Below are 57,671 nucleotides of genomic sequence, written 5' to 3' on the forward strand. Positions count from 1 at the left end.
AATTGGTGGAGTCTGGCCTTTTTTGAAACTGGTTTTCATCTTCCATATTTTCCAGCGCCATTTCATAACTATTCTGGCATCACCACTGGAATCCCCCATCTAATTCCGAGAGGCTATTTAGTTCATTACCACCCTGATTTATGTCATTAGTACAAGCACATTCACTCATTGGTTCATAAGATATCCTATATTATTTAAAGGAGTGATCTTATGGCTGCGACAGTTAAATGTGTATTGCTTCAAATTGCTAGATTATCTGTAAAATTGGCAAAAGACGTACAATTCAGAAAGAAATTTGAAGGTATAATTGACGACACACAAACAGGCACAAACAAAAGAGTTCTGCAAATGAGAGCGCTGTTAAGATCAGCTGGTTTCAAATCCCCAAATCGGGTACGAATATTTAATGATCTTGGAGAAACGCCAAAGGTAGTCATCTTTTATGATGCAATAGACGCCAAATTACAATCAAGTGTCACTCTTTCCTTTACTTTTCAATTGAATCCAGGACCATAATGATTATAATACTTTTTCATGCCCCTGCCCTTTATTCACCCAGTTTACCACTTTTCTGGGTATGCCGATATATGGTAAATAAGGTCTATTACTATTAAAAGAACCGACTTGTCTATTCATTCTAGACACGCCGGTTCCCTTTATTTGCTATACGATTAGGCCAGTGTAAGCCGATCATTTTTGTCGAAGATCGTAATCCGACAGTTTAAGTCTGGGAAGAAGAGATCGTCCCCATGCTTTGATTGACAATAAGGAGGATGCGTTTATGTCTCAAGAAAATAATCCCCAGAAAAAACCAAGTCCTGGCAACAACAAAGATTCAGAGGCAGCTGAATCAAAGAAAAATAAAAAATAAAATGCAGCACTAAAAACTGACATCTACAATGTCAGTTTTTTGATTTTAAAGTTGTTTAATCAAGTCTTATCTGGCTGAACTGTCTGGCCATAAATTCGCTAACAAATTTGATTTGTTGAAGTAGTTTGTTGGGTGTATGTATAAATAAATGATCAGTAACAAAATATATCCTTGTTTAAAAAACCAATAGTGAAGGAGTATAAAAATGAAAAAAGTATTATTTATAATTGGTTTCGTTGGATGTTTAACGATGTTCTCAAATGCACCAGTATCTGCTGAGAATATGGATCGTACAACCACATCCAACACTAGCGATTACAGAGCGTATGCAACTAATGATGATGATGGTTTTGATTGGGGATGGCTTGGGCTTTTAGGATTACTTGGTTTAGCTGGCGCAAGAAATCGAGCTCGTGATCGTGACCGTGCATAGATTTTTATTTGATAAAACCTAGAAGCACACCTCTTAGAATAGCAATTGGAAAAAAGTCTTTTTCCGATGAATGCTAATTTTAAGACATATTAAACATGTCAAATTTGATAAAAAAGGAGCATTTTAAAATGGGAATTTTAAGCGGTAATCCAAAGGATGAACCAATGCACTACGGAGAAATCTTTAGTGTATGGCAAGCTTCCACTATGGCCAAAGGTGTTGTATCCTGCTACCAAGCATATTTAAACCATTCTGGAGACAAAGATCTTAAAAAAACATTAGAAGCTCTTCTAGATCAAGCAAAGCTTGAAATTAATGAATTAGATGTATTGCTTACTAATAACGGAATTGCTTCTGCTCCTATGTTGCCTGACAGACCCTCAGTAAAGCTTGAAGATATTCCTGCAGGCGCCCGTTTCACTGATCCTGAAATTGCCGCCAAAATTGCCTCTGATGTTGCAATAGGCATAGTTGCTTGCAGTCAAGTTATTGGTCAATCCATTAGAGAAGATATCGGTGCTTTATTTGCAAAATACCATGTCTCAAAAACAGCTTTAGGCTTAAAAATACTTGAGATGAGTAAAGAAAAGGGATGGGTTATTCCTCCGCCTTTACAAATCAAAAGGCCTGAAACTGCTAACGTCTAAATGAATGAGGGTGTCCCAAAAGCCATAGGCTTTAGGGGCACCCCTCTTTCTAATTAGCAATCATTTTACAACCCAGAAAAGCGCACAAATACATTTTGGATACAAAAAATTAAGTTGGATATATTATTTTAAAATTAAAAATTAAACAAATCTTAGGAGGTCAATATCAATTGATTAAAGAAATAATATCCAAACCAAAGCAACCTATTATTTGTAAAAATTGTATATGGGGTAATTGGGACGGTCTACGGCAATTTTGTTCTAAACAAAATTGTATTAAAAGTTTGAAATAGTTAAAGGTTATTCAAAGGTAACAATACATATTGTTTCACTCCCTGATGTTGCATTTCAAGTTAATTCGATATACTGCATTTCTTTTGTATTATGCGACTTATAAAATTCCAAATAAATGTCCTGAATATATTTTCAATTCTAAGGAAGAATAAACATAAAAAAACACATTAACTAGGAGGAACAAAAATTGAATCAATTTCAACCAAACAACCAAAATTCCCAACAACTCGCTCAAGCAGAACAACTTATTCAACAATTGGTAAATCAAACTCAACAAGCATCAGGTCAATATCAACAGTTATTAAATCAAGAGCTAAATAACGCGAAACTTCTTGAGCAAATCGCTCAACATGAGCAACAAGCTGCACAAATTATTCAAACAGCCTTACAAGGACACCAAACGGCACTGCAACAAATACAACAAATCTCCAATATTTGCAATCAAATTTCACATTCACAAACAACTAGCTCACAGGAAAATGCCTTTTCAAGCATGAATAATCAGCAACCTTTTGGAGTAAATCACAATTCACATTAATTATATGTTCTTTGTATTTTCATGCGAAGAATGTATAGAAAGAGGTAGATATGTACTTCTATAAAGAAGACTTAATCAACAACATTGTAGTGGACAAACCTGATCCAGCAGCTGCCAAGGTTTTACAAGAAACGCTTGGCGGACAATTTGGCGAAATGCGAACGATGATGCAGTACTTTTTTCAGAGCAGCAATTTCCGCGGCAATGCTACACAATATCGTGATTTAATCCGTGGTGTGTTTCTCGAGGAAATAAGCCATGTTGAACTGGTTCAACATACAATCAACCAATTATTGAACGGGTCTGGAGAAGAACTTCCTGGCAACGCCGGCATTGACTCCGCCCCGCTTGATGAAGCCGTTAAACTTGCAAATCCTCATCACTATATCGTTGGTGCCCAAAGCTCCTTGCCTGTCGATGCTGCGGGTAATCCGTGGCTGGGCAATTACGTGTATAATCACGGTAATTTAATTAGTGATTTATTGGATAATGTGGTGCTTGAGTCTACTGGCGTTTTACAAAAATCAAGGATTTATGAGATGAGTTCAAATAAGACGTTCCGGGAAACATTAGCCTTTCTAATGGTGCGTGACAATGCGCATCAGAATGCATTTGCTAAGGCTCTTGAAACGCTTGGCGTCGATTGGGGAAATTTGTTTCCTGTTCCAAATTACGATATTAACAAATACCCGGAATGCCGCAAATATGTTGAGCTCGGTTATCATAACGCTCAATTTAATTTTCGTTTGGATCCGACGCGAATCGGAGAAATATTTAGCGGACAAACACCTAGCCGAAACAATGGCGACTTGGAAGTTGTACCGCCTCCCGAAGGTTTTCCATTACCAATTTTACCCGAATTACCGAGTGAACATAGTCCTGGGCTTTACGATATGAACGCATGAATTAATTTACAAGAAATGAACCATCTCTTCACACCTTTAGGCAACATACATAAAACCCTGTATTGCTCGTATCCAGGGTTTTATTTTTTTAACCTAGATCACTTTCACATACTTTTCACTTATCGTTATCGAAATTATCTTTTTACCCTGCAGGCATTCTACCCCCTAAAGGAATCGGAGGATACAGTCGTGAACATGGAAACGATTTTCACTCATTAGTATCTCCTCCAGTATGCCTCGCTAAGAACCCATCCAGAATCTCTGTCATTGGCCTGTTTTCCAATGGTCCTTTCAGCTCGTTCCTAACCAGAAGCAAAGCAGCTGCAGGAGGCATTTGGATCGTCCGTAGCGCTTCGATCAGAGTATTCTCTTCATCACTCAGTCGTTTTATGTATTGCAACTCTATCGGTTCAGGTGTTATCACGAGTTTCACTCTCTTTCAGGGGGGCTGTCTCCTCGAAGCAAACGGCGTCAAATACTAAATTACCCTGTTTGTTTGTCAAAAGCTTACGAGGAAGTGCTGCCACACTTACTCATTACCCAATAGAAGGCGGCATGTATCTTCAGTATTGTCAAATTTGGTCGCTATTAACCAAGGCGGACGTTGAAGAATTGTTTGATTACCTTGTGAGAAAATAAGAGCCAGCTTATTTCTGATTGAGAGCCAGATAGGTGCTTAGCAAGCTTGACAAGTAGTCCTATCATTCGATACTCAGCTTCAGAACAATATGCAGTATCAAGTAGGGATCGGATATCCTTGGGGTTTATGTATATACAAGTGTCCGCCACGAATGGTTTAATGAAAGCACATCAGAATGGCAAAATGGAAACGCCAGCACAGTCTTAACATATGATTATTAATTAATTTTGATCTCCTGATCGCTAGGTCAGGAGATCTCTTTTACTAAGGGGTGAATTAAATGAAACAGGTGATTTTGGGGTCCATCTTAAGCTTATCCGGCATCATTCTTTACGGTATGTTTCTAATTGCAGCCAGTATCTATTCTGGGTATGGAGAATTTAACACCAGAGATTTTGGTCAACAAATGGTTGGATCATTCCCAGTTGTATTAGCAGTAATACTTTTTTTTTTCAGGTCTAGTGATTTCGATAATTGGTCTACGAAAGGATATAGTTAATTTTGTAATTTCTTTAGGGCTGACTAATTCGGGGTAATACCAGCGTAGTTGATCCCGGTACTAGCGTTTATCTAAATTTATTCATAGCTACTGCTATGTCTTGTCCTTGAAAATTAGGATGAATACACATTTCATTTACAAAGAACTCAACATTTTCATTGAATTGCGATCAGACCTACAAACCCTGGCGTGCTTACATAATCCAATAAATATTCTCTTGCTTTATGATCCAGCCATCGATCATTTCATGGTTCTCTATTAAAAAAATTCGCAAAATAATTTTGTGTATTTGTCCAGTTCATAAACATCAAATCGTCTAACCACTCAAAAACATCCAATAGTTTTGATTTATTATTCATACCCTTGTACATAAAAATCCATAGAACATGATATTCTTGAAATCATTGTATTTATCCTACCTATTCGATTAGTGAAGGACTCCAAAAAAAAACCTCCCCACAGCATCGCTTCGCTGTAGAGAGGCTTCCCTCTAATAAAATATCTTCTCATCCCGCTTTTCCTTCAAAATCTCCACCGCTTCACGGAACCGCAGCGAATGCACAATCTCCCGCTCCCGGAGGAACTTCAAGCTGTCCTGAAGATCGACGTCATCCGTCAGGTCAATAAGCCACTGGTATGTAGCCCGCGCCTTCTCCTCTGCCGCAATATCCTCATACAGATCCGCAATCGGATCGCCTTTCGCTTGGATGTAGGCAGCTGTCCATGGCACGCCTGCTGCATTCTCATAGAACAAGGCGCTGTCGTGTGCAACATAATGAGCGCCGAGTCCCGCTGCCTTCAATTGCTCGGGCGTTGCGTCTTTCGTCAGCTTGTAGATCATGGTGGCAATCATCTCGAGATGCGCAAATTCCTCAGTACCTATGTCCGTAAGCAGTCCGATTACTTTATCCGGTATCGTGTAACGCTGGTTTAAATAACGCAGCGCCGCTGCGAGCTCTCCGTCGGCACCGCCATACTGCTCCATGAGGAACTTGGCCATCAAAGGATCGCATTTGCTTACGCGTACTGGATACTGCAATTTTTTCTCATACACCCACATGCACGGTTGCCTCCTCAAAAATAGGTGTTAGCCAAATCCGTTCTTTAGACCTGCCACGGCCAGGGAGCGTCATTCCATGACCAAGGCGTACCGGATAAGCTTTGGCCAAAGTTTTTCAAGGGACCATATTTTGATTCATAACGATGAGCGATTTGCTGCCTTAACTGTGCATATTGATTGTATTGCTGTATCGCACTCGCATCCGTCGGATGCGTATCCAAATATAAATTCAACTCCACCAAAACAAAATCAACTGCCTGCAGTTCGTGCAGCAGCTTGTAATATTCCTCGTTCAATACGATGCTCACTGTTAGTCCCCCTCTTCATCTCTGACGTTTTTCGAACCATAAGGACTGTATAACGCTGGCCAGAGTGTTCCATACCTCAAGGCTTCGAAGGGATTGAACTGCGGCAAATTAGGGGGCTGGAAGGAAATAAACAATTGCGGCGGCGTGCTGTAGCTTTTTACTCGTATTGGCGGGCATGGATCAAGCGGACTGACAAAGGGTTTATAATAACGAACCTGATCATTCACTTTCACATGGATGTCTCCTCTCGCAATATTCTTCAGATCAATATATGCAAGAATACTTGCCCAACATTACAGCAAGTTTCTCAAATGCAATTGCAGTTGTACCGGTACAGATACTTCTTTTTTGTATACTTATTTGAGCTTCACAAGGCACATGTCAAGCATAAATCCTGGCAGACGATAGATATTTTTGCAGGGAAGCCTGTTGCTATTGATTATCATGAATCGATTCAACTCATTTTAAATGGCCGAAGCGGATATTGTTTTCACCTAAATGGTGCGTTCAGCCTCCTTCTCCGCTCGTTAGGCTACAAGGTGAACTTGCACCGGGCAGGCGTTCAGCCAATAGGCACCGAGCCCCGCATTAACGGCTTTCACTTAGGGCTGACGGTTACCTTAACGAATGACCAGCTAGAGGACGAGATCTGGATTATTGATGTTGGACTAGGCGATATGCCCCTTGAGCCTCTTCCCCTGCTTGCAGGTATATCCTCGGAATCCCCGTGGCATAATTTGTTTATTGTTAGACATCGGCATGAGACAGGCAGCAATGAGCTGCGCGGTTGCATTTGGATTAAACGGGAGTTGAATGAAATTGTGAAAACAGAGATCACAAATAAAGCACAATGGCTTGATGTTTTAGCGATTCAATTTGGCGAGCTGCTCGTTAGCTATACTGAGCAGGAAAGAGATGAGCTATGGCAGAAGGTACAGCTGGCTCATAAGCAATGGAAATTATCTAAAGCGAATCAACCTAGCTAATCATGATATGAAAAACAGGCGTTTGCATACGATGCAGAAGCCTGTTTTTTTCTATTGCATCGATCCATCTACTTTTTCATCTTATTATGCTGAGCGACCTATTCCCTGCAAAGCCGATTTATGAACGCCATTAACTCAGGAAGGAAATGAGTCTATTTCCATCCCTAATAGTAGGAAGTTCGCCTCTTATTGCCCTATTTTTAAAAAGGTATGCTATCAACAAATAAGGAAATGTTTTCAAATACTTCGCAATAACATTCTGCTTGAAGAGGTGATTGAGTTGAAGTTTAGCCAAAAAATCGTCGTAGCCACACTCGCTTTTACAATGACGGCATCCCTATTCAGCGGTCTGACATTCAGCGGCAAATCCATTATGAACGATACGCTGGGATTCGCACAAACGGCAAACGCAGCCGAAGCAGCTCCAAAAGCAAATTTACAGAAGCTATTCAGTATTCATAACGCCTTAACAAAAGGCGATGCTGTCGATGTTCAGGCTGTGAAGGATTTACGTGTGGAGCTAGCTGCGCTGGATGAGACGGCAGATGAATCGCTCATTGATCCGGTATGGAACAAGATTAAGCTCAAGCTTCCGGCTTACGTTGATCAAGCGAAGCTGAAGACGAACCTTTTCCGATTCGTGAAAGCGATTCGCCTCTACCTATTAGATCCCGTGGAGAGCGATTTGGAACAAATTCGCAATGATTCGGAATTCCGAGCAGCGCTTCAGACCATTTCGGCTGCAGCTGGCCTGCCTAGTCTGACGTTAGAGGATTTTCTTATACTCTTGCTTGGCGACGGCGGCATCCGCCCAGGGTTCGAGGGTACTTTCCGCGAAACGCTGCGTAACAAATCGCCATATGAGCTGGCAGAGCTGATCAATGACATGCAGAAATCGAAAGATTTTCTCTCTCAAGAAATGACAAAAGTGCTAGGACTAGCGGATAAGTATCAGGTTAGCAGAGTGCTGCGCAATCTTGGCGTGAAGGCGCAGGATGTAATCGATATGCAGCATAATTTCGAAACGAGGCTTCAGAAGGATGATGCATCGTTTGCTGCAATAGCCATCGCCTATATGCGCTCGGATACGGTGATACATTGGTCCACTTCTCATTTTCCCGATGATCCTCCAACGTATCGTTACACTTTAAATATATTTGGTGCCTACGTTACTCATTATGACGACCTGCTTCCGATTGAAATGTCGAAAATATCAGAGAGTCCAGATCTTTATGTAACCTCCTTTAAATCGACATACATCGGACTTGCCACTCTACTGAACAATGCTAGAAGTGCTACGGCCGTTGTTCATGTTAAGCTGCTCCATCCCTTCGGCGGACCGGAGAAGGTCATCTTGGAGAAAGAGATACGACATGCGCATCCTATTTCCGAGTTTCCAAAGGAACCCTATTTCGAGAAAATCAACAGGCTGCATGAGTCGTTAAGTACGGCAGCTCCGGCGGACGTTCAAGAGATACAAGCCTTTTATGACGAGTTAAAGGCGCTGGACGTTAATGCGGATCACACCTTGATTGACCCGATATGGAATAAAATTGAACGGTTTCTGCCAGCTAGCGTCGACAAACAAAGAAACAAGCTGGCACTGTTTCAAATGTTGAAGGAAGCTGGCCAGTTAGCCTATTATGACGATTCCATTGATCTGGAAGCTTTCTTTACGAATGCGGAATACGATGGAGCACTATTTAACTACCTCTCAACAGTCCAAACCAACCTTTATGCGGAAGATCTCATGATTTTCCTGCATGGCGACGGTGCTGCGAGAAAAGGGGTACAAGGTACGATGATGGAGCTGCTTGCCAACCTGAGTCCGCAGGAGCAAATCTCGCTTCTGTTCAACCAAGAGAAGCGTGAAGCGCTGCTATACTCGGCGATAAATACTGTCTTAAGTCAAACAGATGATCGCTACTATAGATTCAGTCCTGCATTCCAGAAGCTGGGCGTTACAGCGGACGATATGATGGCAGTCGTTAACCAATTTCAAAATAAGCTAGAACACGACCAAAACGCGATCACTACAATACTGCTCGCCTATCTTCGAACGCATTCGGTAGAGCAGGTGACGGTAAGCCCAGACGGTCGCCAGCATGACTATACGTTATCTACGCTAGGCAAAGAGGTACCGAATTCCCTGCTCGTTTGGTCCAAAGCTTCTGGCAGCGACGCTGTGACCGTATCACCCGAGGGCTCCGTTATGCTTTCCAAGCCTAAAATGGAAGGTACCGCTGTTATTCAGGCTAAAGCGCTGAACCCTATCGACGAATCGGAGAAAATCATTTTCCAGAAAGAAGTGACATTAAAGGCTGCAGACACCGGTAGCTCCATTCCGCAAGCCCTGCTCGACCGGATACAGAAGCTGCATGAGGCGATAGCTTCTGGTAATGCGGATGAGATTGACGCTATTCGCAATCTGCAAGAGGAGATTGCCGGTCTAAATGACGAGGACCATCTGGAGCTAATCGATCCCATATGGAACAAGATAAAAGCGAAGCTGCCCGTTTCCTCTGACGAGGCGAAGCTTAAGAGCAGTCTGTTCGGTATGCTGAAGGCGATCAGCTCCTTCCGATACGATCCGCAGCTGTCCGAGCTCGAAGCCATTGCAGCAAATGAGCAATATCAGGAGCTGCTCAGCGCGCTTGCTGCTGCCGGAGGAGAATCGAATGTAAGCATTGAAGACTTCCTCCTCTTTCTCTTCGGTGATGGCGGCGAAATCAAAGGGCTTGAGGGAACGATCAAAGCCGTACTCGCTGACAAAGAAACGAATGAGCTATCTGCTTTGCTAATTAATCATTATGCCATGAATGAGGTATTAAACGAGGCTCTTGATGAAGTATTGAATCAAAAGGAAACTTACGCGCTAAGCGCAGCTTTAGCTAACCTTGGCATCACGCCTGCGGATGTGTGGTCTACCGTCCTGAATTTTCAGGAGACGCTAAAGAATGACGAACCGGCATTATACGTCCAGATCGCTGCCTATATCCGGGCTGAAGCGGTGGAAACGGTGAAGATTACTGCCAATGGAAGAAAGCATCATTACTCGCTTAAAGCTTTCGGGTTCGACCTTCCGTCAATGCCATTTATAATTTGGAAGCAAATATCCGGCAGCGAGCAAGTTATCGTAAATCCAAATGGAACCGTATCGCTTCCGAATGAAGAGTCAAGCGGCACGGTCGTTATTGGAGCGTATCTCATGAATTTTTTTGGCAAGAGCGATCACCTGATTTTCCAAAAAGAAGTAACGCTCGTTAATGGAAAAGGCTCTGATGATCCCCAATAAGTCTTCACTATAAAGAAGGCGAGCCCTCTTCCCTTAATGGGAGGAAGGCTCGCTGTTATGTAATGACCTATTAATCCCGGACCCAGCCCTCCTCGATTTCCAGCTCGCGAATAACCTTTGCGGGACTTCCTCCTGCCAGCACGTTGCCGGGAACATCCTTGTTGACGGTGCTCTTCGCCGCGATAACCGAATTATCTCCGATCGAGACGCCGGGAAGAATGGTGCAGTCGGCACCAATCCACACATTGTTGCCTATCGTAATTTTTTTGCTAAGCTCGCCATTATCGGCACTATCCATACGATGGTAATTGCTATCAAAAATACTCGTTCTTGGACCTATTTTAACATAGTCGCCAATGATGATTTGTTTATTAGCTGCGATTCCGACGCCTGCATTAATGTAGACATGATCTCCAATCGTTAGGTTCGCGCCCTTGGTGCTCGTAATTTGAACAGCCCACGGATGTCCCACAATGGAAAGGTTTCTGCCAACCTGAATGTCACCCATTCGGTTCACGAACACTTTTCCGCGCAGCTTTGGAGCCGATTTCCCGAATTTGTAGAGGCCTTTAAGCTTGTACATGACGTTATTAAATCTCAAATAAAAAACCTCCACTTCTAATAAGTTCGCTTTTCGAATATTATAACAGATAATTAATCGTAATTTCGTATTATATTATTCAAAATGAATAATTAACAATAATAAAAAAAGCGGATAGTCAATAAATTGACCACCCGATTTATTCATTACTATATTTACACCGCGTACTCCCATACCTGCAAAGCCGCACCTATCATTCCGCATAAATTGCCGCGATAGGCTGCTTCAATCCGCACGCCCTCCACCATCGACGGCATCGACCGTAAAATAACTTCCTTCCTTATCCCAGCAAATAACGGATCGCCTGCCTCGGCAACACCACCGCCAATAACGATCAATTTTGGATTAAACATGTGGATGAGGGAAGCGATTGCGGAGCCAAGCGCTGCCATCGTTTCCTCCATCAGCTCTACGGCAAGCGGATCACCAGCCAGCCACCTTGCAATTACTTCTCGTGAATCTACGTTGTAGTTCAGATCGCCACTCAATAAGAGCCTCTCTGCCATGCGGTCGGCAATGCTTGTTCCTGATGCATATTGCTCCAAGCAGCCCTTTCCCCCGCATAGGCAGGGACGACCATTAAAATCGACAGACAGGTGACCGAGCTCGCCGCCTCCGCCCCATGAGCCATGAACAAGGCGACCGTCGACAACGATCGCTCCGCCTACGCCGGTGCCGAGTGCTAGACATAGAAAATGATCCACGCCTTGCGCTGCTCCAAGGTACTTTTCCGTTAGCGCAAGCACATTTACGTCGTTATCTACGATTGTCGGCAGTAGAAACTGCTGCTGAATGATGCTTCTCAGCGCAGTTCCAGCATAATTGGGTATAATCTCGGATGCCGATCGGATGCTGCCCTTTGCCCAATCGACTTGTCCTGCGCTTCCAATGCCAATGCCTTTGAACTCGATTGCTGGCAGCTTCACCTTCACCTCTGCCATCAATTCATGAACAGCTTGCTTCACGCGATCAACCGTCTTCGCTTGCCCAGCCATCGTACTGAGGCTTAACGTATGCAGGATAACTCCTTCCGCGCTTACGACTCCGGTATTTATTTTTGTGCCCCCAATATCCACGCCTATTGCGTATTCTGTTTGGGGATCGAACAATTGCAAGTCCACTCGCTCTCCCCCTTAACTCTACTTTGTACGCAATGCGCTGACATAACGAGCCGTAATCAGCTGCGGCCTTGTGATGGCACTGCCCACAACGACATAAGCTGCTCCGGTCTTCATCGCTTTCGCAGCATCCTCCGGCGTCCATATCCGTCCCTCTGCAACGACCGGAATGCTAACTGACTTGCATAATTGCTCCAGCAATTCAAAATCCGGCGCTTCCTGCTGCGTACTGTATGGCGTATAGCCCGAAAGGGTCGTACCAATGAAATCAGCACCCAGCTCCACAGCTGCGAGCCCTTCCTCCAGCGTAGAAATGTCTGCCATTACAGCAGCACCTTGCTCATGCGCATAATCAATCAACGCTTTTACGGTTTCCAAGCGACCTTCTCGATTCGTAACATCAAGAGCAACGATATCCGCTTTGGCATCTACAATAGCCTTTACTTCCTCCAGCGTCGGAGTTATGAAGATAGCCGAGCCCGGAATATCCCGCTTAATAAGCCCGATTACGGGCACATCCACTTCCTGCTTGATCGCAACGATATCCGGAACACCGTTCGTTCGAATCCCGATGGCTCCGGCGCTCACTGCTGCCCTTGCCATTTTTGCCATCGCATCGCCGCCGTGAAGCGGCTCGTGCTCAAGCGCCTGACAGGAAACAATTAGTCCTTTCATAGGAAAAATGTCATTCAATCGAGTCATATTGGCTGATTCCCTTTCCTTCCGAGAAATTCTATATTTTCGCTTATCCCTTTGCTTGCGCAATATAATGCAAGATTCGTTCATTCAATTGTTCAACGCGGTCCATATCGGAGGCTGCAACAGGCAGAAGCGGCATTCTAGGCTCGCCCGTCTCGAATCCGCGCAGCTTCAAGATCGCCTTGCATGCCCCATACAAGGACGGAAAGGATAGCAAATCCACAATAAGCTCGTTCACGATGAACTGCCATTTCTGCGCTTCGGCCATCTTTCCTTGCACATAGCATTGCTCAATCTTCAAGAACAGCTCCGGCATAACGCCATACGTGCCGCCAATTCCCCCGTCCGCGCCAATGCTTCGTCCAGCTAGATACTGCTCATCTGGACCATTAAGGACAAGAAAGTCCTTTCCGCCGGCAGCCTTGAATTGCTGAAGCTCAAATGTGCTTTCCGCCGAGATTTTCACGCCAATGACTTTGTCCTGCGCTGCCATCTTGACGAGCAGGCTCTTCGATAGCTGAAAGCCCGTCGTTTGGGGAATATGATAAATAATAAATGGCAGCGAGGTGCTGTCAATAATCGCTTGCCAATGCGCTTCAACGCTTTGCGGGGATAATCGGTAATAAATAGCCGGTACAGCTGATACGGCATGAGCGCCTGCTTGCTCCGCATGTATCGCAAGTTCTACGCTGTCTCTAGTAGATGGCGACCCGACATGAGCAATGATCGTAAGCTCTTGGCCAACCTCAGCAATGACCGCCTCCAGCATTTGCTTGCGCTCTTCAACGGATTGCAGCATGCCCTCGCCTGAGCTTCCTCCAACATATAGGCCTTTCACGCCAGTTGAGGCGTAGTGGCGAGCTAGTTTCTGTGCTGCTTCTTTATTGATTTCACCCTGCTCATTGTAGCTGGAATACATCGCGATTGTAATGCCTTTGAAAATTTCCAATTCATCGTGTTTCATCGTAAAATGGCCTCCGTTTTTAGAAAGATAGATTTAGGGTAATGGGATCTCCGCTGCCTGCCTTACCCTTTAACTGCGCCCATCGTAATGCCTTGCGTAAATGCCTTTTGGAATAAAAGGAAGATAGCGATCATCGGAATAGACGCAAGCGCCGCACCAGCCATCAGAAGCCCGTAATTTGTCGTAAACTCACCTCTAAGCGTCGCTACACCTAGCGGCAGCGTCATCATCGAGGTTGACCTTGTCATAATGAGCTGGCTGAAATAATCATTCCATGAAGTAATGAAGGTAAAGATAGCAAGCGCGCCTAAAGCCGGTTTAAGCAATGGCAATATGATCGTTGTAAACAAGCGCATTTCCGAGCATCCGTCTATCTTCGCCGCCTCGATCAGCTCGCCTGGAATGGTCTGTGCAAATTGCTTCATTAGAAACACGCCGAAAGGCCAGCCAATTGTCGGTAAAATAAGTCCTTTATACGTATTTACCCAGCCAAAATCCGCTAACATCGTAAAGAGCGGTACAAGTATTACCTGTTTAGGCAGCGCCATAGCTGCAACGAACATCGTAAATATAACCACGCGGCCGGGGAATGTTTTTTTGGCGAGCACATACCCGGCAAGGGATGAAACGATACAGATCGCAATCATCTCTGCCAAAGCAATAATAAAGCTGTTGAACATCCAGCGCTCCACCGGATTTTTAAACAATTCCGTCCAGTTCTGCATCGTCGGCTTGAGCGGAAACCATTCTGGCGGAATAGTCGTTGCTACGGTCTGTAGCTTAAACGAGCCGGAAACAACCCAATAGAAGGGAAAGATAAAAAATAGAGTAGCTAATATTAAAAGGATGCCAGCCAGCACTTTTGAAACCGTAAATTCTTTTTTCCATGCGCTTTTTTTCTTTGGCTGCACCATAGTTGCTTTCATCTCTAATGAATGGTATGAACTCGAACTCATGATGTCCCCTCCTTAGTACTCAACATCGCTGCCAAAGTATTTGAATTGAATAATGGAAATAATGCCAATGACGATTGCAAGTAACACGCCCATCGCGGAAGCGTTGCCGAAATGACCTAATACGAATGCTTGCTCATATACGCCGTACATGACGGTCGATGTACTATAGACGGGACCTCCCGAGGTAAGCAGTTGAATCAAAGCAAAGCACTGGAAAGTATTAATCGTGGTGATAACGATAATATACAAATTTGTAGGCATCAGCATCGGCCAAACAATTTTCCGGAAAATCTGCCATGGCGTTGCGCGGTCAAGCTCGGCCGCTTCAATATAAGAGGTCGGAATGTTGCCAAGCGATGAGACATACAAAATAATCGGCTGGCCAACGGATGTTGTAATTAAAACAGCGATAATCGCGAGCAGTGCAGTCCTTGTGTCTCCAAGCCAAGAAACGGGCTCAGCACCGAACAAACTTGTCAAATAATTGAGAATGCCGTAGTTCGGATGATAGATCCAGCCCCATACGACCGTAATACTGACGACGGATGATACGGCTGGCAAATAGAACACGCCTCTAAAGAAGGATCTCGCAAACTCTTTTTTCTTATAAATATTGACCGCAACAAATACAGAAAATACGATAACAATCGGTACGGTAATGACAACAAGCAAAAGCGTATTTCGCATAGATTTCAGAAATGTCTCATTTTGAATGAGCGAAATATAGTTATCGAACCAAATAAAATTAAAATCTCTTAAAGAGTAATCAAAAAAGCTGATATAAATTCCTTTAACCATTGGATAAGCTACAAAGAGCAGAAAAAATCCAAATGCCGGCAGTAAAAACAGGTAACTCATCAGCCAATCTCGCAGCACGTAACCTTTCGTTTTGCGAACGGTTGCCTCCATCTCCCTCTCCCCATTCCATTCATCGATGTTTTTGAAAAGAGTAGAGCACTCGCGCACTCTACTCCCCCATGGACGCTATGTTCTTATTTAGCTGCTGCTTTAGCTTTAGCAATCGCTTCATTTGCACTCTTGGCAAAGCTGTCCAAAGCCTCTTTGCCTGTAGCTCCGCCAATCAATGCACGCTGCAATTCAGGAAACCAGAACGTACGAATCTCAGCATAGCCGTCTGCAATGGTTGGTGCATCAGTCGTAAATTTACGAGCATATTCAGCGTATGTGTATTCTGGGTCGTCATACAGGCCAGTTATGGAGTTGCGAACGGATAGGCCGCCCGTTTGAATCAGATTTTTCTTGCCGTATACTTCGTCGTTAGCGATAAAATCGATCAATTTTTTCGAAGCTGCAATTTTATCCTCATCGCCATTGTTGAACACGGCCATACCGCCGAGATACGGCTCAAGCTTAGGCTCAGAACCATCTAATGTCGGGAACGGAAGCAGCATATCTTCAAACTCGACCATTTTTTTAGATACGTTTTGCGCTTTAAGAACAGCGGAATAGTTAAGTGTGAAAGCAAGCTTCCCTTGCAGGAACAAGTCATTCACATCAGCTGCCGCAAGCGAGGCAGCACCCGTAACGCTCAACTTGTCATTTGTCGCTTGAACGATCCAATCCAGCGCTTTTGCTGCATTATCGGTGTTAATGGCAACTGCGGAATTATCTTCATTCAAAAATCTGGATACGCCTAGGTTAGCGATATAAGCGCGAGTTCCTTGGTCACCAGCTTGGCTTTTTGCGAAAAATCCAGTCGGAATAACTTCTGGCGCTTTCTCTTTAACCGCTTGAAGAGCTTTCTTATACTCATCAAATGTCCAAGTTCTGTCCTCTTTTTTCAGTGGAAGCAGATCAAGCGCACCGATTTTCTCGAAAATCGTTTTATTGACGGCCATCATGAATGGCGCTGTATTAATCGGATACATATAAATTTGTTCGCCTACGCTTGATTGCTTCCAGAAGGCCGGTGAAATATCGTTTTTCACTTCATCGGTCACCATATCATTCAGCGGAGCAAGCAAATCCTTTTTACCCCAGTCGATAATGCGTCCAGGCGCATCATAGATAACGTCAGGGGCTGTATTGGAGGCGATCGCGACGTTCAGCTTCTCAGGGCCGCCTTCAAAGGTGATCATCTCTAAATTAACTTTAATTTCCGGGTTATTCTTATTGAATGCAGCAATAATTTCTTTTTCGTATTTACCGACTTCGCCATCCAGCGCTTGGAAGGTTGGGAAGTTCCACCACGTGATTTCAACAGGCTTGGCTGCCGTTTCAGTAGCAGGTGTATCGCTGGCTTTGTTTGTTGGCTCGTTATTCGTATTCGTGTTTGAGTTCCCGCATGCCGCTAGCTGCATGCCTAGCAAAGCGACACCTACAATCGTCATCAGACCTTTTTTCATAACCGTCATTCAAATACCCCCCAGTATGTTTTGGAATAAAATGAGAACGTCTTATCCCTTGCGCTAATCATAAAACATTTGTAAATTTAGAAGAATCCCTTACTCTTTACATTCATGGTCGTATTCTGACCTATTCCTTCTATCATTCCATAAGCATGTTATAATTCATTACATACTTCGAAGATACCCACTATAAGCATAACCTTCAGGAGGGAATATCATGTTTAAACTAATGATTGTAGAGGATGAACCCATTATAAGGTTGGGTCTAAAACATTATTTTTCCTGGGAAGAGCTTGAGGTTCATTCCATTATTGAAGCAGAGAACGGACAGGACGGACTTGCTCTGGCTCTTCAAGAGAAACCTGATTTGGTCATCACCGATATTCGCATGCCTGAGATGGACGGTCTTCAAATGATAGAGCAAATCCGTATGAAACTCCCAGATACGCTATTTATTATTTTGACAGGTTTTAATGATTTTGAATATGCGCAGAGAGCGATCCGTGCAGGCGGGGTCCATGCTTTCCTGCTTAAGCCTTTGGAATATGAGGAGAGTCTGGCATCGATCCAAGATTGCATAGATAAGCTGAAGGAGAAACGTCTAGAGCTGCAAAGCCTGTCTATTTTGGAGACGGAGATGAGACAAAGCTGGAAGCTAAAAGGGAGCGAGCTCGTGAAGCTTCTGCTGGAGGAAGAGCATGCTGCGGTAGATGAGACTATGATCGGGGAGCTTTGCGGGCTTCCGAGCAGTGCGTATGTCTATCAGCCATTTGTACTAACTTGGCTTCCACGCTTGAAAGCGCATTCCCAGCCTAGCAGCTGGGGCAGACAGCAAGCGGACATTTTTTTAATGGAAGCAGCGGAGTCGCTTTTCCCCGAATATAACCGTCGGCATATTTTCACCTATACGTATAAAACGAAGCTCTTTGGAATGATTGTATGGCCAGTAGAGGATTCTAGCGACGAGGTCGTCCCTATAGAAGAGAAAGTAAAGGAACAATTAGACCTTATGCTGAAAATCGCCGGCATAGAGCATCATACTTTGCTGTTCATGGGGTTAGGTAAGCTGACATCCGATTTATCCCAAATAAAAAAGTGGCTGCACGATTCCGATAAAGCGCTGTATCAGCGTTTTTACGATGCAGATCGCAGCTTATTCCTTGCCGCAAGCTTAAGCGATGCCTCTCAATCTGCGAAATCAGCCCTAATCCAGCTGGATGAGAATGATAGGAAACGGATCATCGCTTGCTTAGAGAGCGGCAATGAGCTGGAGACAAGGCTGCTGATGCAGCAGCTGGCGCAAACTATTTTGAGCAAAACAACCTATGCGTCATTTGAAAAATCGCTCGCCTATTTGCAAGAGCTGATCAGCGTCATTATTCGTTTTGCCAACAAAAACGGCATTCACATTGAAGGTGTCTATAGCGAAAAGCTCTTAAACCTTACATTCATCGATGATTTCCCAACGCTTGAAGCTCTCTTCGACTGGCTTGGCAGGTGGATGGTGCATTTGGGCCTTGTTTACACGGAAGGGTTAACGCAAAACCATCAGCAGGACGTCATCATCTTTGAGCATATCGAATCGTTCATCAAGCAAAATATCGATCAAGAGGTTACGCTGCAAATGGTTGCCGACCGTTTCTTCTATAATCCCTCTTATTTGAGCCGTCTGTTCAAGCGGAAATTGGACAAAAACTATATGCGGTTCGTCACCGAAATTCGCATCCAATTTGCACAGGAATGCTTGAAGAAGCCCGAATATTTGGTGACGGATATTTGTACGATGTGCGGCTATAAGAGCTATAAGCATTTTGTCAAAACGTTTAGAAGCATCACAAATATGACACCTACCGACTATAGAAAACAATCAGGATGGTGACCCTGTGAGAAAATTAGGACGGTCTACCTACCAATATCGAATGAAGCATGTCAATCATCAAATTTTTGTGCTTATGGTTTTGACGATTACCGTCCCGCTGCTCTTCATTTCCGCAATCATTTACATCTTTTCAAATCAAGCCGTCAAAAACGAATATCAAAGCAGCTCCAGCCTCATTCTCAATAATCTGTCCTTTAATATTGACCAGTATTTGCAAAGCATCGAGAAAGGCACGCTGAATGCCCAGATGGACAGCCGGCTTCAAATTGCGCTTGAACACTGGACGAACAGCAAGGATAATACCGGGAACGATCAGAGCATTCAGTACGGAAATACGATCGAGCATTTCATCAGCTCCATTGAAATGACGATTAAAAATGTCGATAGCGTACAGATTTATGCGGGGTCCCGTGTCTTTTATTCCGCAAATTTCAACCGTGCCGATTACGATTTTAAGGATTTTACCCAAGAGGATTGGTATATTCAGACGCAGCAAAAAAAAGGGGGAGTCATTCTTTTTGGCAGCCATACCCCCTTTCATCGAACCAATTCCAAAGCACCGGTCATTTCAATCGCAAGGGTAATCAACAAGGTTGGCAGCAAACAGCCGCTGGGGGTTATGCTCATTGACATTCGCCTCGATTCCTTGCGGGAGATATTGCAGCTTTCCGAGACGAGCAAGCGCAATTTTATTATTATCGATGATAATAGCGGCGTCACTTACCATTCGGATGCAAACACAGACATCAGCAAATCGATATCGTTAGAGGATAAAACGCTCCGTACCTTGCTGGAGGAAGACGCTGGCAGCTTTTATGCTGATGTAGCCGGTACCGAATCGTATATAAACTTTGTGACCTCCGATTATTCGAATTGGAAGGTTATTCAATATATCGCCGAGAAAGAGATGACGAAGCAGGCTGCGTTTCTCGGTAGAATCATCTTAACGCTGGCGATCCTATCGCTTGGCACAGCCATTTTGTTTATGTACATCTTGTCGGAGCGCGTGACAAAACCGATTATTCTATTAAGCAGGCAGGTAAAAATGGTCGGCATGGGGAAATTCGATGTGGATTTAAGCAGTGATCGGCAGGATGAATTTGGCGTTCTGTATCAAGGCATTCGCAAGATGGTCGAGGATCTGCAAAACTATATCGAAAGATCCTCTATGGCAAAGGCACAGCAAAAGGTAGCTCAGTTCGGCGCGCTAAAGAGCCAAATCAACCCGCATTTCCTAGCGAATGTACTCGAGTCCATTCAGATGAAGGCAGTCATCAACGGGCAGCGCGATATCGGCGAAATGGTCGGGATAGTCGGACGTTTGTTTCGAGTACATATTCAAACCGGCAAGGATACGGTTACACTGAAGGAGGAGCTGGAGCATATCCGTCTCTATGTGAAAATACAGCAATTGCGCTTTGGCGATAAAATTCAATACATTGAACGGCTGGCAGCGGATAGCGAGACCATTCAGGTGATGCATTTCTCGCTGCAGCCTTTAATCGAGAACGCCATCGTACATGGATTAGAGCGTCGCAGCGGACCTGGCCAGCTCGAAGTGTCCACTTTAAGATCGGGCAGCGAAGTGATCATTATGATCAAGGACAACGGGGTCGGCATGAGCGAGGAGAAGCTTAAGCAGCTTCGGTACCGTTTATCGCAGCCATCTGATACACTTGACGAGGCGCATATTGGAATCAAGAACGTGCATGATCGAATTCTGTTTTACTTTGGGGAGCAGTACGGCATCGAGATTGACAGTCAGCTAGGAGAAGGAACGACGATTTGTATCCGGCTGCCTGCAAACCAAGCTTAAATAAAGGAGATACTATGCTAGGATTCGCGATTTTACTAGGCTTTAACTTACTCGGAAGCTGGCTCCATCTGAGCCTTCATATCCCTTTGCCAGGCAATGTTATCGGTCTTATTCTCTTTCTCATTGCCTTATTTACCAAAGTCATTAAGCTGGAATGGGTGGATACAGCGGCAAGCTGGCTTACCGGACATATGATGCTGTTTTTTATCCCTTTTTTGGTCGGGACGATGGTCTTTTTCCCGCTGATCGGATCAAGCTGGCTATCGATTGGCATTGGCGTCATCGGCAGCGCTGTAGCCTCCCTTCTGGCAACGGGGTACGTTACAACTAAGCTGCTGCGGAATGAAGCGCAAGGCGGTGTGGAATGAATCTGCAAGAATGGCTGAGCCAACCGCTATTTGGCATTGCGCTTAGCGTTATAGCCTATGCCGCCGCGCAGCTCATCCATCAACGATGGCGCTGGCTGCACCCGCTTTTTCTGTGCTCGGGCTTTATTATCCTGCTGCTGCTTAGCTTTCAAATCCCTTATGAGGCATACCAAGCAGGCGGAGACGTCCTTACCCTCCTGCTTGGTCCTGCGACGGTAGCTCTCGGCGTGCCGATTTATAAACATTTTAATTTGATCAAAAAACATATCGTAAGCATCCTAATCGCGATAACCGTTGGCTCTATTACGAGCATCGCAAGCGCCGCCGCTCTTGTGGCCCTGCTTGGCGGAAGCCGCGAGATCTTGCTCAGCATGCTGCCAAAATCGGTCAGCTCGCCCATCGCGATAGAAATATCGCGTCAGTTAGGAGGCTTGCCCGAGCTTACCGCTGTGCTGACAGTGCTTACTGGTCTCTTTGGCAGCATGTTCGGGAAGAAGCTGTTAGCATCGCTCAAGCTGACAAATGGTATCGCGATAGGCATTGCCATTGGCACGTCCTCTCATGGAATCGGCACAGCAAGGCTCATCAAGGATTCCGAAATACAAGGCAGCATGAGCGGCTTTGCCATGGGTGTGGCTGGGATCATTACCTCCGTGCTGTTCATCCCCGTCTATTGGTGGCTGACTAACTGAACGAATCGAGAGCTAAGGGGCAGCTAGCCCCTTAGCTTTTCATTTATCTGGTTTTATTGGAATTAAGCGGTCCACAGCACGAAGATTGGGATGCTTTTAATGCTGTCTTTGGTCGCGACACGCTGCATACGCCCGTTTCAGGCAGATGAAGCTTCACTTCCCGTGCCGAATCCCAATCGCCTGCTAATGCTGCAACCACGCTTCTAACTTGCTCGTAGCCCGTCGCGAGTAAAAAAGTAGGTGCACGACCGTAGCTTTTCGCCCCGACGATATAAAATTGCGGCTCCGGCTGACTGAGCTCTGCTTCTCCGTGCGGGCGAACGGTACCGCAGCTATGAAGGTTAGGATCAATGAGATCTGCCAGCTTCGGTACGCACTCAATGGAGGAATCGGCTGCATATCGAAGCTCTCTGATGAAGGAGAAATTTGGTCTTGCTCCCGTTGCAGCAATAATCTCGTCCACACCGTTGATCGAATCGTCTGTCCCAATGAGGTTTAATCTCTCGCCCTCTTGTTTAAGACCCTCGATATGAAATGGCGTATGGACGTTTATTACTCCTTCTTTGACAAGCGCAGCAGCACGTGAACCAAGCTTTCCTCTAGCAGGCAGACCGTCAAGCTCGCCGCCACCAAAAGCATCGCCAATCGATTGTTTTCTTAAAACCCAATGAATCGTCGTTTCAGCATTTTCCAATTTCAGCTCATGCAGCAAGAGTAGGGCATGGATTGCCGAGTGTCCGCTCCCAACGACTGCCACCGTTTTACCTGAGTATCGACTTGCTTGAGATCCTTTAATATCAGGAATGCCATAATGAATGTGCGAGCTATATTCGGTCTCTTTCGCAGCGTAATCACCGCTGGCTCCAATCGGGTTTGGTGTTCTCCATGTGCCTGTAGCGTCAATGACTGCAGAAGCCTCGAACCGATAGACAACGTTAAGGCTCTCGTATACAACTTCGAATGGCATCTTTTCTCTGCCCGCTGTTTTCATTTTATCCAGGCCTTTGCGATGAATGGCTGTTACCCTTGCCTCGGTCCTAATGTATGGCTTTAATTGATCCAGTTCTGAGAGTGGAAACAAGTATTGATCAAATAGTTGTTTGCCGGTTGGCAGTTCCTCTTTTGGCGGAGCAGTCCATCCTGTCTCGGCAAGAAGCTCCGCTGCTGCAGAATCAATGTTAAACTCCCACGGAGAAAACATTTGGATATGGCTCCATTCCAGTACCGACGCCCCAACCGAAGCTCCCTGTTCCAATAGTACAAATGGCATTTCTCTTTTTGCTAACTGGGCGGCTGCTGCCAAAGCAACTGGGCCTCCACCAATAATAGCTACAGGCAATGGATTTTCCATCGTAATTCCTCCTCGATTTTCATGCATTTGTTATTTAAACGTAAGTCTCACTAAGATTTATGAATTTCTTCTTGTTGCCCTTTTTAGTTGCTTCACTACATATTTAGCATCAGAACCTACGCCACGTATGGTTGCTGATGCAAAGGTACGTTGACCGGATAAGCCTAGATAAAATAATCCCGGCACCGTGCTGCTTACACCTCCCTTCTGAACCGCATAACCTCGATCATCCACTGCACCTTCAACGCCATGAAGATACGGGATAATAGGCTTAAAGCCAGTGGCAAAAATAATGCTGTCGATTCTCTCTTTTGTTCCATCAGGCCAAATGACCCCTTCGGCATCCATTTTTTTGAACATGCGTTTCTGTTCAAGCTGGCCATTTTGCAGCTTGTTTTTGAAACCGCCGATATCAATAGCTCCGCTGGGACTGCCTACAGTCTTACCAAAGCGCCAAAAAGGAAATTTATCATACCCTATCATCTTCATCCAAAAATGAATGTCTCTCCCGAGTAATCGTTGCGGTAATAGTTGAACAGGTTGGAGCACTGCAAGAGTAGTGACAGAAGCGTGCTCACTAATCTCAACCCCTATCTGCACAGCTGAATTGCCTCTGCCAACTACGATAACTCGCTGGTTGCGGAAGGAGTCGGCATTCCGGTACTCGGAAGAATGAATAAGGCTCCCTTTAAAATCTTCCCTTCCTTCCAGCACCGGACTGAAAGGCTGATTAAATGAACCAGATGCGCATACGATGTTTTTGGATCTATATACCTCGCCGCCGGCTGTGTGGATGTAGAAAAGGCCGTTTCTTTCCACTCGCTCCACCCGAACATTAAAATGGATCGGAAAGCGATGATGCTCGGCATACTGCTTAAGATAAGAAATGACCTCATCTCTATTCGGATATGAATCAGCTTTCAACGGAAATGGCATCCCTGGCAGAGAGGAATAGCTCGCTGGCGAAAATAATCTCAGGCTATCGTAGTATTGCGGCCATGATCCAGTCGGTTCGGAATTCGCTTCTAAAATGACATAATGGCGTTCATTTTTGTTAAGATGATATCCGGCAGCAAGACCTGCTTGCCCGGCTCCGATCACAATTACATCGTATATTTCGCTCATAATATCTCCATTCTCCAATTAAAATATTGCATTTTGCAAGTATTTACTTAAAAAATATGGAGTAATCAACATTACCCCATAGGTGTACAGCACATTTTTGATTTTTGCATGCTTGTAATCAGCAGCCGTAGCGAACGGAGGACAGTCTCCTTCTCGAACTCATTCATAAATGAAAAAACTTCGTCTAAGTAATCGTTCATCATTTTTTCAATCGAACCCGCTACAAACTTCCCTTCTGTCGTCAGTGAAAGCAGAAACACTCTGCCATCTTCAGGAGATGCTGTTTTTTTCACTAGCTTACTCTTGATTAAGGATTGAATTTGCCGACTAAAGGTCGTAATATCCACGCCGAGCGTCTCAGCGACCTTATGCATGGAAGGCATGCTCTGGCGCCCAATTTCGTAAAGGATATGGCTGTGAATGAGCGATAAATCCAGACCGCTAATTTGACAGCAGTTCTTGTTCAACAAACCAAACTGCCTTGCAAGGACTTGCAGCAATTCTCTTGGGTTATCCATTTTTCATTCCCCCTGTACTATTTATAAATGTTTTACTTGTAATTTGCAAGTTATATTTTCACAAAATCTTTATATGCGTTTTCACTTATATAATGCTTTACTTATATAATCAGCTGTGTATAATAAACATTGAAAGATGCCCTTAGCAAGTGAATTTAAGGAGTGATTGCATGATTCAACCGATTGACTCTCTTTCCGATACCTTAAAGCTGTTGTCTGATAAGACTCGCCTTACCATTCTCGCCATGCTGAAAGAAAAAGAATTGTGCGTTTGCGATATCGTGACTATTCTCGCAACCACACAGCCAAATGTTAGTCAGCATTTAAAGAAATTAAAAGTTGGCGGGCTGGTAAATGAAACGAGGCAGGCACAATGGATTTACTATTCATTAAATCTTGAGGATAAGCCTTACCTTCATGGCATTCTAGATGTGCTCCCGTCCATGAGAGAGGAAATAAAAAAGCTCAGCACTGACTGCTGCAATTAGCGGCCATGCAAGGTTCCAGCGCTAATAGTATGAACAACGAGATGGTATGACAACGATTTTTAGGAGGAACTATGTTAGTTATCGCATCTATTATTTTTCTCATTACTTTGATTTTCGTTATTTGGCAGCCTAAAGGCTTAAATATCGGCTATTCGGCTGTTGGAGGAGCAATACTCGCCCTGCTCTTTGGCGTTGTTGATTTGAATGACGTGTGGGACGTAACCGGCATTGTCTGGAACGCAACCTTAGCTTTTGTCGCGGTCATCCTGATCTCGCTCATTCTAGATGAGATTGGATTTTTCGAATGGTCGGCACTGCATATGGCACGCTTTGCAAAAGGCAACGGGTACCTCATGTTCTCCTTCGTCGTATTGCTCGGGGCTGCTGTCGCCGCTTTTTTCGCAAACGATGGCGCCGCACTGATTCTTACTCCAATTGTTCTCGCCATGGTCAGAGCGCTCAAGTTTGATGATCGTATGATCCTTCCATTTATTATGGCTAGCGGATTTATTTCCGATACGGCTTCCTTGCCGCTTGTGGTCAGCAACCTGGTCAACATCGTTTCATCCGATTTCTTTGGTATTGGATTCGCCGAGTATGCCAGCCGAATGATTATTCCAAACTTCTTTGCCGTTGGCGCAAGCTTGCTCGTACTATTCCTATTCTTCAGGAGAAGCATTCCTAGGAGCTATGATCTCAACCAGCTCAAACAGCCTCGTGATGCGATAAAAGATATGCGTATGTTTAAGCTGTCTTGGATTGTTTTAACTGTATTATTGATCGCTTATCTCGTAAGCGAGTTCATCCACATTCCGGTATCGATCGTTGCTGGCATAGCCGCTATCGTCTTTATTTTCGCAGCACGCAGAAGTCCAGCCATTCATACGGGTGCTGTCATCAAAGGGGCACCATGGTCGGTTGTCGTCTTCTCCATCGGCATGTATGTTGTCGTTTACGGCCTTCGTAATGTCGGTCTCACGGATCAGCTCGGCGAGGTGTTCCAATGGACAGCGGATCAAGGTTTATTTATGGCAACGATCGGTACGGGCTTCATTGCTGCGATTCTCTCATCGATTATGAACAATATGCCTACCGTTATGATCGATGCTTTGGCTATACAAGGTACGAATACAAACGGTGTGTTACGAGAGGCTCTCATTTATGCAAATGTTATAGGTTCCGATTTAGGTCCTAAAATTACGCCAATCGGCTCCTTAGCTACTTTATTGTGGCTGCATGTGCTGTCCAAAAAAGGCGTGAAAATTACATGGGGCTATTACTTTAAAATCGGAATCGTACTTACGCTTCCTGTTCTGTTTATTACGCTAGTCGGCCTTTACTTATGGCTTAGCATCATCCACTAAACGAATTTCAAAGGAGATAGGAACAATGGAAAAGAAACTGGTTTATTTCTTGTGTACGGGCAACTCTTGCCGGAGTCAAATGGCGGATGGCTTTCTTAGTGCCCTCGGCAGCGAACAGTACGAAGTGAAAAGCGCAGGTCTTGAAGCGCACGGTTTGAACCCAAGAGCCGTTCAAGTGATGAAAGAAGCAGGCGTAGATATTAGCCAAAACACCTCTAATGTGATTGATCCAGAGATTTTGAATCGCGCTGTCTATGTCATTACTCTTTGCGGCCATGCCGATGAGCATTGCCCTGTCATCTCCAATCCGAATGTGGTGAAATGGCATTGGGGCTTTGATGATCCGGCTAAAGCAGTCGGCACAGAGGATGAAATTATGGATCAATTCCGAAACGTTCGCGATGCCATTAAGGCGCGTGTCGAGAAGTTTGTGAGAGAGGGACAATAAGATGTCCGCTATCAAAAGAATGCATGTTGCGGTCAACTGTACGGACTTGGAGAAATCGCTGACTTTCTACCGATCATTTTTCGGAACAGAGCCAACTAAGGTCAAAGACAATTATGCAAAATTTGAATTGGATAACCCTTCTCTTCACTTTTCATTAAACGTGCGCTCCTTTGAAAAGAATGGTGTGCTTAACCACCTTGGCTTCCAGGTAGATAATACCGAGGATGTACTCGAGATAGGTGAACGTTTGAGACTGGCAGATCTATTGCTAATCGATGAAATGAATACCACCTGCTGCTATGCTGTTCAGGACAAAGTATGGGTGTACGATCCGGACGGCAACGCATGGGAGATTTTTTATACGAAAGAAGATTCGGAGTTTGAATCGGCTGGCGATCAACGTGATCTTTCGTTATGCTGCGCTCCTCCTTTCGCACCCGTTCCAGTGGCGTTTCCATCATTCAAAAAACAATTATTTTAAAAAGCAAGGAGAGCTTAAGCATGAATAAAACGTACCACGAATTAATACCAGGTCGTATATATATGGGCGGCGCCGATGACGTACAAGCCATGGTCGATCATGATGGCGTTGAAGTCGTCGTGGATTTAAGAGAAGAGTCTCAGCAATGCGCGGCTGCAGGTGAAGGATTGAAATGGATCAAGATGCCATTAAGCGATGAAGCGAATGAACCGCAACAAAAAATGCTTCATACCGCGATTAAAGCTGTTGTAGAGAGCTACAAAGAAGGCAAAAAGGTCGCATTTCATTGCGGAGGCGGCAAAGGCCGTACGGGGACCGTTGCATACGGGACACTGCTTGAATTAGGCCTAGCCGATACCATTGAAGATGCAGAGCAGCAAGCCCAGAGCATTCGCTCGATATTGAATATAAAGCAAGCGCAGCGCGAAGCATTAGAAGCCATTTATTCTTAATAAACAGAGGAACGTTTGCATGGCAAGCTGCCGGTAAACGTTCTTTTTTTGTGGAAAACAGATCTTCAAGCATTGATAGATCAAGCCGGCGGCTCGGCCTATGTTTGGGGACTATCATCCGGGGCGGTACTTGCCCTTCAGGCAGCAGCTAGAAGGTAAATATTAAAGGGACTCGGCCATACGAACAAACTCGATTCAAAAAAAATATCATCGGAGCTTACAGCATTTTTTATGGATAATCACTAAGTTTTTTACTTAGTACCTTTATTCTCATCTATAAGCAGCTTTAGCAAAAATGATTTTAAATCGACAATTCGCAAATATTCCGGTCTTTGATCCGTTCCGCATATGATTAGTGGAATCAGTGATTCATCTTTTCTAATCGATCCGTGACCTCCTCCGCCCTTATGCAAAGGCGAGCTTCTATCAGCGAGTTGATAGCCCGGTTTTGCAGTGACTACCAAGAACTTTCCTTTGTGAGAAAACAAAGCTCCTGACAATCGTTGTAAAACATCAGGATATTGGCCGTATTCCAGCCTATGATTTGTTTTCATTTTTAAATCCAACACCTCAGTATCTTGCTCAATTGTCCATGTTTGTTTATAAGGGTCGATTACGCTGCCTTTAGCTTTGTACTTAAGCTCTTTTGCTGTTTTTCCTTGGACGGCATAAATCCAACCGTTTTCCTTCCAGGAAACAAAATCAATGCGCGGATCAGCTTTTACCAGATTTGCAACGTCTCTTAACGATTGGCCCGCTTGAAGTGTATATACGTAAGCCATCGTTTCATTTACGGCTAGAACGATTTCCGTTTCTTGCTTAGCAGCTTCTCCCTGCCGCAGAACCTGATAGTCTACGAAAATAGAGGGCAGGTCGATAACCGGATTTTTTTCGGCAGGCAAAATTTGAGTCATTCCGCTATCCCCTGCGATGACAAAAATCGCTTTGCTTAAGGCTTTTTCAGAAGAACCGAATGTTTTTAATAAGGAGTTAAGCTGCCGATCCAGTTCCTTGACTCCTTTGATATCGAAAGGACCTGTCTTATGCAGCTTCTGATCCAAATCAGGCAGATAGACATATGAAAAATCCGGCAATTTATTTTCATTGATCAAGTACTGAATCATTTCAATGGAAAATGAATTATTTAGGCCCAAACGACTGGTCAAACCGTCAGACAGACTTTTAATGCCTTGAAGCGGATCGGATAAGGAACCTAAGGCAAAATAATCCGGTCCTTTTACTTTCACTTCGCTTGGCAAAGAGGTTGTGCCTTCTACCCACGGAGGAATCGAAAGCGTATGATCACTTATCCCCCGATAGATCAAACCGTTAATAGAACCGGATTTCAGCCCATGCTGCGCCAGCTCTTCATAGATGGTAGGCACATGCGGATTCAGATGCTTCCCGTTTAAGTTGATTAATGCATCAACCAAGACCGGATCAACGCCATGCTTTATTACTTCCATCGGTCCGGTTCCGTAATTGATAACCTTCTTTTCGTCCGTAGAATACCAGGTCAGTCCCGGCACATGATGGCGATTTGGATATTGACCAGTAACTAGTGAGCTGTCAATGGTTACAGACATTGTGGGAAACGAGCTCACCATGTCCTTAAAATATTGGCCGTGTTCGATGAGGAATTGAAAAGTGGGAAGCTCATTTTGCCGAATGCCTTCATCAATCGCTCCAGACATTAAAGAATCAATATCCAGAAGGATGATTTTTTTCGACTGATCTCCTTGGATTGATTTTACGTGCATTAAATCTTGTTCCTTCGGTTTTGATTCCTGACTTTGGCATCCAAATGTAATGGCTAAAATAAAGATGATCAGCCCTAGCCGGCTCATTTTTTGTCTCAAGTTAACTCCACATCCTCGAAATGGTTTAGACGTCTTTTTATTTTTATATAGCTGAGTTGAATTGGTTTATTTTACCCATTTGCTCACTTCGTATCCTCCCAAAGTAAAACATCCAATCTGACTTGCTTATATTGAACAAAAAAAAGACCATAAATTAATGGTCTTTGCTGCTGTTTATTGAGCGTGCTAATGGCTAATCTTCCTGCTTATCGATCGTTATCGCTAGTGAAACCTCAATAACTGACCCATCATCATTATTAAAATCGATATACCACTCGCCTGCTTGTTCCAAACCAACCCACATTTCGCCGGCATATATAGTGCCAGGTGCAACTGAAGTTTCATATTTGTTGCCTAAGTCGGATTTGAGCCGGACTTTCAGCTTCTTTTTGCCTGTATTATTAACGTACAATTGCAGTAACTCCTTCTTGCCATCAGGGCGTGCTTAACCATTCGTCAGTCATATCCGCAGCATCAGACATTGCAGTCTGTTTCAGTTGCGCACTGTATAAGCCACAGTTCCTTCCTTGTAGAAATGTAAATTATTGTTGATATGCGATATTCGCATATGCTATAATTAATCAAATTAAAAGGCAATGAAACCTAGGGTTCAACCTCGTTCAAGAATGAGGTTGGGCCCTTTTTTTCATGCCTTTTATCTATTTTAAAGGAGCGATCAAACCATGCAATTAGACGTCATGTATCACAGAATGAAACAAAACTGGTCCTATGCTTACGATGAGAAAACGCTTCATATTCGCCTGCGCACAAAAAGGGATGATGTTGATACTGTCGTCCTACATTGTGGGGATAAGTATGGCTGGGATCATACGAATTCCTCCGTTCCCATGGCGATATTTGCGTCAGATGAACGATTCGATTACTGGGAAGCAGCTATTCAGCCGCGATACCGCAGAACCGTCTATTATTTTGAAATTCGCAACCAAGAGCAAGTCGTGTATATGCTCGAAAAAGGATTTTTTGATGAGGCCCCTGATGTTATTTATGAAGGATTGTTCGATTTCCCTTTCTTGAATCCTATCGATATTATTTCTCCTCCTGCATGGGTTAAAGATGCGGTATTTTATCAAATCTTCCCTGAGCGCTTCGCTAATGGGGACAAAAGCAATGACCCAGAGGGTGTGTTGCCTTGGGGCGGAACTCCAACTCCTACTAACTATTTTGGCGGCGATTTGCAAGGCGTACTTGATCATTTGGATTACTTATCCAAGCTTGGCGTTAATGCCATCTATTTCAACCCATTATTCCAAGCCACTACGAATCATAAATACGACACGCAGGACTATTTCAAGGTTGATGCACATTTCGGTACAAATGAGAAGCTCAAAGAGCTGGTTGAAGCCTGTCACCAAAGAGGCATTCGCGTCGTGCTCGATGCGGTATTCAATCATTGCGGCAATACGTTCCCTGCGTTTGTTGATGTTGTCAAAAATGGACCTAAATCAAAATATGCCGATTGGTTCTTCATTCGCGAATGGCCGCTGGATGTAATGGACGGCATCCCGACCTACGATACGTTTGGCTTTGAACCGATTATGCCGAAGCTGAATACTGAGAACCCAGAAGTACGGGATTATTTGCTTAGTATTGCTCGGTACTGGATCGAAGAAATTGGAATTGACGGCTGGCGGCTTGACGTGGCTAATGAAGTCGATCATCATTTCTGGCGTGAGTTCCGCAAAGCGGTTAAGGAGATCAATCCTGAGGCTTATATTTTGGGCGAAATTATGCATGATTCCATGGCGTGGCTGCAAGGCGATCAGTTTGATGCCGTTATGAACTATCCTTTCACAAACGCACTTTTAAATTTCTTTGCTCATTCTCGGATTGATGCAAAAGGCTTTGCTGATGCCATTCAGCGGCAGATTGCCAGCTACCCGCGCCAAGTCAATGAAACCTCCTTCAATTTACTCGGCAGCCACGACACGACTAGGCTGTTGACGTTGTGCCAAGGCAATAAAGATCGGTTTAAGCTTGCGTATTTGTTTGAATTAACGTTTGTTGGCGCTCCTTGTATCTACTACGGTGACGAGATCGGTATGGATGGCGAGCATGATCCTCATAACCGCAAATGTATGGAGTGGGATGTCAACAAGCAAGATCAGAACTTGCTTACTTTCTTCCAAAACATTATCCATCTTCGTCTGAAGCATGAAGTGCTTCGTACAGGCAGCATCCGATTCTTGGCTCAAAGCAACAAGCAATTGCTTACCTACGAAAGAGAGAATGCCGATGAACGCTTCCTTATCGCGATTAATAATTCGAATGCTGTAGCAGCTTACTCACTTAGTGAGAGCAACGAATATGAATGGATCGATGCGCTTTCCGGTGAGTCTATCAAATCCGGTTCCAAGCAATTAAGATTGCCAGCTTTCGGATACTCGATTCTTAAAGCTAAGGTTAAAGTTAAAGCTAGCGTGTAATGATGGGATCGGCTTAAAATGAACAAGAAAAAGGTCGAGATCAGGGTGATAACCCTGGCTCGACCTTTTTTTCTCAACACGAAAACTAACCTACTATCCTACTCAACAAGTAAAAATAATTGCCTGATACGGCTGAAGCTTCACCTTATTCGCTGATAGAGCGGCAGATGATAGCTGTCCCTGCCTGAAATGGCTATCGATTCCCACCTTCCACGCCGCATCAACATGCCGGAAAGGCGCCAATGACAGCTCCACAGCCTGATCTCCACTCAGATTAAAGCAGCAAATCAGACGTTCCTCTTCGTTCATATATCCATACACAACAACATGTTCTGGAGATTCGGCGACAAAAAACTTTTCTGCATTCATCAGATTTCGCTTAAGGCTTTTGAATTCATGAAGCTCAGATAACAACGGAATCATCGATTCCGACTTTGACCAATCAATTTGCATCCGGTTGAAGAACGCCCGCGGAATGTCAGCTCCATCTGTATTATCGCCTAATCCGCAATTCAGCGGCAGCTCTTCGTTCATTTCAAATCCAGTCGTAATATATGGAATAGCATTCGGCAAAAACCCATTAAACACAGCGATCATTCGTGCCAGCGCTACACCTCCCCTGCTCGTAATACGCGGGGTATCCGCCGTCTCTGCGCAGGCAAATACATGAATGGCAAGCTGCGGAAGCTCCTTCAAGTATGCGGTTAAGTTGTCTTTGGTAATGTCAGTCATAATGTTCCAGCCACTGCCGAGCATAATGTTATAACCCACTGCAGCCGCTTTCTGGTGATTGCGATTAAATAGATCCTCGCTAATGAGCAGCGCTTCCGGCTTGATTGATTTTACCACATCAAACATCTCATCAAGCAGCGGAACCGGCAGCACATGCCCAATATCGATGCGGAAGCCGTCAATGCCGTACGTGTTTAAATTGAAGCGCAGCCCTTCAATGAGCAAATCCCATAATTCACGATTCGGCTTCTTTGCCGGGTAATAGTTGCATTTGATCGTATCAAATAATACATAAGGTGCTTGATCCGGTTTAATTAAATGCTCCACAAGCGGATTGTTATCCGCATACAAGCGCAGGAACGTAATGTCCGTCCATATCGGCTGAACATCATTGATCCAGTCCGAATGAGCAGGGGCCGTCGTAATCCCCATCTCCTCTTCAATTAATTGAAGCAACTCCTCGCCTGTCTCTTGGGAACGATGCTTCAACTGCAACCAAAGCTCCTCATTCAGATCATTAGGCGGCAACGAAAATTTCGCTAAAAAAGCTGCCGTTTCTTCACTTCGATACACCGTCTCAAGCTTGTCCGGTTTGCATTCCTCGAAGAAATCAAGCTCAGGAATTGGCGGCGGCGCGAAGCCCTCCAAAGCTTCGTTGTGAATCCAATACACCCACTCAGGATGGTTGCGAATCAAATCACTGTTTCTTGCAGTGACTCTAGGAATAAAGTCCACCGTCACTTTAATATCAAGGAGATGGCATGCTGCTACAAGCGCAGACATTTCATCAATAAGCGTTATTGAAGTCATATCATCCAACAATGGATCATGAAGATTTGGATCGAGTTCGAACATCGATTGTACGGCGTACGGTGATCCGATATCGCCTTTTAAGTTAATTGTGCTGTACCGTGTCACCGGGAGCATGTACAAAATGTTGACGCCCATTTGCTTGAGCAGCGGAAGCAGCAGAATCATTTTTAGAAAAGTTCCAGACTCAATGTTTCCGTCATGATCAGTGTCCCAAGCAGTAGAATAACGAACAAGCGAGGAGTAGATTACACTTTCATCCAGATTGGTTGCTTCCTCCAAGCGGTAACGATGTGTGTCTCTGCCCAGCTGCTCCAAATGAGCATCCAGAAACGGATATGCTGCAACCAATATTTCACCTTGCTTCACCTCCAAAATATCCGCATAGCCACAAGTGTTCCAGACAGCTGGCAGCCATACTAGCGTTGTGTTATCACTAATGCGTGAGCGTATAAATGAAGAAATACGAGCCAGCGGGGACATGTCCTCTAGAACCATTGCTTCGGATGGATGATTATGCAGTTTCGTGTTCATTTCCACCTTCACCTTCCCCATCGTAAAAGATAATTTCGGAAAACTCTGTGTGATGATCAGTTGGCTCCCACGTTTTCGAAAATAAACCAACACTGATGACCGGCTCGCTTATTTTAAATGAACAAACTAGCTCCCAGTCCGCTTCACATTCATGCTTGACACGGAAATACAGCTCGTCACCACTTGCTTCGATGCACAATCGATGTTTTTCTTGCACATCCGGTCTAGCAAACAACTCGTAGTTGTCCGTTCTCTCCGGATAAAATACACCAAGCAGCTTGCGCCGGGCATTGCCAAACATAATTTTGCTATGATCCTTGAACTTGACGATTAGACCGCTATGATAGCATGGGCCGTATTTGTTGCGATTTACTACAGTTGCTTCCATGCGGAATTGCTCCTTCGTCGGTGTTGCGAGTAGCTGAGGTGCTTCATCCTTCACGATCCACGTATCGTCGATTCGGGCTGTCGTATGAATCATGGTGAGGCTGTCCCCTTGCCTTACTCCGTTTTGTGCATTCAAATTGAATTCCGCAAAATTACCGATTCCCGCAGAAGCTTCCTCGTTTAAGAACCGTTCATGCAAATTAGCTCCTGCCAGCAATTGCCGAAGTGTATGGAAAAACATCGTCTCCATCTGGGCTATCCGCGTTGCTTCTATTTTAAGGTCTTTCACCTCATACCTGCGATCAGCTACCCGATCAAATAGTGCCAGCCGGAATTGTTCCCATTCCTCGCCGATGGCAATGCTGAGCAAGCGCAATTCATCAATACCCGACTGTTCCACCTGCAAAGATTCCATGAAAGAAAATAATTGATCATAATAGACTGACTTATAGTTAGTCAATGGTATAAGCTTTGTAAGTCTGGATGTATCCCTGCGAAACTCGATTTCCTTCAGCATCTCTTCTTCTAAATAAAGAATAAGTGAGCTGTCCTGCGTCCAACGCTCCAGCAGCTCCAAATGCTCACATAATAATGAGCGCTTATCCATTGCTTCTTGCACGTCAGCCCGTTCTTCCAGCGATAACAAATACGGAATCGAACCTTCTGGGCACCAATGCTGTGCATAAAAGCGGCTCATGCTGACTAATTGCTCCGTCTGAATGACGAAGTCCTTATAAACCGGCAGCGCCCCTCCTTCAATATGCATATTGTCCAGCACATAAACAAGGTCACGCTTCGCGTCGTAGCCTTTTATAACAAAATAATGCGTATGCGGCTCGCCTAAATAATGATTGGAATAATAGAGCCCATACAAATCCCCGGGAACTAACATCCGCTGCCCGTTCCTCAGCCCTTCCTGCAATAATGCTCTTAGCTCATTAGCATCGTTGAAGGTGACTTTACTTATATCCAATTGAAAAGCTTCTTTCAGCTTTTTCTCATATAAATCCACAAAATCCGCATTCGGCTCCGCCTCACGTTCAAACGGACTTTCTTTCCACTTATCTGCAAAAAAGGTCATATAAAAATTGTAGCGGAACAGGAACAGCTCAAAATATCCGCGTTGAAACGACTCAAACAATATCGCCATCGGTTTCGTAAAGCAGTTAACCTGCTCCCAGCGATAGGCGTCACGATTCGTTGTTATCGCGCCATTAATGGTAATGGCGGAAACGACCTCTTTGTTCACCGAAGTGTCTTGCCATGGCTCGAACACAAAAGCTCCATGCCGCTTTCGCAGCCGTTCCGCAAGTCCGCTCGCGGTTGGCTCGGCGTACATATCCGATGCTTGTACCGGAATTCCGCGATCCTTCATAACAGAAATAACTTTTAATACATGAAGTGAATGCCCGCCTACTTCAAAGAAGCTGTCGGAATGACTAATATCATGTCCAGCCAAGATGGACAGCCAGCAATTCACAATCGTTCGCTCGAGCGAATGTTCGACAGCTGCTGCTCTCTCTTCCGTTTCTCCAGCTTCCGGCAGCGATACAGTCGCATGCGACGTTGTTACACGCTTAGCAGCTACTACGGACATTGCCGCTTCTAACTTCACTACTTGGGTTTTTGATGTTTGCGATTCAGCCATTAAAGCTGCTTGAGCTTGCGATACTCCTGTCGTTTGCGGGTCTGGCAACGCTTTGCGATCCACTTTGCCATTTGGAGTAAGCGGCAATTGCTCCAATTGAATATATCGGGAAGGAAGCATATATCCCGGCAATTGTACCGCCAATTGACTTCTTAGCTCAGAAGACTCAAGCGGCCGATTCACCTTCACATAAGCAATCAACTCTTGAATGCCACTTGGGCTGATCCATACAACGACAGCGGCCATATGAACCGCTTCAAGCATCATCAGACAGCTTTCAATCTCACCAAGCTCAATCCGATATCCACGAATTTTGACCTGCTGATCCATCCGGCCCAAATGCTGCAATTGCCCGTTTGGCAGCCATTTCGCCAGATCGCCTGTACGGTACAGTTTTTGCCCAGACTCGAACGGATGCGGCACAAACTTCTCATCCGTCAGCTCCGGCCGATTCCAATATCCCCTTGCTAAGCCATAACCCGAAATACAGAGCTCACCAGCCATGCCGATCGGCAGCAGCTCCTGATGTTCACCTAAAATATAAACGGAGGTATTGGCGATCGGTCGCCCAATCGTAATAGCTTCTTCGCTTGTTAGCTCCTGCATCGTAGACCAAACGGTCGTTTCTGTTGGTCCGTACATATTAAATAATCTTGCTTTTGTAATCTGCGTAAGCTGCTCACGCAGCACAGCCGGAAATGGTTCTCCGCCGAGCAACATATAGTTCAAACGGCCAAGTGCCTCTGCAGCTCCCTCATCCGCAAGCAATAACAGCATTCGGGATGGGGTCGTTTGCAGCCATTGTATCCGCTCGTTAACGATTAGCTTATTAAGCAAAGCGCCATCCACTTGCTCAGCCTCGTCTGCAATTACAATTTTCATGCCAAAAGCAAGGGGGGCTAACGTTTCCAATACAAAAATATCAAACGATATCGTCGTCACGCACAGCATGATTGCCCCTTCTTCAAACGGCAACTGTTCCTTCATCGCCGCTATGAAATTAATGAGGGAATGATGCTGAATCATTACGCCTTTTGGCTTTCCGGTAGATCCTGACGTATAGATCATATAGGCCAAATGGTCTGGCGTATTAACAAATGACAACTGGTCATTATAGCGATCACCAACGTCTATCGATTCATCCAACGGCTCATCAATAGATACCTCTAGACATTTCATCCCTAGCTCTGCCATTGCCTTTTGCTGGCGAAGCCCTCGCTGAACAAGCATCGTCTGTGCGCCGCTATCCTCCAGCAAATAAGCAATTCGATCACGTGGATATGCAGGATCAATCGGCAAATAAGCGCCGCCCGATATTAAGACGCCATAAATAGCGACGATCATCTCTATTGAACGATTCGCCATTATAGCAACGATACGATTAGGACCTACACCAGACTCACGCAATTTCCAAGCGATTTGATCCGCTCTTTGATTCAGCTCCGAGTAGGTCATTTCTTGATCCTTAATTGCAAGAGCAATGGCGTCTGGCCTTTGCGCAGCCCCTTCCTTCAACCATTCCACAATTGACTGGTAACGCGGCAGCTCAAGCTTTGTCTCATTGAATGCATAGAGCTGCTGCCGCCTTTCATCCTCAAGAACAACAGATAAGGAACTTATTCGTTGCTCAGAGTTATTAAGCAATTGCCCTAATAGATGACGCAGCACAGCAATCGTTTTCCCAATTGACTCATCTGTAAACAGACTAGTCTTATATTGGATATCGATGGTATAGTCATTCTCGCCATTCCAATCATTGATGACAAATTGCAGCGCATTGCCCTGATTACCGCTATATATTTCGCGATGTTTTACAGCCATGCCATCCAGCTCTGTCAACAAAGTTGTATTAAACACGTTAACGGAAACTTGAAATACTTGCTCCAGACCAATCCTGCGCAGCTCAAGCTGCTGAACAAGCAGATCATAAGGATACTTCTGATGAGAGTGACTCCGCCGAATGATACGATTAAGTCTCTCAAAAAACGGAGATACCTGCTCAGTTGAATCCATCTGTACTCGCAATGGCATCGTACTGGTGAATACACCAAATATTTTCTTCTCCAATTTCCCTATGCGATTAAATACTGGCGTCCCGATGACGAGATCATCCCGCATAAGCGTTCGTTGCAAATAAAGCAGGACAAGCCCCGTCAGCATCGTATTTTCCGTACAGCCAAGCTTCTGCGCCAGCTTTCTGAGCGCCCCCGTATCTTCTTCCCCTAATCGGAATGATTGCCTCGCGCCTGCAATGTAGCTGCTGCTGTCCTCTGGGAACATCGGCTCTGGCAAATGCTGAAGACTTTCTTGCCAAAATAATCGATCACGCTCGGCGCGGCTGGAAGCCAAATACGTTTGTTCCTGATGTCGCCAGCTCAAATATCCGACAGCCTCTTCATCAAGAACATTCTCATCCTGCAGCAATAGCTGCTCATACCTCTTGCCAATACCATCAATAAATAATTGCAGAGACCAGCCATCCCCGATCATATGATGAAACAACGTCAAGAAACCGCAATGCTGCTCACTAATACGGAATATCGTAATCCGAAATAAGCAGCCGTCCATGAGGGGAATAGGCGTATTCTCCTCACGGTTTAACCATTGCTGCATGGCTTGCCCGGGATCATCTTCTACCGAGAAATCCATAAATGCTGTAACGTCTTCTGCAAGTCCACTCTGTACGAATTGCTTCAGCTCGCCGTCCTCCTGTACGAATCGAAGCCGAAACGCTTCATGCTGATGGAGAACCAAACGAATCGCATGCTCCAGCAGCTTAAAATCCACTTCGCCCTCGATCCGGCTTAAACAACCAACGACATGAATAGGGCTTGCCTCATACCGTTGCTCCACGTAACTAATCCGCTTCTGAGGATGTGTTAAAGGAACTAGCTGCACCTCATTTAACACAGATTCCACATTTAATCCCTCCTTTGCGCATCATGTTGGCGACATCTATGCAGATATGCTTTCCTCACTAGTCGTTAAATTCCGTACCCACTTACCTGAGCGGAGCCGCTGCCAGCCAATGACGAACCGAACTAATTCTTCTAATGAGAGGAAAAAATATACCCAGAAAATCGGCTGCTTCCATACAACGGACAGCAGCAAGCCAAGCGGTACACCGACCAGCCACGTAGCGGTCGATTCCATTGCAAAGACGAATTTGCTGTCGCCTCCACTTTGCAACACGCCTCCAGCCATAATCATATTGGCAACCTTCACCCAAATAAATGCTGCGAACACCCACAAAATATAAACGGAAAGCTGATCTGCTTCTGCGGATACCTGGAACAATTTCGTGTAAAGCGGCGCAATTAGAGCAATCACCACACCTAATACAAATGCGGCAGCAATACCAAACCGAATGAGCCGCTTAGCATATTGTTGCGCAATTACAGGTTCACCAGCTCCGAGCTTATTGCCAACCATAACAGCAGCAGCCCCGCTAATACCGGTCAATAAGCCAATCATTAATCCTTGTAACGGGAACGTAATCGTCATCGCTGTCATTTCAACCGTGCCCATGCGGCTGTAAATAATCGCATAAACAGCCTCACTTAAAACCCATACTAATTCAGTCAGTACAAGCGGATACATCGTAATGAGAAACTTGTTTGCGAGCGGCCTTGAAATGCTAAACAGCTCTTTAAGTGACGTGCCGCCAGGCAGACGATATTTGTAGACGGACCCAATAATAAGCATGCTTTCAACTACACGTGAGATTAAGGTGGCATAAGCCGACCCTGCCAGCCCTAATTTCGGTAAGCCAAAATGACCAAAGATGAGCAAATAATTCAACACAATATTCAAAATGACCGTAAATAAACTAATATACATAGGAAACTTCACATGTCCTGTACTCCGCAGCATTGCAGAGTACAACATCGTCAGCATAGCTGGAACGAAGCTAATTGCAATAATTTGCAAATAAATACGCCCATTGCTAAGAATGCTGCTATCCTTCGTAAACAAGGACAATAACAAGTCTGGTTTGGCAATGATTATTGCTGCGAACACTAGCGATAATGCGAGACCAATAGCGAGTCCAAGGCCAAGCAGCTGCGAGATGCTTTTCCGATCCTTGCTGCCCCAATATTGCGCCACATAAATCGAAAGCGCACCAGCAAGTCCAGCTAATACAACCGATACAACGCTGTTAATTTTGCTCGCAATACCTACCGTTGCAATAGCGGTATCGCCAAGCTGTCCGACCATCACCTGATCCGTCATAAACAGCAATGACATCACTAAGCTTTGAAGCGTAATCGGAACAGCCAGCTGGAGAAGTGTTTTATAAAAACTATTACTTTCGGCTTTACCCATGTTCGTGCCTCATTCCTAAGAAGTTAACTTATCAGCTTATCCATTCATTCGCTGCTTCTGATCTTACATAACGCATTAACGTATAATTTCTTTTTATTTGAATATCTGCTACTTCAAATTTTTTCGTATACGACAAATCATTGTAGCCTTGGCCGTCTACGAGCGAAATGTTTGAGGCACCGCCGATAATGATTGGAAGCTGCATCAAAATAATTTCATCAACTAAATCAAGATCAAACACATGCCAGTTCAGCATGCCTCCCCCTTCTACCATCAAATGACGGAATCCATAATTCTTTTCTAGTAAAGGGAATAATTTACCGAAATCGACAAGCTCTTGACCGCATACGATCACCTCTTTGCCCCGGCTCCGAATCCATTCCTTCTTCTCTTCGTCTGCTCCTTGCTCTGTCGTAATCATAATGGTACGTTCATCGTCCATAAAAATATTGCTGTCGAGCGGCAAATCCATCGTTCTTGTCGGCACGAGACGAACCGGATTTTTTCCCGTTTCATAACGATTCGTTAGAAAGGGATTGTCTGTGCAAATCGTATTTTTGCCGACCATTATCCCGTCCACTTGCCCACGAAAGCGATGAATGAACTCCATATCCTCCTGCGTAAACAATTGAAACAATTCCTTGCTTGAATACCCGCTTCCGAACGTTAATTTGCCATCAATGGACACTTGGCTGAACACGGTTACTTTCATTCATTTCATCCTCCCCATTTTTTTCATGCAAAAACTGCTCGATCTGCGCCACAACTTCCTCCGACACATCCACCATCTTGCGACAAGCGCCCTCAGCATTCCCCTGCTCTAGCTCCGCTAGACCTGCCTCCAAACCTACCCAAGCTGCAATCATGAACGGGCTGACCGGAATCGGTCTACTCGCGTTCGCCATCACCATTAAGTTTTGTCTGTTCGGGTCTGCTGTCGCTTGCAGCTTCTCCATCGCTCCCGTCCGTACAGGAATTCGCTGTGCCCGCTCTGCCCAAGCAAGCTGGCTCTCATCCTCCAGCAGGAACGCAGCAAACTTGCGAATATCGTCGCCAAGACTGGAGTTAATGGAATCGTTGGGGAAAATAAGTCCAATTGAAGAGGACATCGAAAAGGAAGCTTTGCCAGCAATCGCAGGCAAATGTGCAACTCCCAGCTCATCGCCCATCTCGCGCTGCAAGTAGTTGTAAATCCACTCGCCCGTAATAATTGCACTGATTTGTCCAGCTACAAACTGCTCCAGCAGCTCGGTCGCACCGTCAAAGCTCTTTAATACGCCTTTTTCTCGTTGACTTTGAACGTAGGCGATAGCCGCCTCCATCTCAGGGGTACCTAGACTCGGTTTATTGTTCTGCATCGGCCAGCCGCCAAACGCTGTCAGCAACGGGATGAAGCTGTACGACTGCTTGATATCTATTCCAACAGGTGTAATTCCTTTGTCATTCAGCTCCGCAGAACGCTCGCTCCACTCCTGCCAATCCAGTGGCGGATTCGTATACAACCCGCGATTATAATACAAAGCTAGATGGTTGCCTGTCAGAATAGGCAATCCTGCTTGATAGCCGTCCACCAGCATCGATTGCAAAACATGCTCGCCAATAATCCCCTCATACCAAGCAAGCGGAACCGCAGACAACAAAGCACTTTCCTTGTATGACGCCATGTCTGAAGGGACGATTGCCATATGAGGCCCTTCTCCTGTCCGATAAATATGCTTTATTCGCTCCCCCAGCTCCGTAATGCTCATCGACTCCAGCCTAATGTGTACGCCATGCTGCTCCTCGAATTTTTCACATAGCTGCTCAAGCACTTCAATAGACGTATCTCCTTGCCCATCAAATTCATGCCAAATAACAAGCTCCGTCAATTCATCATCCCCTTGTCTTTAATCCATTTGTATCTCAAGGAATAAATACGGTTTTCATCGTTTCCTTCACTTGCCCGCTCTCTTGTGCTTTGCTTACGTTCAGCAGCTCCGCAATTGCTATTTCATGCTCATCAAGTCGGTACCTCTTCGTAACCATGCCGTCTAGCTCATTCAATTCCGAAGCAAGCTTTAGCGCGTCTTGAAACGTATTCAGATATTCACCTGCTCCAATCACCTTAATCCCTTGCTGCAAATAGCTCGTCGGTTTGAACGTATGCTGGAAGCCTGCGTGAATGCCAAACGGTACAATTCGGCCACCCCTGTCAACAAAACGTTCTGCGGAATGAAATTGATTGCCGACAGCATCAATAACAACGTCGAATTTACGCTCACCTAACCATTTGCTGACAATCGCTTCATTCAACAGCTCCGGGTGAATCGCAACGTCTGCGACAGAAGCTGCTTGCTGAAGACGGTGGGGATTCACCTCCGTAGCTGCTACGAAGCCAGCCCTTCTTTTGCCTACAATTTGACACAGCAGTCCCATTGGACCAGAGCCAAGCACGAGTACAGCATCGTCATTACGCACTTGCGCCTCATTGTAATTGTGCAGAACGCATGCCAAAGGCTCAATGAATACCGCTTGTTCCCAGGTCATATGATCCGGTATAAGATGTACAAACTGCTCATCCGTTACGAAAAAACGCGCAAACGTTCCTGACTCTGTGATGCCGGATACAGCCATTCCATCTCCATTTACCCCAGAGCATAAATGTGGTTTGTCCCTTCTGCAAAATCGGCATTGTCCGCAGCTTTTGTTCGGGTCAATGACTACCCGGTCGCCTACGCGCATGCTAGTAACCTCACTCCCGACTTCAACGACAACACCTGCCGCTTCATGCCCTCTAATGACGTCATAATCTCCCCTCTCCTTGCCTGCAGCCACAGCGAGATCTGTTCCGCATATTCCAGTCATCGCAATTTCAACCTTTACTTGCCAAGGTGATCCGATCTGAGGCTCCAGAGCGGTGATAAGCTCCAGCCTATTGCTCCGTGACCACACAATTGCTTCCATTCGATTACGCTCCTTTTCCAGTGTTGTGCACTGCGTTATGGGTCGTGTGACGTCGGAGCAGCCGATAACCAAATGCAGGCAGTTCCATCGCTAGCATCCCCGCTTTCGCAATCAGCACCTCGCCTGACCACACATCCACCCAATGCTCATCAGCATTCGTATCCTTTACCGAAACGGACAAAGCTGCGGCTTGCTCGGATACATTCATCGCTACGATAAAATGCTCGCTGTCATCCCATCGCTCATAAGCGATTTTGTGATCTCCCGCTTCCGCATGCAAAAACCGATATCCACCATAACGAAGTGCTGAATATTGCTTGCGCATAACGATCATTTGTTGATAGAACTCAAATAATTGGCTGTCTTGACGATCCTCATCCCAAATCATGCAGCGCCGATTATCTGGGTCATCTCCCCCGCTCATCCCAATCTCATCACCATAATAAATACACGGCGCACCGTAATACGTGAATTGAAACAATACGGCCTGCTTTAGCTGTTCCGTATTGCCTTGACACAGAGTCAGCATTCGCGCTGTATCATGACTCCCTAGCAACTGGAAGGACGCCTCCACTACTTGCAGCGGATAAGCAACCATTTGGGCGCTTACGGTATCAGCAAATTCCTTGCCATCGATTCGACGAGCAGCAAAAAACTGAATAGCGCTATAACGAACAGGGTAATCCATCACCGCATCCAGCTGGTCCCCTTGCAGCCAAGCCATCGCATCATGCATCATTTCACCAACCAAATACACATCCGGCTTAATCGCTTTTACCGAATCTCGAAACGTTCTCCAAAACCGATGATCAATTTCGTTCGCAACATCGAGCCTGAATCCGTCAATATCACATGTTTTTAGCCAAAACACTGCTATATTAACTAAATATTCAATCAATTCTGAATTTGACGTGTTGAACTTTGGTAAGTTAGCTTCGTAACCGAACGTTTCATACGCCGGTGCGTCGCTCTGCTTATTCCATTCATCCCTCCATATAAACCAGTCCGCATAAGGCGATAGCCGCTTATTTTTCATCACATCGACAAATGGCGGAAACGTATGTCCACTGTGATTGAACACAATATCAAGCAGCACTCGAATGCCTCGTTGATGGCACTCATCCACCAGCTTTTTTAACAATTCATTATCGCCAAACTGACGATCTACGTTATAATAATCTGCTGTATCATACTTATGATTCGTCTCCGCCTGGAACAATGGAGTAAAGTAAATACATGTAATGCCAAGCTTCGTCAAGTAATCCAACCGATCTAGAACACCTTGCAAATCACCGCCGAAAAAATTAAGTTTCGTAGATGTCTCTTCCCATTGCTCGGTCTGCACTGGATCGTTAGCATGATCACCATTAGCAAATCGATCAGGGAAAATTTGATACAATACAGCATCCTTCACCCAATCCGGTGGAGTGATCCTGTCCCTCTCATGTGCATAGGGGTATTCAAAATTACCAAAATCATATTCTGCCGCATATTCCTTGCACCAACGCTCCGCATAATACAGCGATTGATCTCCTGCATGCAGCAGAAACCGGTAGCTAAGCCTGCCGAATATGGGCTGTACTTGTACTTCCCAATAATCATAAAGTGCATCAGACAGCAGCTTGTACATATCAGCCTTTTGTTCTGTCTTGTACCAGTTATACTTGTCCCCATAACAGACCTGAACACTTTCGACATCATTTTTCATCGTCCGCAGCCTTAAATAAACGACATTTTGTTTATAAATAAACGCCCAATTTTGCTTGTGTCTATGGTACAGCGCCTCTACGTTCAATCCGTTCACCTCTTTCTTGAAACAAAAAAAAAGCACAACCTCGACTTAGCCGAGGTTGTACTTTTCAGTAGCATTGCCTGCATTTGAGATTGAGTATAGCATCAAAAAATTGTAAATTCAATATGTTATTTACTAAAAAAAAAATCCACACAGGCTATTGACAATCAACGCATTTCACTCATAAAATATTAGGCATAACACGAAGGTTTCCAAAATAAGGGCTATGCCTTTTTGAACCGTTATGCGGTTTAAGAACAACCCCGGATCTCTTTTTTAAGAGAACGCTCCGGGGTTGTTTTTGTTTTGGGAACAAAGTCAAATATGGGGGGGAATAATAACGGCTTCAAGCAACATCCAACAAATTGTAAGCGAATACAAAAAAAGAAAGGTGTGTTCTTAGTGGCTCAAAAAATTTCGAGACCCGTCATTTATCTGCTATTTGCTCTATTGCTATCACTTGCCCTGCTTACGCCTATCGGCAGTAAATCTATTGTTGAGTCAGCACCAGCTACATCTGTTCAAAACAAACAAAACTTCTCTACGGATGTCATTTATCAGATCGTAACCGACCGTTTCTCTGACGGCAACGCAGCTAACAATCCGACAGGAAACGCTTTCTCTGCAGGATGTGCCAACATGCGCGTCTATTGCGGCGGAGACTGGGCTGGTATCGTAAACAAAATTAACGACAACTATTTTACCGATATGGGTATTACAGCACTTTGGATTTCACAGCCGGTTGAAAATATTTTTTCTGTTATCACAAACTCTGGTGTTCACAATACTCCCTATCATGGATATTGGGCACGCGATTTTAAAAAGACGAATCCTGCTTTTGGCAGCATGACGGATTTTCAAAATCTGATCAATGCAGCGCATGCCAAAAACATCAAAATCGTCATCGATTTTGCACCAAATCATACCTCGCCTGCATCAGAAGATGATCCTTCGTTTGCCGATAACGGCAGGCTTTACAATAATGGAACATTAGTTGCAGGCTACACAGGCGATACTAACGGCATCTTCCATCACAATTTAGGAACAAACTTCTCGTCCACAGAAGACGGCATTTACCGCAATTTGTACGATCTTGCCGATATTAGCCATAACAGCAACACAATCGATACTTACTTTAAAGATTCCATTAAGCTTTGGCTGGATATGGGCATTGACGGCATTCGTGTTGATGCAGTAAAACATATGCCTTTCGGCTGGCAGAAGAGCTGGATGTCTTATATTCATAATTACAAGCCTGTATTTACTTTCGGGGAATGGTTCCTTGGAACTAACGAAATTAGCCAAGAGAATTACAGCTTCGCTAATCATTCTGGCATGAGCTTGCTGGACTTTGAGTTCGGTCAGAAGGTACGCCAAGTGTTCCGCGACAATACAGCAAATATGTATAATTTGGACACTATGATCTCTGGCACTGCGTCTGGTTATACGCAAGTAGCCGATCAAGTTACTTTTATCGACAATCATGATTTAGACCGCTTCCAAGTAACAGGTGCATCCGGCCGCAAGCTGGAACAAGCGCTTGCATTCACTCTAACTTCACGCGGCGTTCCTGGTATTTACTACGGTACAGAACAATATTTGACAGGCAATGGCGATCCTAACAATCGCGGCATGATGAATTCCTTCAGCAAAACAACAACGGCATACAATGTCATTAGTAAGCTGGCACCGCTTCGCAAATCGAACCCCGCAATGGCTTATGGTTCGACGCAGCAGCGCTGGATCAACAACGATGTATATGTTTATGAGCGCAAATTCGGCAACAATGTTGCTGTAGTTGCTATTAACCGTGGCGGCTCAAGTGCTTCCATCAACGGATTGCTTACTTCTTTGGCAGCAGGCACGTATGCCGATGTTCTTGGCGGAACGCTGAACGGCAACAGCATAACAGCTGCAAGCGGTGGTGCAGTTAATACCTTCTCGCTTGCTGCAGGCGCAGTTGGCGTATGGCAATACACAGCAGCATCTCCTGCTCAAATCGGAAACTTCGGTCCAGAAATGGGCAAAGCAGGAAACACTGTAACAATCGACGGAACAGGCTTTGGCGCAACAAAAGGAACCGTATTTTTCGGAACAACTGCTGTAACTGGCGCTAATATCACTTCATGGGAAGATACACAAATTAATGTTATCGTTCCAAGCGTAGCAGCGGGCAAATACAATGTGATGATCCGTACAGCAGCGTCTGTAGACAGCAATGCTGTTGCTAGCTACAACGTGCTTACAGGCACTCAGGTAACCGTTCGTTTCGTAGTAAACAACGCTACAACTGTCCCTGGCGAAGCCATTTATCTTGCTGGAAATGTAGCAGAACTTGGCGGATGGGATACGAATAATGCGATTGGCCCAATGTACAATCAAGTCATCTATTCTTACCCAACTTGGTACTTTGATGTGAGTGTACCAGCAAATACGACTTTAGAATACAAGTACTTCAAGAAAAATGGTTCGACAGTCACTTTCCAAGGCGGAGCGAATAAGACATTCGTTACTCCAGCAAGCGGAGTTGCTACAGTTACAATTGGATGGTAATCGCTTAACATCCTAATCAACTAGAGCCGCAACAAAAATCCCGCAGGACTCATCTATTCGAGATGATGTTCCTTGCGGGATTATTTTTTAAAGGGATTGACAGACCCTCTAACATGTTCTCCTCTTATGAATCAATAGCTTCAAGCTGTCCAGATTGGCGCAAATCGTTCCAGCGATAATAGTAAACACTCCTATTATCGACAACCAGGTAATGGTCTCCCCGTATAATAGAACCCCAAGTATGAGGGCAATTGTCGGTGAAATATAGAGCCAAGTAGCCGGAAAGATGGGATTTGTTTTGGCAATCAGCCAATAGAAAAGACTGTGTCCTACCATTGAACCGATAACAATCAAGTAGAGTAATGACCCGATTGCTTTTGTCGTTAACATGCTCTGGACGTCCACTTGTTCTGTTACCGATGACAGAATAAGAAGCAGCAGTCCTCCCCAAATCATCTGAACCGCGTTTAGGGCAATAGGCGATGCTTGCGGGAAACGTTGAATGACTTGTTTGGAATATAGGGTGCCTGATGCATAAAAGAGTTGTCCGAATAAAATAGCGATGCAGCCGTTAATCCACCATATATCATGTCCCAAGGTCAGGCGAGGAAGCAGCAATATGACGATTCCTGCGAATCCAACCATACATCCGAATACGGAGCGTGCTGACGCCTTCTGCCGCATGACAAGAACTTGCAGCACGAGAATGATCATAGGTGCCGTAGCTGATAAAACGGCAGCGATACCGGATGAGACATATTGCTCGGCCCAGTACAGAGTCGCGAATGTACCGAACGTCAGACCTATTCCAGTCAGTAACATTTCTTTGCGAATGAACAGAGATAAGCTTGCTTTTTTCTTCCATACCAGCCAAAGAAACAGTAGCAGACCCGCAGCAAAGAACCTTATTCCCGCTGAGAAGAACGGCGGCGTGGAAGCGTCAACCCCTATCTTTATGGCCAAAAAAGTCGTGCCAAAAATGAAACATATGAGCAAGTAATTGATAAAAATCATGGATGCTCCCCCCTCTTGCTACGTATCATACAACGCAATGAATAGAACAGATGTATAATAGCAGAACAGATGGCCGAAGCATGATATATAATAAACGCTAAGGGGGAGGAGAAATAATGAAGAAGGTACAATCATCCACGCATGTTACCAAGCTGCTTTTCAGAGAAGCATACGATTATATAATGACCAAGATAGAGCGTGGAGAGTTGAAAGCTCATGACAAGCTCCCTTCAATCAGGCTGCTCGCCCAAGATCTCAAGATACATCGGCTAACGGTATTTCGAGCCTATCAGTTATTGAAACAAAACGAGAAGGTCTATGTTAAGGAGAAATCAGGTTATTATGTAAGTCCAGACAATCCGAAAGAGGCTATATCCGAACCTATGGACATTAGCCCTCAAGCCTCTTCCAGCTTGCTCAAAAATTCCTTGTCAGAAATTCAACAGATACCTGTTACTTATCAATTCTCCCAATCGCTCATTGATCCGAATTTGCTGCCGAATCTATATCTATCCGAATATGTGAAAAAAGTTTTTGATATTTATCCAAAATTAATGGGAACGTACTCTAGTGTACAAGGGGATGAAGAGCTTCGTGAGTTCCTTTCCCGCTACTTGATGCGAAATCACAGTCTTCAACTGACAGAAAGCGATTTGCTCATTACGACTGGCGGACAACAAGCGATTGACTTAATAGCCAGAGTCTACATTAAACCCATGGATTACATCTTGGTAGAGAGACCTACTTATAGCGCTGCGCTCGATATTTTCCGCCAGCAAGGGGCACGGTTTCTCCCTGTCGACATTTACCCGAGCGGCTATGATTTGGAGAAAGTTGAAATGCTCATGAAACAATATCGCCCCCGTATTTTTTATATGAATCCTACCTTTCATAACCCGACAGGATATACGGTTCCTGCTGCCCAGCGTAAGCTGCTTGTTGAACTGGCTGAACGTTACCGCTGTTTGCTGATAGAAGATGATGCGATTCACGAAATGTATTTTGATCAGCCGCCTCCTCAGCCCTTTTTCTCATACGATACAGATGGGTGGGTTGTGTATCTCCGCAGCTTCAGTAAATATATATCGCCTGGTCTGCGCATTTGTGCCGTCATCGGTCGTCAGTCTGTCATAAAGCCGCTAATTATCGCAAAATCTTTGGCTGACAACGGCACTCCGCTGGTCAATCAGAAAATATTTTTGCATTATTTCGAGTCAGAACGGATGACACAACACTTAGATAAGCTGCGCATCGCTCTCCAAATCAGAAAAGAAATTGTTGAGGAGGAACTGTCTGTTACCGGATGGAGCTGGGCCAGTCCAAAAGGTGGCTTTAATTTGTGGCTGAAGCTTCCCGAAGCGCTTCCTGTGGAAGAGCTTTTGAACGAAAGCATCCGGCAGTCAATCTCTTTTATTCCCGGTATTATCTGTGATCCGCTCAGAGAAATGCGATCATGGATACGTTTCAGCTATTCGTTTGTCAATGAGGGGCAATTGCGAGATGGAGCAAGGCGTCTTGCAGATATCGCTCGGAGATACTAGGGTATTGAAGGGAAGATGGCGGTACAGGAATAGCCCCTGCACCGCCATCATTTCACTTTTTTATTCAATCCGAACTACTTCTCTAGCGAGTTTAGTCCTTTTGAGACACTTCCCTCGCTTCCTAGCCTTTTACTCTAAAATCCTCCGCGCAGCCAGCGCCAAATCGTCAATATTGATCATACCGTCGTTTGTTAAATCGGCATGCTTTACTTGCTCCCAGTCCGGACTGCTTGTGTCTTTGCCGTAATTTGCGGCTACAATGGCGAGATCGCCAATCGACACTTTGCCATCATTGTTCACGTCACCAGGAATGCCTGCAGGTACCGACGTTACTTGAATACGGAAGGTTGAAGGTGCCGCTTCCGTCTCCGTTCCCAGGTCATTGCCCATCATCATTTTAGATACCTTTATGCTGCTTTCAGTCGTCTGAGTCACTGTCTTTGCTTTAAACGTCAGCTCTAATAGCTGTACATTGCTAGTAATCGCTTTCGTTGGTCCTTCGCTGACCATTAGAAGCCTGATTTGACCCGAAGTATGCTTCGCCGCTTGCAGCAGCGTCACTCCTTCTTTCAGCGACTTCGAGGACACCCATTCAAGCGTACTCGCGTCATAATCCAGCGTAACGTCAAGCGCATAGACGCTTTCCGTCACGCTCTTTAAGCCAAGCTTCAAGCCGAATGACTGGCCTCCTGCGACAGACGCGTCACCCGTTAACTCCGAATACGCCCCTTCGGGAACCACAACTCCGCCATCCCTCTTCACAGGTATCATTTCATGAATCTTCGGCTTTACTGCTCCGTCCCAAGCAAGCTTAACCTCCAGCACATTCGCGTATTTGGACGTGTCAATAACGTTGTACGACTGTGATAACACCCCCGCTTGATGCCAACCCTTCAGGTCTCTTATCGAAACCTCCGCATTCGAAATGCCAAGCGGGCTTTGCATAATAATGACTTTGCTTAGCTCTGTTTCATTCGAGATCTTGTAATTCAGAATTCCCGATTCCGACTGCGCCACTGGTGTATAGAAGGTTGACAGCCTATGGTCGATGGCATAATCCGCTTCATTTCCGAGCGGACCCTGCGGGCTTGCTTGAATAGAAGGGTTATCCTTTGTTGTGTTTGGCAAGCCTTCATTGACAAGGATTTCATTTAGAGCAAGCCAAGTAGCGTCGTTTACGGTAGAGATCAGCCTGATGTACCGAGCTGGCTTGTTATCCACCTGAACTCTCTTAAATCGGAATGGAACCTCATGCTCAGGGAAATTCAGACTCCGATCATTCGGATTGTTAAAGCTATGAATCGTTTCCCAGTTTTGACCATCTAAGGACAGCTGAAGATCGCCTTTCCGAAAATAATCCCCTTCACCGTCTCCGATAACAACAGCTGCGTTTTGTACATTAATAATGCCGCCCAGGTCGACTTGAACATATTTGCCAAGCCTTTGCTCACCGCCAAACCAAACCTTGCTCTCCAGCTTCCCGTTAAAAATATCCTGAAGCGCTCCTTGATAGACGCTCTCGTAATTATGAGTGACGACAGGCTCGGAATACGTATTCATCCTCATCGTTAATCGGCTCAAATCAAATGGAATAGGATCATTCCCTTTGTTTATTAATCGGATATATGCGGCTTTGCTATACGGTCCTCCATCGGTTACCGCTTGCCATTCAACGCCATTTTCCGAGGATTCAAGCACAGCTTGTTGCGCTGTGCTTTCGAGAGAAATATCGGATATTTTCACAATAGACGGCAGTTTAATCCCTACGTATTGGGAAGGCTCCAGCGTCATTTGGCCTATGCCATTTAGCTCAGCGGATGCATTAGCAGCCATGACAGCGGTTTGCTTCAGCTCCTCCACATTCGTATAGATCGCTGCTTTTCCTTTATCCGCATTAACCGTAAATTCTCTGATCGCTGTCCACAAGTCGGGCTTTCCGCCGGGAGTTCCCGCATGCGTCAAACGGTATCTGACGTATCTCGCTTCCAAATCGAGTCCGCCAGCAACGATTTTAAAGCCTGATCTTTCCTCTCCGATTGCCGTCCAGGATTGCTTGTCATTGGAATATTCAAGAATACCCCTCTGGAAAATATCATGATCCGTGTCGGTTCTGCCTTGCGTGATCGCAACATCGTAAACCTTAATCGTTTTGCCAAAATCGATCCCGTACCAGTCGCCGTTTTTTTGCAGCGTTTGGAAATAAATAGACGTGCTGATGTCTCCATCAATCATTCGATTCAGTCCCGCTGGCGAGCCGTACGAGCTCATCGGAAGCGGAATAACAAATTCAGGGTCAATCGATGTATAAATTTGCGCATCCAGCTTGCTAATTAATTGTTCGGCAAAAGGAACGAGCCGTTTCGCACCCGCCTCTACTGTAACATCGGGAGAGTTTAACTTTTTGATCTTAATCTTCTTCGACTCAGACAGCGCATTTGTCGCTTTAGCGAGTCCTTCCCATGCGGAGCCAACCTCTCCCTGTTGAAGCGCAATTGCTGATTGAGCCGCGTATTTGCTTGACTCCACAACATAGCGCAGGCTGCTCAGCCATGGGTCAATCTCCTCCAGCATACCCGGATTTTGACTTTTTTCTTTAAACTTTGCGATGGCCTTCAGCACATGATCAAATTCGGCAATCAAGGTCTGCCCGACCGCTTCAACGGATTGCTCATTCGCAAACCGGCTAAGAAACTGCTCAAGCTCGGCCTTTACATTTTCCGACTCCCCCACCTGCAATCCATGCCCGCTTGGCGACGGATCGCTCATATGGTAGGCAACCGCATTCAGCTCGGAAGCAGCCTCCGGTGCAACGTAATCGAAGGAATTCCGCCAGCTCTCATCGCTGTTGAAATCATCCACGTTCCATGTATAATCGGCAATGGCGAATAACGCAATTTTGGATAGCTCCGCATGCCCCATTGGATTGGATACAACACCTGAAATATTATGAGCACCGGGGGTTAGCACTTCCCCCTTGCCCAGCATAAGTCTCGAATCCTTATAATCATTCACCGGCCAGTTCAACCACACATATGGATCTCTGCCATGGGCATCCTTTGGGGCGCCAGTAGGCACGCTCGGCAAGCTGGTGCTTAGAACGCTGTTGCCGTCAATGAACAATTCCACGCTGTCCTTCACATAATGGAGCTTAAACGTATATTGCTTGCCTGCTTCAAAGGCTGGACTCGAAGAAGCAATATTGCCGTAGGTTTCTACGCCGCCCTTCACGGAATCCCAGCCCCAGCTGCTCGTATCGTATTGGATGACATTGTAATTGCTGCTGTCCACATAACGATAGACTAAACCAAACCTTGTCGGCGCCTCGTTAAACTTCAGCTTGACTTCATATTCGCCGGCTAAGTCCGGTAACTTTCTTGAAAATCCTGCTGAAATGCTCAGGGTTGACGTACCCTACTTTTTCCGCGACATCATATATTTTCAAGCCGTTTTCTAGACCTTCCTTCGCTTTCTCAATTCTCAAATTCGTCAAATAAGAAATGAAGTTAACACCGGTCTCTTTTGCGAACTGCTTGCTTAAATAGCTCTCGCTGACGCCGACCATCTCGCTAATATTGGAAAGATGAATATCCTCGTCAAAATGATTCTCAAGAATCGACTTCGCTCTCGCGACAACCGGGCTAAGCCAGCCAGCTGTGGATGGTGATTTGGGATGCAATTTCTCATGCAGCTTCTCCAAAAACAGCTCAACCCAATGAATGGTCTCTTCCCAAGTTTCCAAATTCCGAACATGCTCCATCGGATGCGGAAACTGCTCATGGAACTTTTCCCAGGATACGCCATTTTGGTGCATGAGCGATCCCAGCTCCCATATTAGGTCACTCAGCGCTGACTTGATATCATCGGGCGAAGAGGGAAACCGCTCGACCAGCCGCTCTAAGCCTTGCTGCAGCCGCTGCTTCCAAAGCGAAGGTTCTGCTTCCTTTAAAGCTTGCAGCAGCTCCGGCTTAAATGACGCCCACTCCTCCTTCCAATCGTCCTCCTCTATTCGATACGGCAGCTCCGCCTCTGGATATAATAAACGATCATAACCATGATAGTAGCTAAGAATAGACAGCCGTTCAGCTTGTCTGAACAACCGGTTCCATTGCATGACGCCGCTTGCGACATCGCTGATTCCAATCGATAGATTAAGATTCAAAAACTGGCGCAGCCTTATTTTCACATCGGTTAATACGCTTTGGGTCAGCCTTCGTATTGCTAGTGTGCTGCACTGCTCGGGAAACGTAAAAAATAAAGTGTAATGGCGATCATCTTGGCGGCATACGCGGCATACCCCTTCATTCCGGTCTCTATTGGTCACCGTTCGTATCGTCTGCAGCACCATGCGGTGAACATGCTCGAAGGGTACAACCTCCGATAATCGGATAAGCGCTACCTCTTGATTTTTCTCTCCCAAATGATTTCTGACAAATTCCAATCCTTGCCTAAGCTCCTCATCATGCTCGTATGAAGGTAGATTTGAAGCATGCGATAAGGAAAGCCGGTGAAGGATTGCGCACACCGTTTCCTCTTCATCCTGAGCGGGGGATGCTGCAGCTGCAGTGCTTTGCCGCCGGTTTAATTCCGCTATCGTCTTGTGCAGCACAGGCGCGATATACGCTTCGTCCAATTTCGCTTTAAGCATATAATCGAAGGCGCCAAGAACAAACGAATCCCTCACATAACCGTAATCGCCGTACGCGCTGAGCATAATGACCAGCGGCTCGCGGGATAATGAAGCATCACGGAGCGCTTTCAGCAGCTCCACTCCGTTCATCCTCGGCATTTGTATATCGGCTAAAATGATGTCGATATCCTGACGTTCCCGCAGCAGCGTTAACGCCTCTTCCCCATCACCGGCTTCCCCGGCAATTTCGATGTCCGTTGAAGCTAATGAAATATACTCCCGTAGTGCCAATCTAGCTAAAGGTTCGTCGTCAATAATGAAAGCTTGGTATTTCGCCATCATATTTCCCCCTTTTTGATATCACCTGTCAAAATATAATGGAAAATGGATATTGTTGCTCTCGACGTATTCAACCGCCTTACTCCAATTTTCATTCAATTTACTGAGAATATCAGCTACGGAAGCGCCTGCAAAAATTTGCTGCGCCATCTTCTTCTCGTCATATTGCGCTGCGTTTTTCAGCTTCACAAATTTCTCATCCGACCCTTGATACATAAACGGATTGAAGGGATGCCGGTTGTTCACCTCATTAAAGAAGGGCAGATGAGCTGTCACATCATTCAAGGTGGAAGAGTTCTGAGAATAGTTAATATATTGTTGATAAACATCTCGGCTGAACATCCATTCCAGAAATGCTATCGTCTCTTCCGTGTTTTTGGAATTTTTGTTGATCGCCAAATATTGATCGGGCATGGTGACAGCTTGCAGCGACTCATTAGTCGTTGCTCTCCAAGGCAAGGCGAAGGCATCGATATCCGCATCTTCCGAATTCACCTTCGACATATGATCGGTATAATACCATTGCCCTAGAGCAATCATCGCTGCTTTGCCCGTTTGAAACAATTGCGTCGCTTGGTCGAACCCGATCGCTAGCGCATCTTCTCCTGCAAGCTTGTTTTCTGATATGATCCTCAGCATATTCGCTGCTTTCTCGAAGCCCGAGCCCGCTCCGAACGGCCTTTTAATTTTCGCAAGATTAGCCAAATATTGCTCATCCTCCGTCAATATAGGAGGGCCGAATTCGATAAAGGGATAAAAGGTCCAGTCGTCCTTCCCCCCGATCGCAATCGGTATATATTGGCCATGTGATTTGATTTTCTTCAATACAGCCATAAACTCGTCATAGGTTTGCGGCACCTCTACGCCAGCCTCTTTAAAAATACTAGGGTGATAATAGACGTATTCCGAGAAGGACACAAGCGGCAAACCGAGTATATGCCCATCCAGCCTGGCCGGGTACCGATTTCTGCCCGTCGCATTCAATTTATCCAGCGATAGGAGTGAATCTTTATAGGTCGTGAGATGGCCTGGTTTCAAATAGAACAAGTCGGGCAAATCATTTGCCGCCAATCGCACCTTTAAATATTGACCGCTGTTATCCGGAATCGTTTCTACTTCGACCGTTACATTCGGTTTAACAACCGAATATTCCTTTACCTTTTCCGTCCAGAAGGCAATATCCGTCTTGGATTCCCATATTCCTAATTTTATTTTGACCGGCTGATTATGATTGGATGCCTTTTTTGATCGTGTATCATGTGAGCCAAATGAATTAACCTTATTATTGATTTCGATTTTGTTATAGCCGATGTAACCGGCAAGCAGGCTTATAAAAATAAGGCTGATGACTAAGGCGGAACCTACTCCTTTTCTCAATCTCATTCATTTATCTCCCTATGATGCTTAAATATGATTAGACTTGTTGGCGCTTTCAGCGCTCTATTTGCCATCTTACACGGTAAATAGACAAAGCGATATGACCTTTTTGGTTCATACATGATCTTTTATGCATCATTTTCCACTCATCCACCAGCCCAACTCTTGCTTACTTCCTAAAAGGAATGTCCGCCATTTCCTCCTCATCCGGTTCAATAATTAAAGGCAGCCGTATTCTCACCTTCGTGCCATGCGGATAATTGGGCTCATATTGCAAACCGTAACGATCGCCATAATGCAGTTGAATGCGACGATGCACATTTCGATTCCCCATCCCGCTAAAAGCATAGCTAGGCGATTTTTCCTGTTCTTGAGCAATCAGCTCATCTGGCATGCCCGCCCCGTTGTCTGCGATCGTAATGATCAAATCGTCATCTGCCGCATGAATGGCAACATCGATTTTTCCTGGATAATCGATTTCTTTCAGTCCATGGATAATACTGTTCTCCAAAATAGGCTGCAGCAGCAGCTTGAGCAAATAATGGCGGGAAATGTTGCTGTCGATATCCCAATCCGTCTG

The 57,671-nt window shown here is 45.1% G+C and carries 47 protein-coding genes and 1 pseudogene (1 of these 48 running past the window's edge); 21 read left to right on the forward strand and 27 right to left on the reverse strand.

Going from position 1 to position 57,671, the window contains the following annotated elements:
• Positions 1–210 precede the first annotated feature (210 nt).
• From AC1TPC_RS13790 to AC1TPC_RS13815, 6 genes are all read left to right on the forward strand, one after another.
• A complete protein-coding gene (locus tag AC1TPC_RS13790) occupies positions 211–516 on the forward strand; it encodes a hypothetical protein (protein WP_482067408.1) in 306 nt (101 codons plus the stop codon).
• 560 nt (positions 517–1,076) lie between these two features.
• Positions 1,077–1,304 (forward strand): WGxxGxxG family protein, encoded by a 228-nt coding sequence (locus AC1TPC_RS13795; RefSeq protein ID WP_482067409.1) that lies wholly within the window; start codon positions 1,077–1,079, stop codon positions 1,302–1,304.
• A gap of 128 nt (positions 1,305–1,432) precedes the next feature.
• Positions 1,433–1,951 (forward strand): DUF3231 family protein, encoded by a 519-nt coding sequence (locus AC1TPC_RS13800; protein ID WP_482067410.1) that lies wholly within the window; start codon positions 1,433–1,435, stop codon positions 1,949–1,951.
• Positions 1,952–2,432: 481 nt separating this feature from the next.
• The gene (locus tag AC1TPC_RS13805) at positions 2,433–2,783 is read left to right on the forward strand and encodes an AMP-dependent synthetase and ligase (protein ID WP_482067411.1); all 351 of its coding nucleotides are present in this window, start codon (positions 2,433–2,435) and stop codon (positions 2,781–2,783) included.
• Positions 2,784–2,833: 50 nt separating this feature from the next.
• Complete coding sequence (locus AC1TPC_RS13810) at positions 2,834–3,688, forward strand: manganese catalase family protein (RefSeq protein ID WP_482067412.1); 855 nt, start codon at positions 2,834–2,836, stop codon at positions 3,686–3,688.
• A 920-nt stretch (positions 3,689–4,608) separates the two neighbouring features.
• Positions 4,609–4,827 carry a hypothetical protein gene (locus AC1TPC_RS13815; RefSeq protein WP_482067413.1) on the forward strand — a complete coding sequence of 73 codons (219 nt, stop codon included), beginning with the start codon at positions 4,609–4,611 and terminating at the stop codon, positions 4,825–4,827.
• Between the two features lie 490 nt (positions 4,828–5,317).
• Here AC1TPC_RS13815 and AC1TPC_RS13820 read toward each other — a convergent pair whose 3' ends face one another.
• The 3 genes from AC1TPC_RS13820 to AC1TPC_RS13830 are packed head-to-tail and all read right to left on the reverse strand — an operon-like array spanning position 5,318 to position 6,422.
• Positions 5,318–5,887, reverse strand: a complete 570-nt coding sequence (locus tag AC1TPC_RS13820) for a manganese catalase family protein (protein ID WP_482067414.1) — start codon at positions 5,885–5,887, stop codon at positions 5,318–5,320.
• 44 nt (positions 5,888–5,931) lie between these two features.
• Positions 5,932–6,195: a spore coat protein CotJB gene (locus AC1TPC_RS13825; RefSeq protein WP_482067415.1), complete on the reverse strand. Its 264-nt coding sequence runs from the start codon at positions 6,193–6,195 to the stop codon at positions 5,932–5,934.
• 2 nt (positions 6,196–6,197) lie between these two features.
• Positions 6,198–6,422, reverse strand: coding sequence for a spore coat associated protein CotJA (locus AC1TPC_RS13830; protein WP_482067526.1), 225 nt, complete (start codon positions 6,420–6,422; stop codon positions 6,198–6,200).
• Positions 6,423–6,506: 84 nt separating this feature from the next.
• On the opposite strand from AC1TPC_RS13830, the gene AC1TPC_RS13835 reads away from it, so the two are divergent.
• Both AC1TPC_RS13835 and AC1TPC_RS13840 read left to right on the forward strand, forming a co-directional pair.
• Complete coding sequence (locus AC1TPC_RS13835; RefSeq protein ID WP_482067416.1) at positions 6,507–7,181, forward strand: arylamine N-acetyltransferase family protein; 675 nt, start codon at positions 6,507–6,509, stop codon at positions 7,179–7,181.
• Positions 7,182–7,461: 280 nt separating this feature from the next.
• A complete protein-coding gene (locus AC1TPC_RS13840) occupies positions 7,462–10,476 on the forward strand; it encodes a hypothetical protein (protein ID WP_482067417.1) in 3,015 nt (1,004 codons plus the stop codon).
• Positions 10,477–10,546: 70 nt separating this feature from the next.
• On the opposite strand, the gene AC1TPC_RS13845 is transcribed toward AC1TPC_RS13840, so the two are convergent.
• From AC1TPC_RS13845 to AC1TPC_RS13875, 7 genes are all read right to left on the reverse strand, one after another.
• On the reverse strand, positions 10,547–11,077 hold the full coding sequence (locus tag AC1TPC_RS13845) for an acyltransferase (protein ID WP_482067418.1): 531 nt from the start codon (positions 11,075–11,077) through the stop codon (positions 10,547–10,549).
• Between the two features lie 155 nt (positions 11,078–11,232).
• Complete coding sequence (locus AC1TPC_RS13850) at positions 11,233–12,198, reverse strand: ROK family protein (RefSeq protein ID WP_482067419.1); 966 nt, start codon at positions 12,196–12,198, stop codon at positions 11,233–11,235.
• Between the two features lie 18 nt (positions 12,199–12,216).
• Positions 12,217–12,897: an N-acetylmannosamine-6-phosphate 2-epimerase gene (locus AC1TPC_RS13855; RefSeq protein ID WP_482067420.1), complete on the reverse strand. Its 681-nt coding sequence runs from the start codon at positions 12,895–12,897 to the stop codon at positions 12,217–12,219.
• A gap of 43 nt (positions 12,898–12,940) precedes the next feature.
• Complete coding sequence (locus tag AC1TPC_RS13860; protein WP_482067421.1) at positions 12,941–13,858, reverse strand: dihydrodipicolinate synthase family protein; 918 nt, start codon at positions 13,856–13,858, stop codon at positions 12,941–12,943.
• A gap of 62 nt (positions 13,859–13,920) precedes the next feature.
• The gene (locus AC1TPC_RS13865) at positions 13,921–14,814 is read right to left on the reverse strand and encodes a carbohydrate ABC transporter permease (RefSeq protein WP_482067422.1); all 894 of its coding nucleotides are present in this window, start codon (positions 14,812–14,814) and stop codon (positions 13,921–13,923) included.
• Positions 14,815–14,826: 12 nt separating this feature from the next.
• Positions 14,827–15,723, reverse strand: coding sequence for a carbohydrate ABC transporter permease (locus AC1TPC_RS13870; protein WP_482067423.1), 897 nt, complete (start codon positions 15,721–15,723; stop codon positions 14,827–14,829).
• 83 nt (positions 15,724–15,806) lie between these two features.
• Positions 15,807–17,189, reverse strand: a complete 1,383-nt coding sequence (locus tag AC1TPC_RS13875; RefSeq protein ID WP_482067424.1) for an ABC transporter substrate-binding protein — start codon at positions 17,187–17,189, stop codon at positions 15,807–15,809.
• 211 nt (positions 17,190–17,400) lie between these two features.
• On the opposite strand from AC1TPC_RS13875, the gene AC1TPC_RS13880 reads away from it, so the two are divergent.
• From AC1TPC_RS13880 to AC1TPC_RS13895, 4 genes are read left to right on the forward strand one after another with little or no spacing between them, the layout of a single operon-like run.
• The gene (locus AC1TPC_RS13880; protein WP_482067425.1) at positions 17,401–19,062 is read left to right on the forward strand and encodes a response regulator transcription factor; all 1,662 of its coding nucleotides are present in this window, start codon (positions 17,401–17,403) and stop codon (positions 19,060–19,062) included.
• 4 nt (positions 19,063–19,066) lie between these two features.
• Positions 19,067–20,878, forward strand: a complete 1,812-nt coding sequence (locus AC1TPC_RS13885; protein ID WP_482067426.1) for a cache domain-containing sensor histidine kinase — start codon at positions 19,067–19,069, stop codon at positions 20,876–20,878.
• Positions 20,879–20,892: 14 nt separating this feature from the next.
• Entirely contained in the window at positions 20,893–21,246 is a 354-nt protein-coding gene (locus AC1TPC_RS13890) for a CidA/LrgA family protein (RefSeq protein ID WP_482067427.1), read from the forward strand.
• Entirely contained in the window at positions 21,243–21,938 is a 696-nt protein-coding gene (locus AC1TPC_RS13895) for an LrgB family protein (protein WP_482067428.1), read from the forward strand. The genes AC1TPC_RS13890 and AC1TPC_RS13895 overlap by 4 nt, the downstream gene beginning before the upstream one ends.
• A 43-nt stretch (positions 21,939–21,981) precedes the next feature.
• On the opposite strand, the gene AC1TPC_RS13900 is transcribed toward AC1TPC_RS13895, so the two are convergent.
• From AC1TPC_RS13900 to AC1TPC_RS13910, 3 genes are all read right to left on the reverse strand, one after another.
• Positions 21,982–23,289: an NAD(P)-binding domain-containing protein gene (locus AC1TPC_RS13900; RefSeq protein WP_482067429.1), complete on the reverse strand. Its 1,308-nt coding sequence runs from the start codon at positions 23,287–23,289 to the stop codon at positions 21,982–21,984.
• Between the two features lie 57 nt (positions 23,290–23,346).
• Complete coding sequence (locus AC1TPC_RS13905; RefSeq protein WP_482067430.1) at positions 23,347–24,414, reverse strand: NAD(P)-binding domain-containing protein; 1,068 nt, start codon at positions 24,412–24,414, stop codon at positions 23,347–23,349.
• A 71-nt stretch (positions 24,415–24,485) separates the two neighbouring features.
• On the reverse strand, positions 24,486–24,932 hold the full coding sequence (locus AC1TPC_RS13910) for a MarR family winged helix-turn-helix transcriptional regulator (protein WP_482067431.1): 447 nt from the start codon (positions 24,930–24,932) through the stop codon (positions 24,486–24,488).
• A gap of 173 nt (positions 24,933–25,105) precedes the next feature.
• On the opposite strand from AC1TPC_RS13910, the gene AC1TPC_RS13915 reads away from it, so the two are divergent.
• From AC1TPC_RS13915 to AC1TPC_RS13940, 6 genes and pseudogenes are all read left to right on the forward strand, one after another.
• Positions 25,106–25,420: an ArsR/SmtB family transcription factor gene (locus AC1TPC_RS13915; protein ID WP_482067527.1), complete on the forward strand. Its 315-nt coding sequence runs from the start codon at positions 25,106–25,108 to the stop codon at positions 25,418–25,420.
• A gap of 71 nt (positions 25,421–25,491) precedes the next feature.
• Positions 25,492–26,784, forward strand: a complete 1,293-nt coding sequence (locus AC1TPC_RS13920; RefSeq protein WP_482067432.1) for an arsenic transporter — start codon at positions 25,492–25,494, stop codon at positions 26,782–26,784.
• 25 nt (positions 26,785–26,809) lie between these two features.
• Positions 26,810–27,232 carry an arsenate reductase (thioredoxin) gene (arsC, locus tag AC1TPC_RS13925; RefSeq protein WP_482067433.1) on the forward strand — a complete coding sequence of 141 codons (423 nt, stop codon included), beginning with the start codon at positions 26,810–26,812 and terminating at the stop codon, positions 27,230–27,232.
• Position 27,233: 1 nt separating this feature from the next.
• Positions 27,234–27,713, forward strand: coding sequence for an ArsI/CadI family heavy metal resistance metalloenzyme (locus tag AC1TPC_RS13930; protein ID WP_482067434.1), 480 nt, complete (start codon positions 27,234–27,236; stop codon positions 27,711–27,713).
• Between the two features lie 20 nt (positions 27,714–27,733).
• Complete coding sequence (locus AC1TPC_RS13935; RefSeq protein ID WP_482067435.1) at positions 27,734–28,165, forward strand: protein-tyrosine phosphatase family protein; 432 nt, start codon at positions 27,734–27,736, stop codon at positions 28,163–28,165.
• 60 nt (positions 28,166–28,225) lie between these two features.
• Positions 28,226–28,315, forward strand: a pseudogene (locus tag AC1TPC_RS13940) (alpha/beta hydrolase); the annotation flags it as partial.
• A gap of 101 nt (positions 28,316–28,416) precedes the next feature.
• On the opposite strand, the gene AC1TPC_RS13945 reads toward AC1TPC_RS13940, so the two are convergent.
• Entirely contained in the window at positions 28,417–30,024 is a 1,608-nt protein-coding gene (locus tag AC1TPC_RS13945) for an alkaline phosphatase family protein (protein ID WP_482067436.1), read from the reverse strand.
• A gap of 193 nt (positions 30,025–30,217) precedes the next feature.
• A complete protein-coding gene (locus AC1TPC_RS13950) occupies positions 30,218–30,436 on the reverse strand; it encodes a hypothetical protein (RefSeq protein ID WP_482067437.1) in 219 nt (72 codons plus the stop codon).
• Between the two features lie 271 nt (positions 30,437–30,707).
• On the opposite strand from AC1TPC_RS13950, the gene AC1TPC_RS13955 reads away from it, so the two are divergent.
• Positions 30,708–32,468, forward strand: a complete 1,761-nt coding sequence (locus AC1TPC_RS13955; RefSeq protein ID WP_482067438.1) for an alpha-glycosidase — start codon at positions 30,708–30,710, stop codon at positions 32,466–32,468.
• A gap of 102 nt (positions 32,469–32,570) precedes the next feature.
• Here the strand turns inward: AC1TPC_RS13955 and AC1TPC_RS13960 are convergent, their stop codons facing one another.
• From AC1TPC_RS13960 to AC1TPC_RS13990, 7 genes are read right to left on the reverse strand one after another with little or no spacing between them, the layout of a single operon-like run.
• A complete protein-coding gene (locus AC1TPC_RS13960) occupies positions 32,571–34,544 on the reverse strand; it encodes an alpha-amylase family glycosyl hydrolase (protein ID WP_482067439.1) in 1,974 nt (657 codons plus the stop codon).
• Complete coding sequence (locus AC1TPC_RS13965; RefSeq protein WP_482067440.1) at positions 34,525–39,498, reverse strand: amino acid adenylation domain-containing protein; 4,974 nt, start codon at positions 39,496–39,498, stop codon at positions 34,525–34,527. Before AC1TPC_RS13965 ends, AC1TPC_RS13960 begins: the two co-directional genes overlap by 20 nt.
• A gap of 36 nt (positions 39,499–39,534) precedes the next feature.
• Entirely contained in the window at positions 39,535–40,905 is a 1,371-nt protein-coding gene (locus AC1TPC_RS13970; RefSeq protein ID WP_482067441.1) for an MATE family efflux transporter, read from the reverse strand.
• 31 nt (positions 40,906–40,936) lie between these two features.
• On the reverse strand, positions 40,937–41,617 hold the full coding sequence (locus AC1TPC_RS13975) for a dihydrofolate reductase family protein (RefSeq protein ID WP_065385434.1): 681 nt from the start codon (positions 41,615–41,617) through the stop codon (positions 40,937–40,939).
• Positions 41,583–42,773, reverse strand: a complete 1,191-nt coding sequence (locus AC1TPC_RS13980) for a sugar ABC transporter substrate-binding protein (RefSeq protein WP_482067442.1) — start codon at positions 42,771–42,773, stop codon at positions 41,583–41,585. Before AC1TPC_RS13980 ends, AC1TPC_RS13975 begins: the two co-directional genes overlap by 35 nt.
• Before the next feature lie 34 nt (positions 42,774–42,807).
• The gene (locus tag AC1TPC_RS13985) at positions 42,808–43,848 is read right to left on the reverse strand and encodes a zinc-dependent alcohol dehydrogenase (RefSeq protein ID WP_482067443.1); all 1,041 of its coding nucleotides are present in this window, start codon (positions 43,846–43,848) and stop codon (positions 42,808–42,810) included.
• Positions 43,849–43,852: 4 nt separating this feature from the next.
• A complete protein-coding gene (locus AC1TPC_RS13990) occupies positions 43,853–45,643 on the reverse strand; it encodes an alpha-glycosidase (protein WP_482067444.1) in 1,791 nt (596 codons plus the stop codon).
• A 399-nt stretch (positions 45,644–46,042) separates the two neighbouring features.
• Between AC1TPC_RS13990 and AC1TPC_RS13995 the strand changes: the two genes are divergently transcribed.
• Positions 46,043–48,193, forward strand: coding sequence for an alpha-amylase family glycosyl hydrolase (locus AC1TPC_RS13995; RefSeq protein WP_482067445.1), 2,151 nt, complete (start codon positions 46,043–46,045; stop codon positions 48,191–48,193).
• A 108-nt stretch (positions 48,194–48,301) separates the two neighbouring features.
• Here AC1TPC_RS13995 and AC1TPC_RS14000 read toward each other — a convergent pair whose 3' ends face one another.
• Positions 48,302–49,207, reverse strand: coding sequence for a DMT family transporter (locus AC1TPC_RS14000; protein ID WP_482067446.1), 906 nt, complete (start codon positions 49,205–49,207; stop codon positions 48,302–48,304).
• Between the two features lie 116 nt (positions 49,208–49,323).
• Between AC1TPC_RS14000 and AC1TPC_RS14005 the strand changes: the two genes are divergently transcribed.
• Positions 49,324–50,748 (forward strand): aminotransferase-like domain-containing protein, encoded by a 1,425-nt coding sequence (locus tag AC1TPC_RS14005; RefSeq protein WP_482067447.1) that lies wholly within the window; start codon positions 49,324–49,326, stop codon positions 50,746–50,748.
• Between the two features lie 129 nt (positions 50,749–50,877).
• Here the strand turns inward: AC1TPC_RS14005 and AC1TPC_RS14010 are convergent, their stop codons facing one another.
• The 4 genes from AC1TPC_RS14010 to AC1TPC_RS14025 form a co-directional block, all read right to left on the reverse strand.
• Entirely contained in the window at positions 50,878–54,036 is a 3,159-nt protein-coding gene (locus AC1TPC_RS14010) for a beta-N-acetylglucosaminidase domain-containing protein (RefSeq protein WP_482067448.1), read from the reverse strand.
• Between the two features lie 55 nt (positions 54,037–54,091).
• Positions 54,092–55,717: a response regulator transcription factor gene (locus AC1TPC_RS14015; protein WP_482067449.1), complete on the reverse strand. Its 1,626-nt coding sequence runs from the start codon at positions 55,715–55,717 to the stop codon at positions 54,092–54,094.
• Positions 55,718–55,735: 18 nt separating this feature from the next.
• Positions 55,736–57,097, reverse strand: coding sequence for an ABC transporter substrate-binding protein (locus AC1TPC_RS14020; protein WP_482067450.1), 1,362 nt, complete (start codon positions 57,095–57,097; stop codon positions 55,736–55,738).
• 163 nt (positions 57,098–57,260) lie between these two features.
• On the reverse strand, positions 57,261–57,671 hold the 3' end of the coding sequence (locus AC1TPC_RS14025) for a sensor histidine kinase (protein WP_482067451.1). The gene runs 1,380 nt beyond the window's last position; 411 of the gene's 1,791 nt are visible here — the last part of the coding sequence; its start codon lies off the right edge, out of view — the gene reads right to left on this strand; its stop codon occupies positions 57,261–57,263.

Source organism: Paenibacillus sp. Y280, assembly GCF_056786335.1.

What these genes read in the sequence shown, in the direction of transcription:
- AC1TPC_RS14005 (WP_482067447.1), top strand. Translation starts at nt 49,324, where the DNA reads ATGAAGAAGGTACAATCATCCACGCATGTTACCAAGCTGCTTTTCAGA.
- AC1TPC_RS13880 (WP_482067425.1), top strand. Translation starts at nt 17,401, where the DNA reads ATGTTTAAACTAATGATTGTAGAGGATGAACCCATTATAAGGTTGGGT.
- AC1TPC_RS13795 (WP_482067409.1), top strand. Translation starts at nt 1,077, where the DNA reads ATGAAAAAAGTATTATTTATAATTGGTTTCGTTGGATGTTTAACGATG.
- AC1TPC_RS13955 (WP_482067438.1), top strand. Translation starts at nt 30,708, where the DNA reads ATGCAATTAGACGTCATGTATCACAGAATGAAACAAAACTGGTCCTAT.
- AC1TPC_RS13855 (WP_482067420.1), bottom strand. Translation starts at nt 12,897, where the DNA reads ATGACTCGATTGAATGACATTTTTCCTATGAAAGGACTAATTGTTTCC.
- AC1TPC_RS13970 (WP_482067441.1), bottom strand. Translation starts at nt 40,905, where the DNA reads ATGGGTAAAGCCGAAAGTAATAGTTTTTATAAAACACTTCTCCAGCTG.
- AC1TPC_RS13790 (WP_482067408.1), top strand. Translation starts at nt 211, where the DNA reads ATGGCTGCGACAGTTAAATGTGTATTGCTTCAAATTGCTAGATTATCT.
- AC1TPC_RS13890 (WP_482067427.1), top strand. Translation starts at nt 20,893, where the DNA reads ATGCTAGGATTCGCGATTTTACTAGGCTTTAACTTACTCGGAAGCTGG.
- AC1TPC_RS13910 (WP_482067431.1), bottom strand. Translation starts at nt 24,932, where the DNA reads ATGGATAACCCAAGAGAATTGCTGCAAGTCCTTGCAAGGCAGTTTGGT.
- AC1TPC_RS13820 (WP_482067414.1), bottom strand. Translation starts at nt 5,887, where the DNA reads ATGTGGGTGTATGAGAAAAAATTGCAGTATCCAGTACGCGTAAGCAAA.
- AC1TPC_RS14000 (WP_482067446.1), bottom strand. Translation starts at nt 49,207, where the DNA reads ATGATTTTTATCAATTACTTGCTCATATGTTTCATTTTTGGCACGACT.
- AC1TPC_RS13815 (WP_482067413.1), top strand. Translation starts at nt 4,609, where the DNA reads ATGAAACAGGTGATTTTGGGGTCCATCTTAAGCTTATCCGGCATCATT.
- arsC (WP_482067433.1), top strand. Translation starts at nt 26,810, where the DNA reads ATGGAAAAGAAACTGGTTTATTTCTTGTGTACGGGCAACTCTTGCCGG.
- AC1TPC_RS13860 (WP_482067421.1), bottom strand. Translation starts at nt 13,858, where the DNA reads ATGAAACACGATGAATTGGAAATTTTCAAAGGCATTACAATCGCGATG.
- AC1TPC_RS13935 (WP_482067435.1), top strand. Translation starts at nt 27,734, where the DNA reads ATGAATAAAACGTACCACGAATTAATACCAGGTCGTATATATATGGGC.
- AC1TPC_RS13810 (WP_482067412.1), top strand. Translation starts at nt 2,834, where the DNA reads ATGTACTTCTATAAAGAAGACTTAATCAACAACATTGTAGTGGACAAA.
- AC1TPC_RS14015 (WP_482067449.1), bottom strand. Translation starts at nt 55,717, where the DNA reads ATGATGGCGAAATACCAAGCTTTCATTATTGACGACGAACCTTTAGCT.
- AC1TPC_RS13920 (WP_482067432.1), top strand. Translation starts at nt 25,492, where the DNA reads ATGTTAGTTATCGCATCTATTATTTTTCTCATTACTTTGATTTTCGTT.
- AC1TPC_RS13905 (WP_482067430.1), bottom strand. Translation starts at nt 24,414, where the DNA reads ATGAGCGAAATATACGATGTAATTGTGATCGGAGCCGGGCAAGCAGGT.
- AC1TPC_RS13930 (WP_482067434.1), top strand. Translation starts at nt 27,234, where the DNA reads ATGTCCGCTATCAAAAGAATGCATGTTGCGGTCAACTGTACGGACTTG.
- AC1TPC_RS13865 (WP_482067422.1), bottom strand. Translation starts at nt 14,814, where the DNA reads ATGAGTTCGAGTTCATACCATTCATTAGAGATGAAAGCAACTATGGTG.
- AC1TPC_RS13800 (WP_482067410.1), top strand. Translation starts at nt 1,433, where the DNA reads ATGGGAATTTTAAGCGGTAATCCAAAGGATGAACCAATGCACTACGGA.
- AC1TPC_RS13985 (WP_482067443.1), bottom strand. Translation starts at nt 43,848, where the DNA reads ATGGAAGCAATTGTGTGGTCACGGAGCAATAGGCTGGAGCTTATCACC.
- AC1TPC_RS13960 (WP_482067439.1), bottom strand. Translation starts at nt 34,544, where the DNA reads ATGAACACGAAACTGCATAATCATCCATCCGAAGCAATGGTTCTAGAG.
- AC1TPC_RS13875 (WP_482067424.1), bottom strand. Translation starts at nt 17,189, where the DNA reads ATGACGGTTATGAAAAAAGGTCTGATGACGATTGTAGGTGTCGCTTTG.
- AC1TPC_RS13870 (WP_482067423.1), bottom strand. Translation starts at nt 15,723, where the DNA reads ATGGAGGCAACCGTTCGCAAAACGAAAGGTTACGTGCTGCGAGATTGG.
- AC1TPC_RS13895 (WP_482067428.1), top strand. Translation starts at nt 21,243, where the DNA reads ATGAATCTGCAAGAATGGCTGAGCCAACCGCTATTTGGCATTGCGCTT.
- AC1TPC_RS13835 (WP_482067416.1), top strand. Translation starts at nt 6,507, where the DNA reads ATGCAATTGCAGTTGTACCGGTACAGATACTTCTTTTTTGTATACTTA.
- AC1TPC_RS13975 (WP_065385434.1), bottom strand. Translation starts at nt 41,617, where the DNA reads ATGAAAGTAACCGTGTTCAGCCAAGTGTCCATTGATGGCAAATTAACG.
- AC1TPC_RS13900 (WP_482067429.1), bottom strand. Translation starts at nt 23,289, where the DNA reads ATGGAAAATCCATTGCCTGTAGCTATTATTGGTGGAGGCCCAGTTGCT.
- AC1TPC_RS14020 (WP_482067450.1), bottom strand. Translation starts at nt 57,097, where the DNA reads ATGAGATTGAGAAAAGGAGTAGGTTCCGCCTTAGTCATCAGCCTTATT.